This is a genomic window from Streptococcus panodentis (genome assembly GCF_017884005.1).
GTDB classification, from domain to species: domain Bacteria; phylum Bacillota; class Bacilli; order Lactobacillales; family Streptococcaceae; genus Streptococcus; species Streptococcus panodentis.
The window spans coordinates 49,682-107,352 of the sequence record NZ_QFAY01000001.1 but is presented as its reverse complement, the minus strand read 5'-3'; the positions used below and the strand labels follow the sequence as shown (position 1 = coordinate 107,352).

44 protein-coding genes and 3 pseudogenes (2 of these 47 running past the window's edge) are annotated in these 57,671 nt (G+C 48.2%); 9 read left to right on the top strand and 38 right to left on the bottom strand.

The features are described from left to right. The 6 genes from DHL47_RS00455 to DHL47_RS00430 form a co-directional block, all read right to left on the bottom strand. On the bottom strand, nucleotides 1-382 hold the 5' portion of the coding sequence (locus DHL47_RS00455) for a methyltransferase family protein (protein ID WP_209550513.1). Its footprint begins 140 nt before the window's first position; the window shows 382 of its 522 coding nt (coding positions 1-382); it begins with the start codon at nucleotides 380-382; the stop codon falls past the left edge of the window. Between the two features lie 21 nt (nucleotides 383-403). Next, complete coding sequence (thiI, locus tag DHL47_RS00450; RefSeq protein ID WP_209550512.1) at nucleotides 404-1,618, bottom strand: tRNA uracil 4-sulfurtransferase ThiI; 1,215 nt, start codon at nucleotides 1,616-1,618, stop codon at nucleotides 404-406. Between the two features lie 3 nt (nucleotides 1,619-1,621). Further along, nucleotides 1,622-2,764 carry a cysteine desulfurase family protein gene (locus tag DHL47_RS00445; protein WP_209550511.1) on the bottom strand — a complete coding sequence of 381 codons (1,143 nt, stop codon included), beginning with the start codon at nucleotides 2,762-2,764 and terminating at the stop codon, nucleotides 1,622-1,624. 110 nt (nucleotides 2,765-2,874) lie between these two features. Beyond that, entirely contained in the window at nucleotides 2,875-4,785 is a 1,911-nt protein-coding gene (locus DHL47_RS00440; RefSeq protein WP_209550510.1) for a fructose-1,6-bisphosphatase, read from the bottom strand. A 46-nt stretch (nucleotides 4,786-4,831) separates the two neighbouring features. Further along, a complete protein-coding gene (locus tag DHL47_RS00435) occupies nucleotides 4,832-5,644 on the bottom strand; it encodes a pyruvate, water dikinase regulatory protein (protein ID WP_128837173.1) in 813 nt (270 codons plus the stop codon). Nucleotides 5,645-5,655: 11 nt separating this feature from the next. Further along, the gene (locus DHL47_RS00430) at nucleotides 5,656-6,285 is read right to left on the bottom strand and encodes a CBS domain-containing protein (protein ID WP_209550509.1); all 630 of its coding nucleotides are present in this window, start codon (nucleotides 6,283-6,285) and stop codon (nucleotides 5,656-5,658) included. 264 nt (nucleotides 6,286-6,549) lie between these two features. On the opposite strand from DHL47_RS00430, the gene ppdK reads away from it, so the two are divergent. Together ppdK and DHL47_RS00420 are read left to right on the top strand one after the other, a co-directional pair. Then, the gene (gene ppdK, locus DHL47_RS00425; RefSeq protein WP_209550508.1) at nucleotides 6,550-9,171 is read left to right on the top strand and encodes a pyruvate, phosphate dikinase; all 2,622 of its coding nucleotides are present in this window, start codon (nucleotides 6,550-6,552) and stop codon (nucleotides 9,169-9,171) included. 220 nt (nucleotides 9,172-9,391) lie between these two features. Then, nucleotides 9,392-9,817: a DUF6556 family protein gene (locus DHL47_RS00420; RefSeq protein ID WP_209550507.1), complete on the top strand. Its 426-nt coding sequence runs from the start codon at nucleotides 9,392-9,394 to the stop codon at nucleotides 9,815-9,817. Between the two features lie 403 nt (nucleotides 9,818-10,220). On the opposite strand, the gene DHL47_RS00415 is transcribed toward DHL47_RS00420, so the two are convergent. From DHL47_RS00415 to DHL47_RS00380, 8 genes and pseudogenes are all read right to left on the bottom strand, one after another. Continuing rightward, on the bottom strand, nucleotides 10,221-11,291 hold the full coding sequence (locus DHL47_RS00415) for an ABC transporter substrate-binding protein (RefSeq protein ID WP_209550506.1): 1,071 nt from the start codon (nucleotides 11,289-11,291) through the stop codon (nucleotides 10,221-10,223). Next, nucleotides 11,288-12,061 (bottom strand): ABC transporter permease, encoded by a 774-nt coding sequence (locus DHL47_RS00410; RefSeq protein WP_209550505.1) that lies wholly within the window; start codon nucleotides 12,059-12,061, stop codon nucleotides 11,288-11,290. The genes DHL47_RS00415 and DHL47_RS00410 overlap by 4 nt, the downstream gene beginning before the upstream one ends. Beyond that, on the bottom strand, nucleotides 12,058-12,864 hold the full coding sequence (locus DHL47_RS00405) for an ABC transporter permease (protein WP_209550504.1): 807 nt from the start codon (nucleotides 12,862-12,864) through the stop codon (nucleotides 12,058-12,060). The genes DHL47_RS00410 and DHL47_RS00405 overlap by 4 nt, the downstream gene beginning before the upstream one ends. Next, nucleotides 12,845-14,002 carry an ABC transporter ATP-binding protein gene (locus DHL47_RS00400; protein WP_209550503.1) on the bottom strand — a complete coding sequence of 386 codons (1,158 nt, stop codon included), beginning with the start codon at nucleotides 14,000-14,002 and terminating at the stop codon, nucleotides 12,845-12,847. The genes DHL47_RS00405 and DHL47_RS00400 overlap by 20 nt, the downstream gene beginning before the upstream one ends. A gap of 180 nt (nucleotides 14,003-14,182) precedes the next feature. Next, nucleotides 14,183-15,088, bottom strand: a complete 906-nt coding sequence (gene murB / locus DHL47_RS00395) for a UDP-N-acetylmuramate dehydrogenase (protein ID WP_209550502.1) — start codon at nucleotides 15,086-15,088, stop codon at nucleotides 14,183-14,185. Nucleotides 15,089-15,193: 105 nt separating this feature from the next. Continuing rightward, nucleotides 15,194-16,109 (bottom strand): annotated as a pseudogene (locus DHL47_RS00390) (hypothetical protein). Nucleotides 16,110-16,207: 98 nt separating this feature from the next. Next, nucleotides 16,208-17,074 (bottom strand): homoserine kinase, encoded by an 867-nt coding sequence (gene thrB / locus DHL47_RS00385; RefSeq protein WP_209550501.1) that lies wholly within the window; start codon nucleotides 17,072-17,074, stop codon nucleotides 16,208-16,210. Nucleotide 17,075: 1 nt separating this feature from the next. Beyond that, nucleotides 17,076-18,362, bottom strand: coding sequence for a homoserine dehydrogenase (locus DHL47_RS00380; protein WP_209550500.1), 1,287 nt, complete (start codon nucleotides 18,360-18,362; stop codon nucleotides 17,076-17,078). Between the two features lie 251 nt (nucleotides 18,363-18,613). On the opposite strand from DHL47_RS00380, the gene DHL47_RS00375 reads away from it, so the two are divergent. Continuing rightward, nucleotides 18,614-19,579 (top strand): polysaccharide deacetylase family protein, encoded by a 966-nt coding sequence (locus tag DHL47_RS00375; protein WP_209550499.1) that lies wholly within the window; start codon nucleotides 18,614-18,616, stop codon nucleotides 19,577-19,579. A gap of 407 nt (nucleotides 19,580-19,986) precedes the next feature. On the opposite strand, the gene DHL47_RS00370 is transcribed toward DHL47_RS00375, so the two are convergent. The 8 genes and pseudogenes from DHL47_RS00370 to DHL47_RS00330 form a co-directional block, all read right to left on the bottom strand. Further along, nucleotides 19,987-20,943: an ABC transporter permease gene (locus DHL47_RS00370; RefSeq protein ID WP_209550498.1), complete on the bottom strand. Its 957-nt coding sequence runs from the start codon at nucleotides 20,941-20,943 to the stop codon at nucleotides 19,987-19,989. Nucleotide 20,944: 1 nt separating this feature from the next. Next, nucleotides 20,945-22,174 (bottom strand): annotated as a pseudogene (locus DHL47_RS13265) (ABC transporter permease); the annotation flags it as partial. Nucleotides 22,175-22,238: 64 nt separating this feature from the next. Continuing rightward, complete coding sequence (locus DHL47_RS00355) at nucleotides 22,239-23,774, bottom strand: ABC transporter ATP-binding protein (protein ID WP_209550497.1); 1,536 nt, start codon at nucleotides 23,772-23,774, stop codon at nucleotides 22,239-22,241. 133 nt (nucleotides 23,775-23,907) lie between these two features. Further along, a complete protein-coding gene (locus tag DHL47_RS00350) occupies nucleotides 23,908-24,963 on the bottom strand; it encodes a BMP family lipoprotein (protein WP_128837181.1) in 1,056 nt (351 codons plus the stop codon). 71 nt (nucleotides 24,964-25,034) lie between these two features. After that, nucleotides 25,035-25,424, bottom strand: coding sequence for a cytidine deaminase (locus tag DHL47_RS00345; protein WP_128837182.1), 390 nt, complete (start codon nucleotides 25,422-25,424; stop codon nucleotides 25,035-25,037). Beyond that, nucleotides 25,411-26,073, bottom strand: coding sequence for a deoxyribose-phosphate aldolase (deoC, locus tag DHL47_RS00340; RefSeq protein WP_209550496.1), 663 nt, complete (start codon nucleotides 26,071-26,073; stop codon nucleotides 25,411-25,413). Before deoC ends, DHL47_RS00345 begins: the two co-directional genes overlap by 14 nt. A gap of 17 nt (nucleotides 26,074-26,090) precedes the next feature. Beyond that, entirely contained in the window at nucleotides 26,091-27,368 is a 1,278-nt protein-coding gene (locus tag DHL47_RS00335) for a pyrimidine-nucleoside phosphorylase (protein WP_209550495.1), read from the bottom strand. Between the two features lie 2 nt (nucleotides 27,369-27,370). Then, a complete protein-coding gene (locus DHL47_RS00330; RefSeq protein WP_209550494.1) occupies nucleotides 27,371-27,958 on the bottom strand; it encodes a class I SAM-dependent methyltransferase in 588 nt (195 codons plus the stop codon). A 93-nt stretch (nucleotides 27,959-28,051) separates the two neighbouring features. Between DHL47_RS00330 and coaA the strand changes: the two genes are divergently transcribed. From coaA to DHL47_RS00315, 3 genes are all read left to right on the top strand, one after another. Continuing rightward, on the top strand, nucleotides 28,052-28,972 hold the full coding sequence (gene coaA / locus DHL47_RS00325) for a type I pantothenate kinase (RefSeq protein WP_128837185.1): 921 nt from the start codon (nucleotides 28,052-28,054) through the stop codon (nucleotides 28,970-28,972). 67 nt (nucleotides 28,973-29,039) lie between these two features. Continuing rightward, nucleotides 29,040-29,276, top strand: coding sequence for a 30S ribosomal protein S20 (gene rpsT / locus DHL47_RS00320; protein WP_001274000.1), 237 nt, complete (start codon nucleotides 29,040-29,042; stop codon nucleotides 29,274-29,276). Nucleotides 29,277-29,335: 59 nt separating this feature from the next. After that, nucleotides 29,336-29,860, top strand: coding sequence for a DNA topology modulation protein (locus tag DHL47_RS00315; RefSeq protein WP_209550493.1), 525 nt, complete (start codon nucleotides 29,336-29,338; stop codon nucleotides 29,858-29,860). Between the two features lies 1 nt (nucleotide 29,861). Here DHL47_RS00315 and DHL47_RS00310 read toward each other — a convergent pair whose 3' ends face one another. Then, nucleotides 29,862-30,437, bottom strand: a complete 576-nt coding sequence (locus DHL47_RS00310; RefSeq protein ID WP_209550492.1) for a TetR/AcrR family transcriptional regulator — start codon at nucleotides 30,435-30,437, stop codon at nucleotides 29,862-29,864. Between the two features lie 133 nt (nucleotides 30,438-30,570). On the opposite strand from DHL47_RS00310, the gene DHL47_RS00305 reads away from it, so the two are divergent. Together DHL47_RS00305 and DHL47_RS00300 are read left to right on the top strand one after the other, a co-directional pair. After that, nucleotides 30,571-31,413, top strand: a complete 843-nt coding sequence (locus DHL47_RS00305) for a DegV family protein (RefSeq protein ID WP_209550491.1) — start codon at nucleotides 30,571-30,573, stop codon at nucleotides 31,411-31,413. 120 nt (nucleotides 31,414-31,533) lie between these two features. Next, the gene (locus tag DHL47_RS00300) at nucleotides 31,534-32,301 is read left to right on the top strand and encodes an XRE family transcriptional regulator (protein WP_209550490.1); all 768 of its coding nucleotides are present in this window, start codon (nucleotides 31,534-31,536) and stop codon (nucleotides 32,299-32,301) included. Nucleotides 32,302-32,458: 157 nt separating this feature from the next. On the opposite strand, the gene DHL47_RS00295 is transcribed toward DHL47_RS00300, so the two are convergent. From DHL47_RS00295 to DHL47_RS00240, 12 genes and pseudogenes are all read right to left on the bottom strand, one after another. Beyond that, nucleotides 32,459-33,001: a hypothetical protein gene (locus DHL47_RS00295; RefSeq protein ID WP_245335502.1), complete on the bottom strand. Its 543-nt coding sequence runs from the start codon at nucleotides 32,999-33,001 to the stop codon at nucleotides 32,459-32,461. A 479-nt stretch (nucleotides 33,002-33,480) separates the two neighbouring features. Next, nucleotides 33,481-33,720, bottom strand: a complete 240-nt coding sequence (locus DHL47_RS13260) for a hypothetical protein (protein ID WP_420853820.1) — start codon at nucleotides 33,718-33,720, stop codon at nucleotides 33,481-33,483. A gap of 37 nt (nucleotides 33,721-33,757) precedes the next feature. Continuing rightward, nucleotides 33,758-33,943: a hypothetical protein gene (locus tag DHL47_RS00285; RefSeq protein WP_209550489.1), complete on the bottom strand. Its 186-nt coding sequence runs from the start codon at nucleotides 33,941-33,943 to the stop codon at nucleotides 33,758-33,760. 59 nt (nucleotides 33,944-34,002) lie between these two features. Further along, complete coding sequence (locus DHL47_RS00280) at nucleotides 34,003-34,533, bottom strand: hypothetical protein (RefSeq protein ID WP_209550488.1); 531 nt, start codon at nucleotides 34,531-34,533, stop codon at nucleotides 34,003-34,005. A 1-nt stretch (nucleotide 34,534) separates the two neighbouring features. After that, complete coding sequence (locus tag DHL47_RS13600; RefSeq protein ID WP_209550596.1) at nucleotides 34,535-35,161, bottom strand: polymorphic toxin type 44 domain-containing protein; 627 nt, start codon at nucleotides 35,159-35,161, stop codon at nucleotides 34,535-34,537. A gap of 356 nt (nucleotides 35,162-35,517) precedes the next feature. Beyond that, nucleotides 35,518-36,192 (bottom strand): annotated as a pseudogene (locus DHL47_RS13595) (hypothetical protein); the annotation flags it as partial. A 113-nt stretch (nucleotides 36,193-36,305) separates the two neighbouring features. Further along, a complete protein-coding gene (locus DHL47_RS00265; RefSeq protein ID WP_209550487.1) occupies nucleotides 36,306-36,662 on the bottom strand; it encodes a cingulin in 357 nt (118 codons plus the stop codon). Between the two features lie 2 nt (nucleotides 36,663-36,664). Beyond that, nucleotides 36,665-36,916 carry a TIGR04197 family type VII secretion effector gene (locus DHL47_RS00260; RefSeq protein WP_209550486.1) on the bottom strand — a complete coding sequence of 84 codons (252 nt, stop codon included), beginning with the start codon at nucleotides 36,914-36,916 and terminating at the stop codon, nucleotides 36,665-36,667. 669 nt (nucleotides 36,917-37,585) lie between these two features. Continuing rightward, entirely contained in the window at nucleotides 37,586-39,223 is a 1,638-nt protein-coding gene (locus DHL47_RS00255) for a hypothetical protein (RefSeq protein WP_209550485.1), read from the bottom strand. Then, nucleotides 39,213-39,956 carry an ABC transporter ATP-binding protein gene (locus DHL47_RS00250; RefSeq protein ID WP_209550484.1) on the bottom strand — a complete coding sequence of 248 codons (744 nt, stop codon included), beginning with the start codon at nucleotides 39,954-39,956 and terminating at the stop codon, nucleotides 39,213-39,215. Before DHL47_RS00250 ends, DHL47_RS00255 begins: the two co-directional genes overlap by 11 nt. A gap of 163 nt (nucleotides 39,957-40,119) precedes the next feature. Next, a complete protein-coding gene (locus tag DHL47_RS00245; RefSeq protein WP_209550483.1) occupies nucleotides 40,120-41,742 on the bottom strand; it encodes a M20/M25/M40 family metallo-hydrolase in 1,623 nt (540 codons plus the stop codon). Between the two features lie 111 nt (nucleotides 41,743-41,853). Beyond that, the gene (locus tag DHL47_RS00240; protein ID WP_209550482.1) at nucleotides 41,854-44,799 is read right to left on the bottom strand and encodes a CocE/NonD family hydrolase; all 2,946 of its coding nucleotides are present in this window, start codon (nucleotides 44,797-44,799) and stop codon (nucleotides 41,854-41,856) included. A gap of 577 nt (nucleotides 44,800-45,376) precedes the next feature. Between DHL47_RS00240 and DHL47_RS00235 the strand changes: the two genes are divergently transcribed. Continuing rightward, nucleotides 45,377-46,825: an alpha-amylase gene (locus tag DHL47_RS00235; RefSeq protein WP_209550481.1), complete on the top strand. Its 1,449-nt coding sequence runs from the start codon at nucleotides 45,377-45,379 to the stop codon at nucleotides 46,823-46,825. Nucleotides 46,826-47,196: 371 nt separating this feature from the next. Here DHL47_RS00235 and DHL47_RS00230 read toward each other — a convergent pair whose 3' ends face one another. The 3 genes from DHL47_RS00230 to DHL47_RS00220 all read right to left on the bottom strand — a co-directional run. Further along, nucleotides 47,197-48,234, bottom strand: a complete 1,038-nt coding sequence (locus tag DHL47_RS00230) for a M42 family metallopeptidase (protein WP_209550480.1) — start codon at nucleotides 48,232-48,234, stop codon at nucleotides 47,197-47,199. Nucleotides 48,235-48,615: 381 nt separating this feature from the next. Next, nucleotides 48,616-51,024, bottom strand: coding sequence for an SHIRT domain-containing protein (locus DHL47_RS00225; RefSeq protein ID WP_209550479.1), 2,409 nt, complete (start codon nucleotides 51,022-51,024; stop codon nucleotides 48,616-48,618). Between the two features lie 554 nt (nucleotides 51,025-51,578). Next, nucleotides 51,579-57,671: the 3' portion of a ZmpA/ZmpB/ZmpC family metallo-endopeptidase gene (locus tag DHL47_RS00220; protein ID WP_209550478.1), read on the bottom strand. The gene runs 3,108 nt beyond the window's last position; 6,093 of the gene's 9,201 nt are visible here — the last part of the coding sequence; its start codon lies beyond the right edge, outside the window; it ends in the stop codon at nucleotides 51,579-51,581.

The window sequence follows — 57,671 nt, the reverse complement described above, 5'->3', positions numbered from 1 at the left end:
GAGTCAGCAGAGCTATGCCAAGAAAACAGATAAAATAAGCCAGATACATGGGATTACGAGAAAAACGATAAAGTCCGCTTGCATTCATTCCATTCGCATCCGGTCTGGCAAAATCCCGCAGGCAGACAGCACACAAAGCCAAACCAAGCAGGTAAGCAGTCAGTCCAACGTAAAAGAAGACAGAAAAATCAAACCTAATCCTTAGCAAAAAGGAGACAAGAAACAAAGCCAGATTGCTCAGTTGGTAAATCGCATAAGCAATTTTTTCTTTCCCTTCCATTGGTGCAAAATAAGCCGCCCGCGACAGGGCCTCTTTGCTGAAATGAGCCAAGAAAGGAAAACGAATCAGCAGAAAGGGGATGAACAGTAAAATAGCAGGCATGGCCGTCCTCTTCTTTCTCTTCTACAACAGCCCTTCAATCAGCTCATCAACTTCATCGGTCTCCGCCTGTGGTGTGATTTCAGTTATCATAATGCCTGCGACAGCGCGGTCCACCAACCCTTTGACATCAAGGCGGGCTTCGTACTGCTCAGCATTTTTGATTTTAGGATTGGTCTTGGGACGGTCGGGCGCAAAGATAGTGCAGCAGTCTTCGAATGGCTGGATAGAGATTTGGAAAGTGTCAATTTTCTCCGCAATCTCAATAATCTCCAGCTTGTCCATGGTCACGACTGGGCGGATGACCGGTGTATTGGTCACGGCGTTAATCGCCTGCATGCTCTCAATGGTCTGGCTGGCCACCTGTCCCAGGCTTTCACCGTTGATAATGACCTGACCGCCCCGCTCCTCGCGAATCCGATCCGTAATGCGCATCATAAAGCGGCGGGTCAGGGTCATCAGATAAGCCTCCGGCGCCTTGGCCTTAATCTCCTCCTGAATCTCGGTAAAGGGCACCTCGATAAACTGGATATTGCCGCCAAACTTGGTCAGCTTACGGGTCAGATCCTGCGCTTTTTTCAGAGCGCCCGGACTGGTGTAGGGCGGGCTAGCGAAGTGTACGGCTTCAATATCCACACCGCGCTTGAGGGCCAAATAGCCGGCCACCGGTGAGTCAATCCCGCCCGACAGCATAAGCATGCCTTTCCCTGATGTGCCAACAGGGAGACCGCCTGCTCCGCGAATGGTCTCATAGGAGATATAAGCTGCCTCCTCGCGGATCTCCACCCGCAGCTCAATATCGGGGGCTTTCATCTTGACCAGAGCATGGGGAATGGCTCTGAAAACAGCGTCACCCAAGGCCTGGTTAAGCTCACGGCTGTCCAGCTCAAAGCTGTGGTCACTCCGCTTGCTGGAGATCTTGAAGGTCATGCCCTCCTGATAGACGTCCTTCATGATGGTCTGAACAGCTTCGATCAAGGCTGGTACAGACTTTTCAATCTTATAGGACGGTGAGAAATTCTGAATCCCAAAAATCTGCCGGAGCGACTCCGCCACAGGCTGATAGTCCGTGCCATGCAGGTAAACATGGGTCCGGTCCCGATCTGCTGTGACCTTGACTGCAGGATAGACTGACAGGATAGCCTGAATCGTGCGTTTGAGTTTGTTAATAAAGCGCATGCGGTTCTTGCCCTTGGTAGAGAGCTCGCCGTAGCGTACCATAATTTCTGAATACTGCATTCTTTACCTTACTTTTCTGGTTTTTTCGTAAATGATTTTAAAGGTTGTCAAAAACTGCTCCATCTGACCCATATCATTGTCCGCATCCAAGCTGACCCGGACAGCTGTTTGAGCCAGAGACTTTTCGATACCCATAGCTATTAGAGTGCCTGCTGGCTTGCCCGCCTTGGAGGAGCAGGCACTGGTGGTCGAGATATAGATCTCGTAGTCCTCAAAGGCATGGACGACCACCTCACCCCGCACTCCCCTGATACCAAAGGTCAGGATATGGGGCGCAAAATTCTCTCGGCCGGAAAAGACCGTTACATCAGGATAGGCGGCCAACTCTTCCAGAATGACTGCCTTCATCTTGGCCGTCCGGCTGGCAGAGGCCGCCTGATTTTCCATGGATAATCGCAGCGCTTTAGCCGTCGCTGCAATCCCAGCCAGATTTTCTGTCGTAGAGCGCTTGTCCGACTCCTGACCGCCGCCGGTCAGAAGCGGAGTGATTTTCTTGCCGGCCTTGATGTAGACAAAACCTACTCCCCGCAGACCGTGAAATTTGTGGCTGGAAAAGGTCGCAAAGTCCACCCGCTCCGTCAGATAGTCTGCTCTAGGAATCTTGGCCGCTGCCTGCACCGCATCCACATGAAAAGAAATGGCCGGTTTATCAGCCAAGAGCTCTGAAATAGCCTGAATAGGCTGAATAGAGCCGATTTCATTATTGACAGCCATGATAGAGACCAGGGTCGTATCCGGCCGAATGAGAGCCGCCAGCCTGTCCACATCTACAAAACCGCTCTGGTCAACCGGAGCAAAATCCACCTCAAAACCCTGCCCTTTCAGCCAGAGGGCTGATTCCTTGACAGCCGGATGCTCGATGCTAGATACGATGATATGGCGGCCAAAAGGGGCTTTTTCAAAAGCCACGCCTTTAATGACCCAATTATCTCCTTCGGTCCCTCCGGACGTAAAAAAAATCTCCTGAGCAGATTTGCCTAAGAGCTCTGCGATTTGCCGGCGGGAAGCCTCTAAGATCCGTGCCGCCTGACTGCCCAGACTGTGGAGGCTGGAAGGATTGCCCCAAATCTTTGAAGCGACTTCGGTATAGGCGGTCAAAGCTTCTGGATAGGGTCTGGTCGTTGCTGAATTGTCTAAATAAATCATGATGGTTCCTCTATTTTCAATACTCCTATTGTAACACGAAAAGGGCCCCAAAACAACAAAAGAAAACGGCCTCAAGTCGTATCCCAGACAGGAAGCCGCTAACTTAACGCTCAGTAATCATAATATTCATGCAGGAGCGCAAAAAGCTCCTGCTGCTGCCTCAGCAGCGTCTGGCCAATGGTAGTGGACTTGATCAAGGTTCGCTGCTCCACGTGTTCAATCACCTTTTTCAGAGATGTATGCGCAAAGGGACTTTCTACCGCTTTTGCCACATCCTGAAAAGGCTGATGGGTCACCAGCTGAAAGCCGTAAGAGTTATTGAGCAGGGAATAGCCGGCTGTCCCAGTCTTTTTCTGATAGGCTTCACAGAGGCCGCCGTCAATGACAAAAAGCAGTCCCTGACCGCGAATGGGAGACTCCCCTTTGGTCGTCTTGACTGGTGTGTGTCCATTGACAATCCGTGATTCCTCAGAAAAAAGGCCAAATTCCTCTAAGATCAAACGGCAGATTTTCTCAGACTTTCGATAGGAAAAGTAAGGATTCTCCTCTTCTTTGTGAGTTGCTCTGTCATCGATAAAATAGCGCTCCAGTGTCGTCATCTTTTCCTTGCCAAAGAGAGGAGACAGCTTGCCATTCCAGCAGTACCAGATGAGATCTGTCGAAAAATCATCACCGACAGATGGATCCTTGGCCGCCTGACGGATATGATACTCAAAGAAATCCAGCAGTTCCCTGCCGGCATACTGGGCCTGATGGATCTGCAGAGGCTGAAAATCTCCTGAGGCTTCTAAGGGGATGCAGCCGTGAAAAAGCAGATGGTTATTGTAAATCTTATACATAGACCCCTTGTTCATGAGAAAGGCGATGTGCTCGGCCAGCTTGATGGAATGCTGAAAAGACTCCAGCAGGCTGTCCACGGCTTCTGCTTCAGCCGAGCTGAGTTTCTTTGGATTGTCCGGACAGACCGTCTGAAAGCAGCCGTTAACCAGCGCATGCTTTTTGCCGTCAATCTGGACACTTTCTTCCCAAAAGTCAATCTTGTCCAGCGTGATATGGTCCTGCATCTGAAATTCCGGCCGCCGCTCAATCAGCTGACTTTCCAGCTTAAACTGCAGGATTGCCAGAGCTTGGTGGACCTTTTCCAGCTGCAGGATCTGCTCCTCAGAAAATTCCCCGCTTCTGCTGCCCAAAATAGGCTTAAACTTGGGATTGGCTGTATAAGTCTTGTCCGCAAAGCTGGTCAGCGGCCGCAGATTCAGGCCGTAAGCTCTCTCAATATCCCACAGATAGCCATAACGGGCCGCAATCCGCAGCAGGATGAGCAGGCATTCCCTGGAGCCAAAGAAAGCCCCCATCCAGATGATATCGTGGTTGCCCCACTGCACATCAACGGAGTGAAAGGCCAGCAGCTCGTCCATGACCCGATCGCTGGCAGCCCCTCTGTCAAAAATATCACCGACCACATGCAGGTGGTCAATAATCAGCTGGCGGACCGTCCGCGACAGACCGATGATGAAGGGCCGGGCCTCCCGCAGGTCGATCAAATAGCCCAGAATCGTCTCGAAATAGGCCTTCTTATCCGACAGCTGGGTGTCGCTGTAGAGCAGCTCCTCGATGATATAGACATACTGAGACGGTAGGGCCTTTCTGACCTTGGAGCGGGTGTATTTGGCAGCGACAAAGGCCAGAAGGGTCAGCAGCTGGGGAATGACCTCCTGATACCAAGCCTTGCTCTTGGACTCCTCGCCCAGCACCGCTTCAGGGTAGGAAACAAGAGCAGACAGCCGATTTTTGTCTGCTTCTGGCCATTCCGTCCCGAAACAGTCATTGATTTTTTCATTGAGATTGCCTGCGCAGCTCCTTAGGATATAGTCAAAGGCTGCGAACTCTCCATGAATGTCGCTGATATAGAGCTCGGTTCCCTTGGGCAGATTTAAGATTGCCTCCAGATTAATCAGCTCCGTAATGACCTTTTGCCGCGAATCAAATTCCTTCAATAACATACGCTTGTGCAAATCCATTCTACTACCTCACCGTATTTACTGGCAAAGACCATTCAGAATTGGTCTACAGCAGAGTCTTCAGATGCTCTTCGATCAAATAAGCTGTTTCTTCGATTGATTTATCCGTAATATTGATGACATGGGCCTGGTATTTTTTAAAGACCTCTCGGGAATAGTCCAGTTCTTCGTAGATTTTCTCCAGATCCGTATAGCTGCTTGACTGAGTGAGACCGAGGGAATTGAGCCGATTGCTGCGAATCTTGGCCAATTTCTCCGGCTCGCACAAAAGGCCGATCAGCCGCTTTTTCTCCACTTTCTCCAAAACCTGCGGCAGGGGAACCTGCGGAATCAGGGGCAGATTGGATACCTTGTAGCCCTTATTAGCCAGATAGATGCTGAGCGGTGTCTTGGAGGTGCGCGATACTCCCAAGAGTACCAGATCCGAGTCCAAAAAGCCCTGAGGAGCCTTGCCGTCATCGTATTTGACGGCAAACTCAATAGCTGAAATTTTATTGAAATACTCAGTATCCAAACGGTGCAGGGTCCCCGGTACTTCAATGGGACTGGTGCCGGTCTTTTGCCTGATGATTTCAAAAAAAGGATGCATCAAATCCAGATAGGACAGGCCGTGCGCCTGACTGAACTCTCTGGCTGCTGCTGCCAGCCGTCCGTCTACCAGCGTGCTGATGACCAAGGCATCATCCTTGATGGCATCGCGCAGAATATCCAGCAGCTCTTCTTCCTGATTGATAAAAGGGAAGCGATAGCTGTTGTTAAATAGGATATCGGGATACTGGGCCGTTACGGCAGACAGAAGCTTCTGGGAAGTGCCGCCCAAAGAATCGGAAATACTGTAGACAATAATCTCTTTTTTCATAACTGTTCCTCTTATCTATTTACTTCAGCCTTTCTGGCCTGCTGGATAATATAATCTAATAAAGCAGATTTGGTAACGGTTCCCAAGATGCTGCGCTCCTCTTCCTCATCTACTATAGGAAGCGAGTCAATGGCAAAATCCTGCAGGAGAGCTGCCGCCTCCAGAATATTCATATCCTTGTGGCAGGTTTTGATATGGGGCATCCGCGTCATGCAGACGGCGACCGGTGTGCTGTCAATGTTGGTATTGAGCGAAGCCCGCAGCAGATCCTTGCGCGATAAGATGCCCAGCAGGAGCTGCTCTTCATCAATGACATAGAGCACATCCGCATCATACATAAACAAGGTAATAATGGCGTCCTGAATAAAGGAATCGTGGGAAACCAAGACCGGTGAGGTCATGATGTCGGCAACATTTGCCCGAAAAGTATCAAAAAAGAAGAGAGTTTCCAAATCCGAGCCCGAATAGGTATAGCCAACCTTAGGGGTGGCCTTTAAAATTCCTACCAGAGTCAGAAAGGACAGGTCCGACCGCAGAGTCGCCCTGGATACATCCAGCAGTTCAGAAATCTTTTCACCGCTCAGCGGCTGGTGCTCCTTGACGATTTCGACCACTTTCTTCTGTCGTTTGCTTAGTTTCAAATAAGGAATCCTCCTTTTTCTCATAAAGTCTGCAAGCTGTCCCCTCCTTCTATCTTCCTGAACGTTTCAGCGAAAAGAGGAAATAAGAGCTCATTTATCCGTCTTCAACCCTTAAATAATCATCATTTTGTAACACATTATAACAAAAAAAGAAAAAAAGTCAATAAAACAGGATGATTTTTTCTGTTGACAAACATATGTGATGTATATTACAATGTAATTGTCTTTTAATATGACACATATTTAATAAAATTGGAGGCAAGTATGACGAAATGGATTTATTCCTTTGAAGAAGGACACGCAGATGACAAAGCAATGCTTGGCGGAAAAGGAGCCAATCTGGCAGAAATGACCAATCTGGGCCTGCCTGTTCCTCCGGGATTTACCATTACAACGCAGAGCTGTATGCAGTATTTAGCAGCCCCTTCATTTTTTGAATCAGATTTAAAAGAAGAAGTTTTGAAAGCGGTTGCTGATTTGGAAAAGAAAAGCGGCAAATTCTTTTCCGGCAATGAGTCCTCGCTGCTCTTGGTCTCTGTCCGCAGCGGTGCTAAATTTTCCATGCCCGGCATGATGGACACCATTCTCAATCTGGGTCTCAATGACCTGCGCGTGCAGACACTGGCCGAGCAGACCAGCCCTGACTTTGCCTACAACTGCTACCGCCGCCTGCTGCAGATGTTCGCCGATGTGGTTTACGGCATTCCTAAGGAGCAGTTTGATGAGCTTTTAGCTTTCTTTGAAAAAAATTCCAAAAAAAAGGTTCAGGAGTTTAGCTTGGAAGAGCATCAGGCGCTGATTGACCAGTACAAGCAGCTTTACCGCGAGCATTACCAAAGCTTCCCGCAGAGCTCCAAAGAACAGCTCTATGCTGCGATTAAGGCGGTATTTAAGTCTTGGAACAATCCGCGGGCCGAGGTCTACCGCAATCTCAATGACATTCCGCATGATCTGGGAACAGCTGTCAATGTGCAGGCTATGGTCTTTGGCAACAGCGACCAAGAAAGCGGCACAGGTGTCGTCTTTACCAGAAATCCTGCTACCGGCGAGAACCGGCTCTTTGGTGAATTTCTGCTCAATGCTCAAGGAGAGGATGTCGTGGCCGGCATCCGGACGCCTGAACCTATCGCTGCCCTGCAGAAGAGCCTGCCCGATGCCTATGAAGACTTCCTCAAGTATGCTGCTATTCTGGAAAAGCACTACAAGGATATGCAGGACATCGAATTTACCATTGAAAAAGGCAAGCTCTATATTCTGCAGACCAGAAATGGCAAACGTACAGCCAAGGCCAGCCTGAAAATCGCTCTGGATCTGGTCGAGGAAGAGCTAATCAGTCAGCAAGAAGCGCTCCTGCGGGTCGCTCCTGCTACTATCAACCAGCTCATTCATCCGGTCTTTGAGGAAGAAGCGCTCGGTCAGGCCGCCCTTTTGGCTCAAGGTCTGCCAGCCAGCCCCGGAGCGGCCACCGGTGAGATTGTCTTTACAGCTGAACGAGCGAAAGAATGCCATTCCTTGGGCAAAAAGGTGATTTTGGTCCGTCAGGAAACCTCGCCTGAAGATATCGAGGGCATGGTCGTCAGTCAGGCGATTGTGACCAGCCACGGCGGTATGACATCCCATGCAGCTGTAGTCGCCAGAGGTATGGGAACCTGCTGCGTGGCCGGCTGCGGCGAGCTGACCATTCAGGAAGAAAATAAAACGCTGGTCTGCGGCAATGTTGTCCTGACCGAAGGAGCTCTTATCTCGGTGGATGGCAGTTCCGGCCGCATTTATCTGGGCGAAATCCCTACAGTGCTGGTGGAAAACAATCAGGAACTGCAGCTCCTGCTCTCCTGGGCCGATGAAGTGGCTGCACTCAAAGTCCGTGCCAATGCTGAGACCATTCAGGATTTGAAAACGGCAGTCCGATTCGGTGCGAAAGGGATTGGACTGGCTCGGACAGAGCACATGTTTTTCGGTCAGGAGCGCATCCTTGAAATGCGCCGCCTCATTCTGGCTGACAATGAATTGGAAACCAGAGCAGCTCTGAAAAAACTGCTGGCCTTTCAGGAAGATGATTTCTATCAGATGTTTCAAACCATCGGCGACAAGCCTATGATTGTCCGCCTTCTCGATCCACCTATGCACGAATTTCTTCCAAAAGATCCGCTGGAAATCGAGCAGCTGGCTGCCAAACTGCGCAAGCCTCCGGAAACATTAGCCCGGAAAATCGAGCAGCTGCAGGAAACCAATCCTATGCTGGGCCATCGCGGCTGCCGTTTGGGCATCACCCAGCCGGACATTTACAAGATGCAGGCGGAAGCTATTTTCAAGAGTGCCATCAGGCTGTCTCAGGAAGGGCTGACTGTCAAGCCCGAGATTATGATTCCCCTCATTGCCGAAAAAAGGGAGCTAGAGGCGGTCAAGCACTTCCTCGTGCAGCATATAGACAAGCTCTTCCGACAGGCGCGGATTCAGCCGCTGCCTTATGAGATTGGCACCATGATTGAGCTGCCGCGGGCCTGTCTGATTGCTGACCAGCTGGCTCAGGAGGCGGATTTCTTTAGCTTTGGCACCAATGATCTGACCCAGATGACCTACGGCTTTTCCAGAGATGACATCGGAAAATTCATCGGAGCCTACAAAGACAGGGACATTCTGACCTTTGACCCATTCCAAAGTCTGGATCAAACCGGAGTTGGACAGCTGATGAAAATCGCTGTCAGCAAGGCACGGCAGCTGAAACCGCAGCTTCCTATCGGTGTCTGCGGTGAAGTAGGCGGCGACCCTGCTTCTATACCTTTCTTCCAAGAAATCGGCGTGACCTATGTCTCCTGCTCTCCTTACCGAGTGCCGGCAGCCAGACTGGCGGCGGCTCAGGCCAACATTCAGCAAGAAAGGCAGTAACCTAGACCCGCACACTAGATAGAAGTGGCTTTGAGGCAGCAAAGAGGATTATGGTGATTTCGTTTCCTCCTCGACTGGGCAGTCTGGTTTTTAGCCGGACTGCTTCTTTTTCTTGTGTGCGTTTTCATCAAAAAAATTCATTTTTTTCAGGACTTTTTAACATAAAAAACGTATAATGAGATGAAGAAACAAAACTTTGAAAAGGAGTTTATTTTTTAACATGGAAAATTATTCCCGCAGAGATAAGCAACATACCAAATCCAAGTCTCCCAGAAAACCAACCAAACAGCACATCAAAACCGGCTTTTCAGCCCTGCAGAAAACCATTGCCACTATTGCCAGTCTGCTGTCCATCATCATCGCTAGCATTACTATTATGAACCTGCTGGGCAATAACAGCGAAAAGTCTAAAACAGACACCAGCAGCTCAGCCTCAACAACAACCATCATCAAGGAAATAGAAAAAGAATCATCCGCTGCAGATACTGCAGCTACCACAGACACTGCTGCTTCCAGCGAGACCGCAACAGCTGATACCAGCGCATCCAGCTCTGCAGCTGCAGATACTGCAACGGCCGACGAGACCACTGCTTCCAGCCAGGCAACGGATACTGCCGGCGAGACCCAGACTGAGTCATCAAATTAAAAAATCTCGCTTCACATGTTGAAGCGGGATCTTTTTTCTTCTTCCTTTGATAAGGCTGCTCTGCGAAAAGCAAAAGCAACCTTCGTTAGCGCCAACAGCTCAAGCCTGCAAACCCGAAAGCGGGTCAAGACGGCCGCCGGCAGAGCAGACGGTTCATATTTTATACAGAGGGTGGGACAACAGTACCCAACTTCGTGACTTTCTAACGTTTGATTGCAAGATGCGGTGATTGGGAGTGAAACAGCCCAGGGTTAGGCTGTTTCAGGTCAGCAACTAGAAAAGAAGACTTGCTGACAAAATCGAAGACTCCGCCTTACCGATTTTTATACGGTGTCTTCCAAAAGATCCATCCCTCTGTGGGTGAGGACGCAGCCATCATGGGAGTCTGTCTCACTCTCTGTTTTTATTTGCGGTACATCTTGACCTGCAGGTAGAGGTCATTGTAAATCCCCAGCCATTTGGGACCGAGCTGCTCATAGACTTCCAAGTGCTTCATGGTTTCTGCGCTTGGATAAAATGCCTCGTCTTCCTGGATTTCCTTTGGCAGCATGGCCTTAGCAGGCAGATTTGGGGTAGAGTAGCCTACATAAAGGGCATTTTTATAAGCATTTTCCGGCCGCAGCATGAAGTTAATAAACTGATAAGCTGCTTTTTTGTTCTTGACCGTTTTAGGGATGACAATGTTGTCAAACCAAAGATTGCTTGCTTCGGTCGGCACCACATAGCGCAGGTCCTCATTGGCTTCCAGCATTTGGCGGGCTTCTCCGGAGAAAGTCACACCGATAGCTGCGTTGTTCTGCACCATATAGCCTTTCATTTCATCAGCAACGATGGCCTTGATATTGGGCGTCAGCTGATAGAGCTTATCCACTGCTGCCTGCAGCTGGGCTGCATCTTTGGAATTGAGACTGTTGCCGTCCGAGTTCAGGCCGATGCCCATGACCTCCCGTGCTCCGTCAATCATCATAATGGAGTTTTTGTACTCCGGCCGCCAGAGGTCATTCCAGTGCTCTGGCACACTGTCCAGCATTTTTTCATTGTAGACAATGCCCAGCGTTCCCCAGAAATAAGGGATGGAATACTGGTTGCCGGGATCAAAAGGCTGATCCAGAAAGTCAGATCCGATATTTTCCAGCCCTTCAATCTGACTGTGGTCCAGCTTCTCGACCAGATTCTCCTGCATCATCTTGGCGATCATGTATTCGCTGGGAATGGCAATATCATAGGTCGTTCCGCCCTGCTTGATTTTGGTATACATGGCTTCATTGGAGTCAAAGGTATCATACTGGACCTGCACGCCCGTTTCCTCACTGAACTTGGTCAGCAGATCCGGATCAATGTAATCGCCCCAGTTGTAAATTACCAGCTTGTCACCGCCCTTGCTTTGGGTTTGGCGCTCAAGCTGAGAACTGGCTCCCCACAAAAGCAGGATAATCGCTGCAATCCCGGCTAAAAATGAATAAAGCTTTTTCATAGCACTTCCTCCTTCTCGCGCGTGATAAAGTAATAGCCGATAACGAGGAGAACGCTGAAAATGAAGACCAGAGCAGACAGGGCGTTGATTTCAAGAGAAATTCCCTGACGGGCCCGAGAGTAAATCTCCACCGACAGGGTCGAGAAGCCGTTTCCAGTCACAAAGAAGGTCACGGCAAAATCATCCAGCGAATAGGTGAAGGCCATAAAGTAGCCGGCAATAATGGCCGGAGTCAGATAAGGCAGCATAATTTCCCTCAGCATCTGCGGCTGGCTGGCTCCCAAATCATAGGCCGCCTTGATCATGTCATCGTTCATTTCCTGCAGACGAGGCAAAATCATCAATACCACGATAGGGATCGAAAAGGCTACATGGCTGGCCAAGACTGAAATGAAGCCCAGCTGGAACTTCACCGTGGTAAAGAGAATCAGAAAGCTGGCCCCAATCATGACATCCGGCGCAACCATAAGGATATTATTGATGGACAGGAAAGCCGCCTGATGCCTCTTGCGGGCTTGGTAAATATAAATCGCCCCAAAAGTGCCGATCAGCGTTGCAAGCAGTGAAGACAAAAAGGCCAGAAGGAAAGTCTGCACCAAAATGAGAATCAGCCGGGTATCAGCAAACAGGCTCTGAAAATGGCTGAAAGAGAAGCCGGTAAATCGGTTCATATCCTCTCCTGCATTGAAAGCATAGGCAATCAGATAAAAAATCGGAAGATAGAGAATCAGAAAGACTGCAGCCAGATAAAGATTGGCAAATTTTTTCATCGTTCTCTCCTTTCCTTGGTAGCCCACATGGTAAAGAGCATGGCAACAATCAGCACCACGCCGATAGTGGAGCCCATCCCCCAGTTCTGAGTGGTCAGAAAATGCTGCTCAATAGCCGTCCCCAGCGTAATGACGCGGTTGCCGCCAATCAGACGGGTCAGCATAAAGAGGCTGAGACTGGGAATAAAGACCGACTGGACACCGCTTCTGACACCATTCATCGACAGCGGAAAAATCACACTGCGGAAAGTCTGCCAGCGGTTGGCCCCCAAATCATAGCTGGCATTGATCAGATTGGGATCCATATCGTCCAAAACATTGAAAATAGGCAGAATCATAAAGGGCAGCTCGATATAGCTGGCTACAAAAATAAAGGAGAAATCCGTAAAGAGAATCTGCTGAGGTCCCACTCCCATAAAGGTCAGGAACTGGTTGATAGAGCCTTCCTGACCAAAAATCCCGATAAAAGCATAGGCCTTAAGCAGGAGATTGATCCAGGTCGGCAGGATAATCAGCATGAGCCAGAGCTGCTTGTGCTTGAGCTGGGTCAGAAAAAAAGCTGTCGGATAGGAAATGAGCAGAGTGACCAGCGTGATAATGCCCGCATAAAGGACGGAATTCAAGCTCATTTTGAGATAGGTCCAGTTCTGCGAGGTGAAGTAAGTCTGATAATTTTCCAGTGTAAACTGGCCCTCGATATTAAAGAAAGACTTCCAGACAATCATGACGACTGGGGCCAGCACAAAGAGGAAAATCCACAGCAGATAAGGCAGGATAAATAGATTAGAGCTTGTTTTCTTCATCTCTCTCCTCCTCAATAGCGTTAATCAGGCCGGCTTCTTGCTCCTCCATTTCCACATACTCTTCGATACGGGCATCGAATTCTTCTTCTGTTTCATTCAGGCGCATGATATGGATGTCCTCGGGCTCAAAGTCCAGACCAATTTCTTCGCCGACAATGGCCTTGCGGGTTGAGTGAATCATCCACTCATTGCCCAGCTCATCATAGGCGATGATTTCATAGTGGACCCCGCGAAAAAGCTGGGTATCCACCTTGACCTGCAGCTTGCCTTCCTCAGGCAGGGTCAGCCGCAGATCCTCCGGCCGGATGACCACCTCCACCGCTTCATTGGGACGCATCCCGCCATCGACCGCTTCAAAGCGCTTGCCGTTAAATTCGACCAGATAGTCCTCAATCATCTTGCCCGGCAGAATATTGGACTCGCCGATAAAGGTCGCTACAAAATGATTGATTGGCTCGTCATAAATATCCACCGGCGTACCCGACTGGACAATCTCGCCGTCATTCATGACAAAAATCCAGTCGCTCATAGCCAGCGCTTCCTCCTGATCATGGGTCACAAAGACAAAGGTAATGCCCAGACGCTGCTGCAGCTCTCGCAGTTCATACTGCATGTCGGTCCGCAGTTTCAGATCCAAAGCTGACAGGGGCTCGTCCAAAAGGACCACCCGCGGCTGATTGATAATTGCCCGGGCAATGGCTACCCGCTGGCGCTGGCCGCCTGAAAGCTTGCGGATTGAGCGGCGTTCAAACCCCTCCAGCTGGACCATTTTCAGCACCTGGGCCACCCGCTCCTCAACTTCTTTTTTATCAACCTTGCGCAGGCGCAGAGGAAAGGCCACATTTTCAAAAACATTCATATGCGGAAAAAGCGCATAGGACTGAAAAACTGTGTGAACATCCCTTTTGTTGATGGGAACATCATTGATGCGGACACCGTCCAGAAAAATGTCTCCTGCAGTCGCATCTAAAAGACCAGCGATGATATTGAGAATCGTTGACTTTCCGGAGCCGGAAGATCCGAGCAGGGTATAGAACTTCCCTTCTTCCAGCTCGAAGTTAATGTCTTTCAGCACGACTGTATGATTGTCTTCAAAAACCTTAGAAACGTTTCTGAACTCGATGATTGGTTTTTTCAATTTGCATAAATTCCTTCTTTCTCGTATTAACAGATTGAGGGTTCTGTCAGACCGCTGCTGCCTGGTGCGGGCTGTAAAGGCCCTTTATCCATTCCGTGTCGATAGGCTTTCACCCCCTTTACTAAGCTGCAGCCAGCTGCAGTTCCTTATCCAGCAGTCTCCTGCTGACTTCCATCCGTCTTACAGAGACTGACCAATGATGCGGACTTCACGTTCCAATGTAATATCAGAATGCTCCCGCACTGTTTCAATGACATGGGCGATGAGATCTTCATAGTCTTGGGCCGTTCCCTGATCCACATTAATCATGAAGCCGGCATGCTTTTCAGAAACTTCAACACCGCCGATGCGATAGCCTTTGAGCCCTGCCTCGCTGATCAGCTGGCCAGCAAAGTGACCCAGCGGACGCTTGAAAACAGATCCGCAGGAAGGGTATTCCAAGGGCTGCTTAAGCTGCCGCAGGTGCGTCAGACGCTCCATCTCCTGACGGATGGTCTTATGGACTCCGGGAGCCAGAGCAAACTTGGCAGAAATGACGATGTCCCCCGTCTCCTGCACCAGCGAATGGCGGTAGCCAAATTTCATATCGCGGGCCTCCAGAGTCTGGACCTCTCCCTCAGGTGTCAGGACCTTGCAGGAAAGCAGGATATGTGCTATTTCGCCGCCGTAGGCTCCTGCATTCATGAAGACCGCTCCGCCGATGCTGCCGGGAATGCCGCAGGCAAATTCAAAGCCGGTCAGACTGTTGTGCAGAGCGATATGGGTTGTCTCAATCAGATTGGCTCCTGCTTCAGCCTCAATCGTATAGCCATCCACCGCTACGCTATTGAGTTTGTCAAACATAATGACGAAACCGCGAATGCCGCCGTCACGGACAATGATATTGCTGGCATTGCCTAAAACCAGCCAGGGAAGCCCTTCCCGATTGGCGAATTTGACCACTCGGGCCAGCTCATAGCGATTGCGCGGAAAAACTAAAAAGTCAGCGGCACCCCCGACCTTTGTATAGGTATAATGACTCAAGGGCTCATCAAAGCGAATGTCAATCCCTTGCAATTCAGCGTTTATTTTTTCTAGGTTCTGCATGATTTTCTCTCTTTTATAAACAAAATACACTCTATTATAACAAAAAATTATCCCATTTACGATAGATGAAAGAAAAAAAGCTGAGATGGTCAGCTTTTTCTGTTTTTATAATTTTCTTGTCACATAGCGCTGTGTCTGATGAGAGAGGGCACTGGAGATGCTTCCGAAAGCGCCGGCTCCGGTAAAGACATAGAGCAGGATGATGTTAAACCAGTAATTATCCGGGAACTGACCGCTGAAGATCATTTCATTGACAAATGTGAAAGCGTCAAATACATTGGCATCTGGATATTCTCGCAAAATCAGCAAGGCATAGTCCAGCTGATTTGCCCAAAAAATCACAATTATCATAAGGACAACACTGATGATGATACCGGTCCTAGATAGTTTCTTCCCCAGCAGCTCATAGCCCTTGATGGTACAGAAGCCCATGGCAAGCCCAGCAGCAAAAGCCACATAGCCCATCTGAGCAAGCAGCAGAATCAGCGCACCGCCAATCAAGCTTCCGATAAAGGCACCGACAATACCGCCCACGATATTTTCCTTTTGATTGTCATAAGTCTGATTATCCAGCGACAGACCTGAGCTGAGCTGGCTAAAGCTTTCCGGTGACAGAATGAGGAGATTGCCTCCCAGCTGATAGACATCAATCTGGCCCGTCTCGCCGCTTTGCTCGCAGACATTGCTAAAGCCGCGCTCTCTGAGGAAGGCCACGGCTTCCTGCACACCTTGGATGATATTTGCCTTGGTTTTCTCCTTGGTCATTCCTGCCTTGACAGAACAGGTCAGCTTATAATGATTGATCAGACTGCTGGTCAGGACCTTTGAATCCTTGGTCAGCTCCCTGAAAGCATCTGGTGACGAAAGAGCATCGCCTTCTCTAACGGAAAAACAAAGACGGTACTGTTTATTCTCAATATAAAGGGTGTAGCCGTCCTTCTGGCCGAAAAAGATCTGGCGAAGATTCATCAAACTGAAGGCCCAGCTCATCGGACCAAGCCTGCAGCTCAATCCGGTTCATAAAATACATATCCTCCTTAAGTACTAGAACTAGTATAACATACTTACTTCTAAAAAAAGATAGACCATAAAAAGAGCCGGCTGCCCAGCTCTTTGTGCTTATTTTTCCACGCGGACGCCCCGGCTGTCTACCTGAAGCTGGTAAACCTGACCGTTCAGCTTCTGCTCCTTGAGCAGGCGATAGATTTTCTCGGTTTTATGCTTAGGCGCCAGCACCATAACAGTCGGGCCCGCACCGGAAATATAGGTCGCATAAGATCCTTGCTTTCTGGCTAAAAACTTGATGTCAGAAAACTCCTTGATTAGAGGCTGGCGGTATTTCTCATGAAAGCGGTCTGACTCGATAGCCCGGCCGGCTGTTCGCATATCGCCTTTGAGCAGGGCAGCCACAGCCACATTGGCGATGGAGCTGGCGGCCACTGCTTCCTTGTAAGACAGGCGGTTGGGCAGAACCCGGCGGCTGTCAGCAGTCCTCAGCTCATAATTAGGGACATAAGCGATAAAACCAGCCTCCGGAAACTTGGAAACAACTGCAGAGACTTTGTTTTTAAAGGCGCTGGAAATAACCAAGTTGCCATAAATAGCTGGAGCAACATTGTCCGGGTGCCCCTCAATCTTGGTAGCGATTTTCAGCTTTTCATAGTTGGACAGATTGAGCTGGCCCAGCTGATTAGCCAGCTCAATTCCCGCTACGATAACCGAACTGGACGATCCCAGACCGCGGGCCAGCGGAATATCGCTGATCATTTTCAGGCGGTGCGGGCGGATATCCGGAGCCAGCTGCAGGGCAATCTTAATCAGCAAATTGCGGCTGTCTGTCGGGATTCTGGGATTGAGATCATGCTCAATGAGCCAATCTTCCCTTTCTTCCAGAAGCTCGATTTCCAGGTATTTGGAGACCGCCACCCCGACGGAATCAAAACCGGGACCGATATTGGCACTGGTTGCCGGTACGATAATTCTCATTTTAATCTCCTAATACTTTAAAGGTATTGAGCAATTCAAAGTCAGCTGCTTCCTTCAGCTGAGCGCTGACATGCTCCAGCTGGGTCTTGCTGACAGCATGCGTGATGATGACGACGCGTGCCTTTTCGCCGTCTGTGCCTTGCTGCAGGATTTGCTTAAAGGAGACATCTTCACTGTTAAAGATTTCTGCCAGACGCAGGACCTGTCCCTTGGAATCTGGAGCCAAAATAGAGAAATAATAGCTGCTCTTGACGTCCTGAGGCTGGGCCAGTATCAGCTCACGGCTGTATTCATTAAAGGCCTTGCCGATAGTTCCTTCGCTGAGACGGCGGGCAATACGGACAATATCTGCGACAACGCTGGTTGCAGTCGGTTTTTGTCCCGCTCCCGGTCCGTAGTACATTGACTCGCCGATGCCGATTGACTCAACGAATACGGCATTCATTACTCCATTAACACTGGCCAGCGGGTGCTCCTTGGGCAGAAAAGTAGGAGCCACTTCTGCTGCAATTCCTGACGGTGTTTCTTCGATAGAGCCGACCAGCTTCACCACATAGCCCAGCTCCTGAGCGACAGCCACATCTTCTGGCGTGATATTGCGAATCCCTTGATGACCGACATCTTCAAATGCGATATTCATCCCAAAGGCAAACTGGCTGAGAATGACCATTTTGTATGCTGCATCAATGCCGTCAACGTCATTGGTCGGATCGCTTTCTGCAAAGCCAAGGCGCTGCGCTTCCGCCAGAGCAGCATCATAGGACCAGCCCTCTTCCACCATCTTGGTCATCATGAAGTTAGACGTTCCGTTGACCACGCCGAGAACTCGGGTAATCTTATCAGAAGCCAGTGAATTGACCAAGGTCCGCAAGATTGGAATACCGCCGGCAACGGCCGCTTCATAGTAGAGAGCTGCCTTGTGCTGCTGAGCAGTCTCCAGCAGCTCTGTACCATGGACAGCCAGCAGGTCTTTATTGGCTGTCACAACGTGTTTGCCAGCTTCCAGAGCACGCGTGATAAAGGTTCTAGCCGGCTCAATCCGGCCCATCAGCTCAACAACAATGGTGATGGCATCATCATTTAAAATCTCATCAACATTGGTCACAAAGTTAAAATCATGGCCAGCTGCCAAAAGGCGCTCTTTTTCGGCATCGTCCTTGACCAGAATCTTGGCTACTTCAATCTCTGAATGGGCAGCCTGAACAATCTTTTCCTTATTTTCCTTGAGCAAAAACGGAACACCGCTGGCTACTGTTCCAAAACCAAGCAAAGCAATTTTAATAGACATGAGCAACTCCTTGAAAATTTCTTGTATAAAATATTATAACAGAATTATGCAAAAATGCCTACAAATCTATTTCTTTATTTGTTATAATATGAGTAATGTTCCGTCAGGGATATGTTTATACTCAGATAAATTCAAATAGATCAGCCCAGAGATTCTGAGACAGCATAGCTCAGCTTCTGATACGGCCTTTAGCAAAGAAGCAAGGATTTAAAAGAGTATGATTCTCACTATCTATTTTCAAAGGAGATATGATGCCAGGCAAACACAGTGGAAACCGTATACAGCGCCGCAAGGCCAGAAAAAGGGCAATGTTTCTGATAACGTTCAACACCCTCCTCTTCCTCGTTCTGATTGTCGGAGGCTTTCACCTCTTGACCCAACTCCAAAGCTCCCACAATCAAAATGAAGCAGACAAATCACAGACCAGTCAGGTCACTGCACCGTCAGACAGCGATGCCGCCCCTACCAGAGATAAGAAGGTCAGCACTTCTTCTGACGACAAGGAAAAGCTCAGCTGGGTCAAGCAGGACCAGCCTGTCCAAATCCCTATCCTGATGTACCATGCTATTCATGTTATGGACCCTTCCGAAGCTGCCAACTCCGGCTTAATCGTAGATCCAGCCACCTTTGAAAGCCAGCTTCAGGCCCTCAAGGAAGCCGGCTACTACACACTGACGCCTGAAGAAGCCTATAAAGCGCTGACGGAGAATGTGCTGCCGGAAAATAAAAAAGTCGTTTGGCTGACCTTTGACGACAGCCTAAAGGATTTCTATACCAACGCTTTCCCCCTGCTGCAAAAATATGGCATGAAAGCGACGAATAATGTGATTACCGGTTTCGTCCAAGCCGGCCGCGAAGATATGCTGACTCTGGATGAAATCAAAGAAATGAAAGACAAGGGCATGTCCTTTGAGGACCATACGGTCAATCATCCCGACCTGTCTGCTGCAGCATCTGAGCAGCAAACAACTGAACTGAAAGATTCCAAGGACTATTTAGATCAGAATCTCTCCCAATCAACTACTACCGTCGCTTACCCAGCAGGACGCTACAGCGACACTACCCTGCAGATTGCTGAGAGTTTGGGCTACAAAATGGGCCTGACAACCAACAATGGCCTGGCTTCTCTGTCAAATGGACTGCTGTCCCTCAACCGGGTCCGCGTCAATCCGACAACAACCGCCCAGGATCTGCTCAATGAAATCGCAGTCAACTAATTCTATTTACAAAGGCGGTGGGACAGACTCCCATGATGGCTGCGCCCTCACCCACAGAGGGATGGATCTTTTGGAAGATACCGTATAAGAACTCTTTTCTTAAACTGATATTCTATTTTACACTCGAACGAAAACCATCCGCAAATCAGGCGGCAGCGCACCTGTTCAGCATGTTCCAATCTAATATCGTCATTTAGTTTATCTTTTGTTACTTTGTTAGCTCGCCTTGCCGTACGCCAGTACTGTCTGCGACTCGCTGCCTTGTACTAAAAGCAAACTAAAAGACTATAAAAAAACGAATGAGGGGCGGTCAGAATCTTGTGACCGTCATGCTCATTCGTTTTTTGCTGATTCAAATCTTCATCATCAGGCTTTTTCAGTGAGCGCCCAAAGAACCGGCGCCGAGTTTATTTCGATTTGATATAATTGATTCCATCGGCCTTTGGTGCGACTGCCTTACCGAAGAAAGCAGCCAGAACGACGATCGTCAGAACATAAGGCGCAATCTGCAGATAGACTGTCGGTACTTTTGACAGGACCGGCAGCTGGTTGCCGATAACAGCCAAACTCTGAGAAGCCCCAAAGAACAGGCTGGCCAGCATGGCACCGATTGGACTCCATTTACCGAAAATCATCGCAGCAAGAGCAATAAAGCCCGGACCGACAATGGTCGTTACGGCAAAGTTGACGGAGATAGACTGGGCGTAAATAGCCCCGCCGATACCGCCGAGCAGACCGGAAATCATGACACCGCAGTAACGCATAAGGTAGACATTGATGCCGAGGGTATCTGCTGCCTGAGGATGCTCTCCGACTGAGCGCAGACGCAGCCCAAACTTAGTCTTAAACATGATAAACCAAGCAAGGAAGGAGAAAGCGATAGCCAGATAGCCCACCAGGCTGGTATTTTTGAAAAAGATGTCCCCAAGCACTGGGATGTCTGACAGGACCGGAAAATTAAATTTGCCAAATGAGCGCTGGATATTGTCCGTCTGCCCTTTGTTATAGATGGCCTTGACCAGAAAGACTGCCAGAGCCGGCGCCAGCAGATTCAGCACGGTCCCGCTGACCACATGGTCCGCCCGAAACTGAATCGTTGCTAAAGCGTGCAGCAGCGAAAAGAGGATACCGACCAAGCCGGCGGCAAGCAAGGACAGCCAAGGCGTCATGCTGCCAAAAGTCGGCTCAAAGGTCAAGTTAAAGACAACCCCAGTGAAAGCCCCCATCACCATAATGCCTTCCAAGCCGACATTAACAACACCGGAATGCTCAGAATAGGCGCCGCCGATACTTGTAAAAATCAGGGGAGCTGCATAAATCAACATGGACGATACTAACAGACTTAGTACAGTTACAATATTCATTCTAGTTTTCCCCCTTTACAGTTTTATTTGTTTTTCTGCTGTTCTGAAACCATTCAAAAACAGTTTTTCCCGTCAGGCGTTCAATGATATAGTGGGCACTGACAAAGAAGATAATAGAAGCTGTGACAATATTTACCAATTCAGTCGGTATCTGAGCGACATTCATCCCTGGTGCACCGACGCTCAGAACAGCGAAAAGAAAGGCAGCAAAAAGAATACCAATCGGTGAATTAGCCGCCAGCAGACTGACCGCCATGCCATTGAAACCGACGCTGAGAGAGCCTCCCTGAACAAAGACATTCTGGTAGGTCCCCAGTCCTTCCACTACTCCTCCGAGACCTGCAAGGGCCCCTGAGATAATCATTGAAAGGATAATCGTGCGCTTAGCTGACATTCCCGCATATTCGGAAGCATGAGGATTGAGACCGACTGAACGGATTTCAAAACCAAGCGTTGTCTTCTTAAGCAAATACCAGATAATGACCACGGCAATCAGTGCAAAGAAAATACCGATATTCATACGGGAATTGGAAGTCAGGCTCCGCAGCCAGTCTGTCTGATAGATGGCATTGGCGCCGACGCGCTTGCTGGAATCCACACTCTGCATGACAGATTTTGGAAACGCATCATGAATAATCGCATTGCCGACAAAAAGGACAATGTAGTTCATCATGATGGTCACGATAACCTCACTGGTCCCCAGATAGGCCCGTAAGATACCAGGAATGGCCCCGACGATACCACCGGCAGCCAAACCAATAAGAACGGTTGCAAAGATAACGAGGAAACGTTCAGGCAAGAATGAGATACACACTTGGAGCAAAGCAGCAACTACTGCGAAAGATAGGACAGCTGCAATAGCAGATAATCCATAAAGTTTACTATCGCCTTTCTCTTTTTTATCTTTTGCTTTGCTGTATAAAAAGAATTTTCTGCCAACATATATAGCAACAAAAAGAGCAATAGGCCAGCTAATCCAAGCAAATATATCTCGAGCTTTATCTTGGTATAAGAGCGCAAACCAGCCGGCCAGAATCCAGCCAGCCAAAGCCTGACCTGGAAGCCCGACATTGAAGAAACCTGCACGGCTGGCTACCGCAAATCCCAGGGCAATCAGGATCAGCGGCCCCATGGCACGAGAGATTTCTCCAAAACTTCTCAGAGAGCCAAAAGCCGTTTTAAAGAGGGACTCATAGCCCCAAATGGCATCATAGCCAAAGGCCCACATGACCAAAGCTCCTAGAAGGATTCCTAGAAGGACAGAAATCAAAGGAACCGCAATTTTCTGTGTTTTTTTAGACATTGGCATCTCCCTTCTTAAGCTTACCGCCAGCCATGAGAATCCCCAGCTCCTGCTTGTTGGTTTCTGCCGGCGTCACAATTCCCTGGATTTTACCGTCATGGATAACAGCAATTCTGTCAGAAACATTGAGAATTTCATCCAGCTCAAAGCTGACAAGCAAAACAGCCTTGCCTTTATCACGCTCTTCAATCAAACGCTTGTGGATATACTCAATCGCTCCCACATCAAGACCGCGGGTCGGCTGGCTGACAATCAGAAGATCTGGATTGCGATCCACTTCACGGGCAATAATAGCTTTCTGCTGGTTACCGCCTGAGAGCGCTGCTGCCGGCACATATTCGCTGGCAGCCCGTACGTCAAATTCTTCCATCAGCTTACGGGCATAGCTGTATATATTATTGTAGTTCAAAATACCGTTTTTGCTGAGCGGCTCCTTGTAGTAGGTCTGCAAAGCCATATTTTCAGAAATGGACATTTCCAGCACCAAACCATCACGATGGCGGTCTTCAGGCACATGGCTGACCTGCATTTCTGTAATCTTCCGAGGGGACAGACCGGCCACTTCTTTTCCTTTAATCTTGACACTGCCGGACTTAACCTTGCGAAGCCCTGTAATAGCCTGAATCAGCTCGCTTTGGCCGTTTCCGTCAATACCGGCAATACCGACAATCTCACCGGCACGGACATCCAGAGAAAGATTTTTAACAGCGGGGATATCGCGGTTCTCATGAACAACCAAATCCTGAATCTGCAGCACGATCTCCTTGGGCTGTGCTGCTTTCTTTTCAGTTGTAAATGAAACCGAGCGGCCCACCATCATTTCAGCCAAATCTTTATTTGTAGCGCCTGCAATCTCAACTGTCTCAATGGACTTGCCGCGGCGAATAACCGTAACCCGGTCGGATACGGCACGGATTTCATCCAGTTTATGGGTAATCAGAATGATAGATTTGCCTTCCTTGACCAGGTTTTTCATAATCTGCATCAATTCATCAATCTCCGCCGGAGTCAGTACCGCTGTCGGCTCATCAAAAATCAGGATATCAGCCCCACGATAAAGAGTCTTCAGGATTTCTGCACGCTGCTGGGCACCGACTGAAATGTCCTCTACTTTGGCAGAAGGATCAACAGCCAGACCGTACTTTTCAGAAAGTTCCTTGATTTCCTGAGCAGCCCGCTTTAAGTCTAAAACGCCATTTTTGGTCATCTCGCTGCCAAGAATGATATTTTCAGCCACAGTAAAGGCCTCGACCAGCATAAAATGCTGGTGAACCATGCCGATGCCGAGGGAGGCTGCCTTAGAAGGAGAATCCAGCTTGACTGTTTTGCCATTCACCTTAATCTCGCCGCTGCTTGGTTCCAGCAGACCTGCCAGCATATTCATCAAGGTTGACTTACCAGCACCATTTTCACCTAAAAGTGCATGAATTTCACCTTTGCGGAGTTCCAGATTGATTTTATCATTGGCGACAAAATCTCCGAAAATCTTGGTAATCTCACGCATTTCAATGACATTCTCATGTGTCATGGGAGTATTCCTTTCAAGAATTTAATTTTATTTCAATAAAACTTACTAGCTTTTCAGCTAGTAGGCTCTATTGAGACAAAAGCGTCTCAATCCTCAAAAGAAGCGACCCTAGAAGGTCGCTTCTTGAGTGGGTTTATTTTTCAGGAACAGTGATGCTGCCGTCAAGAATTTTCGCTTTCGCATCTTCTACAGCTTTTTTCGCATCTTCAGATAGGTTTGAAGTCGTCAGGTCAACGCCGCCGTCTTTCAGACCAAAAGTTGTTGTCTTGCCGCCTGGGAATTTGCCTTTGGCTGTTTCATTTGCAATATCTTGAACCGTTTTGCCAACTTGTTTCAGGCTGGAAGCCAGAACAAAGTTAGATTCTTTGCCGTCTTTAGATTTGTATTTTCCTTCGTCGGCCTGATCACGGTCAACGCCGATGACCCAAACTTTTTCGTCTTCGTTGCGTGTTTCGTTAAGAGACTTCGCTTCATTGAAGACACCAGCGCCGGTACCGCCTGCTACTTGATAAACAATATCTGCACCCGCAGCATATTGGGCAGCAGCGATTGTCTTTCCTTTGGCAGCGTCACCGAAGGAGCCGGCATAGTCAACCTGTACTTTGATTGAAGGGTCTACGGAATGGACACCTGCTTCAAAGCCTTTTTCAAAGCGAGTCAGAACAGCGCCTTCCATACCGCCTACAAAACCAACTTGTTTTGTCTTAGTTGTTTTGGCTGCAGCCACTCCGGCAAGGTAAGCAGACTCATTATCTGCAAACAGAGCAGAGGCTACATTAGACTGGTCTTTGATCTCATCATCAACGATAACATAGTTGATTTCGGCATTGTCCTTAGCAGCTGCTTCCAAAGCATCCCGCAGTGCAAAACCGATACCAAATACAAGTTTGTAGCCGTCTGTAGCAGCTTGGTTGAGGTTGTTGGCATATTGGGATTCGTCAGTTGACTGATAGTAGGTATAGCCATTGTCTTTTGAAAGACCGTTTTCTTTACCCCAAGCCTGCAAACCTTCCCATGCTGACTGGTTGAATGATTTGTCATCCACGCCGCCGGTATCGGTTACGATAGCAGCTTTCAAATCTGTTTTGGCATCTGAAGAATCTGAACGAGATGCGCGGTTTCCACATGCAGCAAGTCCGACTGCTGCGACAGTTACTAGACCGAGACCTAGCCATTGTTTCTTGTTCATTTCTGAACCTCCTAAATAAGATGTGCAACACAGTTGCAAGTTTGAGTTTGGTCAACTGACCGGCAACAGATTTAGTTCAAATCTGTGAAAGAGTATGGAAGTAACTCCCCGACCGTCATCACGACCGTCGATTTATCTTTAGCGACCAAGGTCACCTTTAAATCCTTAGCAAAAAATTCCGCCATCACCTGACGGCAGGCACCGCAGGGTGAAACAGGCTTTTCCGTTTCCCCATAGACAACCAGCTCTTCAAAGTCCAAGACTCCTTCGGAAACTGCCTTAAAAATGGCTGTCCGCTCACCGCAGTTGGTCAGGCCGAAACTGGCATTTTCGATATTGACGCCGGTAAAGACCCGGCCGTCCTTAGCCAGCAATACCGCCCCAATCGGAAAGTGAGAATAGGGGACATAGGCTTTCCTGCTGGTTTCGACAGCTAAATCAATCAAGTCAGTAGTCGCCACTGGCCTCTTCTCCCTTCATAATCGCTACACCTGCCGATGTACCGATACGAGTTGCGCCGGCCTCAATAAAGGCCTGAGCATCCTCGTAAGAACGGGCACCGCCAGAGGCTTTGACCCCCATATCAGGACCGACTGTTTGACGCATCAGAGCAACATCAGCTACCGTCGCCCCGCCGCTGGAAAAGCCGGTTGAGGTTTTGACAAAATCCGCCCCTGCTTTTTGAGCCAGCTGGCAGGCTTTGACTTTCTCCTCATCCGTCAGCAGGCAGGTCTCCAGAATCACCTTGACCAAGGTTCCGTCAGCAGCTTCCACAACCGCTCGAATATCCTGCTCTACCAAATCGTAATCCTGAGATTTGAGAGCGCCTACATTGATAACCATATCCACTTCAGCAGCTCCCTTTCGGATAGCATCCTTGGTTTCAAACGCTTTAACCTCAGAAGTATTGGCTCCCAAAGGAAAGCCAATCGGAACGCAGACCTTGACATCTGAACCCTTGAGCTGCTCAGCTGCAAAAGCAGTCCAAGCTGGATTGACACAGATACTGGCAAAGTCATAGCTCTTTGCTTCTTCTATTAATTTCACAATCTGCTCTTTTGTTGCATCTGGTTTTAAGAGCGTGTGATCGATGTATTGATTTAATTTCATAATGGTTCTCCTTCAAGCTAAGCGATGATTTCAATAATCTCGCTCACTTTTACGGCCTCGTTACTTATTTTAACATTTTTTTTGAAATCTGTAACTAGTTCTTGTGAAATTTTTTGATTGGCATAAATTTTGGCAAGAACCTGTCCAGCCCTGACTCTGTCGCCGACTTTTTTCTCGAAGACAAGACCGGTTTCATAGTCTAAGCTGTCCGTCTTCACAGCCCGGCCGGCTCCCAGCCGCATGGCAAAGAGACCGAACTCCATAGCTGGCAGTTCCGTGATGTAACCATCCTGATCGGCTGTTACTTCTAGGACATAGGCTGCGCTGGATGGCCGATAGAGGTCTTCCAAGTCACCGCCCTGAGCTGCAATCATAGCCTCAAATTTCTCAAGAGCAGAGCCGTCTGTCAGATGCTGACGGACTTCTTCTGCTGTCTTCTCCACATCTGCCAGAGAGAGCATGATTTGCGCCAGCTCACAGATGAAGACCGTAATATCCTCCCGGCCCTGACCCTGCAGAATAGCCAGAGCTTCTAAAATCTCCAGACGGTTGCCGATACTGGTCCCCAGAGGCTGGCTCATATCGGTGATGACTGCTGTAGTCTTACGGCCGACCGCCTTGCCCAAGTCCACCATGGTTTGCGCCAAGCGGCGGGCATCGGCCAGATTCTTCATAAAGGCCCCTTCGCCTACTGTCACATCCAGCAGGATACTGTCGGCTCCGGCAGCGATTTTCTTGCTCATGACCGAGCTGGCAATGAGGGGAATCGTGTCCACAGTTGCCGTCACATCCCGCAGGGCATAGAGCAGCTTGTCAGCCCGCACCAGCTGGTCTGACTGACCGATAACAGACAGTTCGATGTCCTGTACCTGCTGGATAAACTCTTCCTGACTGCGCTCCACCTGAAAGCCTTTGATGGATTCTAACTTATCAATCGTTCCGCCGGTATGTCCCAGACCGCGACCGCTCATCTTGGCCACTGGCACACCGAAACTGGCCACCAGCGGCACCAAGACCAGTGTCACCTTGTCGCCGACACCGCCGGTCGAATGCTTATCTACCTTAACACCCGCAATTTCTGACAGATCAAACTGCTGACCTGTTCCGACCATGGTCATGGTTAAATCGGAGATTTCCCGGGTGGTCATGCCCTTGAAATAGACTGCCATTGCAAAGGCCGACATTTGATAATCCGGCACCGTACCTGCTGTATAGCCTTCAATCAGCCACTGAATCTCCTGACTGGTCAGTTCCAATCCGTCACGCTTTTTCTGAATAATATCCACTGCTCGCATAGTTACTTCTCACTTCTAAGGATATAGTATCCCTTATTTTTCTTTAGAATCTGACAGTTGCCAAAGACCTCTTCCATTTTGGCTTTGGCGCTGGGAGCGCCCTGCTTTTTTTGGATGACAATGGTCAAATCGCCGCCTTCTTTCAAATGGCGGCTGCTGCCGGAAATCACCTCATGCACCACCTGCTTGCCGGCTCGGATGGGCGGATTGCTGATGATGTGGTCAAAATGTCCCTCTACCTTTTCATAGATATTGGACTGGAAAATCTGAGCAGAAATGTGGTTGGCTTCCGCATTTTTCCGGGTCAGTTCCAAGGCACGGCTGTTGATGTCCAGCAGACTGGCCTTGACGGCCTGAGCCTTGACCAAGGTCAGCCCCAGCGCTCCGTAACCGCACCCTACATCCAAAACACTGGCCCCCGGCTTAAAATCCAGAGCAGACAAAAGGACCTGACTGCCGTAATCAATCATCTTTTTACTAAAGACTCCGGCATCGGTCAGAAAAGTCATCTCCTGTCCTAAGAGCTTCACTCTCAGTTTATGTATGTCGTGCTCAGCATCGGGATTTTCTGCAAAATACATTTTACTCATAAAACTATTTTATCATATTTCAGCGGTGCTTGTAAATCGTTTACAATTCCTAAAAAAATATGATATACTAAAAAGCACAAATAGGAGTAACTTATGACCAACGAATTTCTTCACTTTGAAAAAATCAGCCGCCATACCTGGCAGAACCTGCACCGCAAGACCACACCGCCGCTGACGGAAGAAGAGCTGAATTCAATCAAGAGTTTCAACGACAAAATCAGCCTGCAGGATGTGACGGATGTCTACCTGCCCCTGACCCATCTGATTCAGATTTACAAACGTTCCAAAGAAGACCTAGCCTTTTCCAAGGGTATTTTTTTGCAGAAGGAAAGCCGGAAGCAGCCTTTTATCATCGGAGTTTCCGGCAGTGTGGCCGTCGGAAAGTCCACAACCAGCCGGCTTCTGCAGATCCTGCTGTCACGGACCTTTTCCAATGCCACAGTTGAGCTGGTCACGACAGATGGTTTCTTGCTGCCTAACCAAACCTTGGAAGCAAATGGGATTTTAAACCGCAAAGGATTTCCCGAAAGCTATGATATGGAACTGCTGCTCAATTTTCTGGACAGCATCAAAAACGGTCAGGATTTCGAAATTCCTGTGTACTCACATGAAATCTACGACATCGTCCCCCAGCAAAAGCAAAAGGTGAGAGCAGCCGACTTTGTCATCGTCGAAGGCATCAATGTCTTTCAGAATCCTCAAAATGAGCGACTCTACATGACCGACTTTTTTGATTTTTCCATCTATGTGGACGCGGAAGTGGCCAATATCGAAAGCTGGTATCTGGATCGCTTCAAAAAACTCCTGACGCTGGCCGAGGACGACTCAAGCAACTACTACCACCGCTTCACCACCCAGCCTGAGCAGGAGGTGATGGCCTTTGCTCAAAACATCTGGAAGACCATCAATCTGGTCAACCTGCTGGACTATATCGAACCGACCCGCAATCGGGCAGAAATCATTCTGCACAAGGCCGGAAATCACGAAATTGATGAAATTTATCTGAAAAAATAAAAAAGCTTGTCAAATCCTAACTTTTCATATATAATGAGATAGTTAGATTACAATGGAGGTGAAAAACTTGGCAAACATTAAATCAGCTATCAAACGCGCTGAACTCAACGTTAAACAAAACGAAAAAAACTCAGCTCAAAAATCAGCTATGCGTACTGCTATCAAAGCTTTTGAAGCAAACCCATCTGAAGAACTTTTCCGCGCTGCCAGCTCAGCTATCGACAAAGCAGAAACTAAAGGTTTGATTCACAAAAACAAAGCAAGCCGCGATAAAGCACGCCTTTCAGCTAAACTTGCTAAATAAGGCAGACAAAGGGAGCTCTTAGGAGCTTTTTTTGTGCTTTTATTCAAGAAAGGATCCCAATGAAAATCGCTATCATCGGCTATTCTGGTTCTGGGAAGTCCACTTTAGCAACACAACTGTCCCACTACTGCTCCATTCCCAAACTTCACATGGATACATTGCAATTCCAACCTGGATGGAAGGATAGTGACCGCGACTGGATGAGAGAACAGATGGATCATTTTCTGTCAAAAAACACCAGCTGGGTTATTGACGGCAACTACTCCTGGTGTTTGTATGAGCGGCGGATGGAGGAAGCTGACCAAATTATCTTCATGAACTTTTCCCGCTGGAATTGTCTCTGCCGGGCTTTTAAGCGCTACCTCAAATACCGTAATAAGGTCCGAGAAAGTATGGCCCCAGGCTGCCCTGAACGGTTTGACTGGGAGTTTATCCGCTGGATCCTCTGGGACGGACGGCGTCAGACAGCGCTGGCAAGATATGAGCGAATCCGACAAACCTTTCCTCAAAAATTCTACGAACTAAAAAATCAGAGAGAGCTGACAGCTTTCCAAAAGGACCTAAAAACAAGCGAATCAGACTGACTCACTTGTTTTTCTTTTTCTGAGGAAAGAGCGGCATGCCTAGGGAGGCGATCTTTTCTGCCGGCACCTTCATGCCGTCCTTAATCCACTTGGACAGCACGGAGACAACCGCTGAAGACCAGAAAGAATTCATGTAGGAATTGGCTGTTTTCTTGGTATTATGGCTGCGCTTTTCCAGAAAGTCAAAGACAGCCTGCGTCAGGAGTTTTTCAAAATTATAGTCAATGGCTAAGCTGATTACTCGGGCTTCTTTTTTGGCTTCCTTAAAAAGAAAAAGCCAAATCTGGTACATTTCCGTCTTAAAATTAAACTCTTCCAGTTTGTCAGTGATGCCTTGGACCGTATTCCGAAATATTTCTTCCAAAATCTGCTCTTTGGATGTGTAATTGCGGTAAAAAGCAGCTCGGGAAACACCAGCCCGCTCCACCAGCTCCGAAATGGTTATTTTCTTTAACTCTTTCTTTTCCAGCAGCTGCATCAGGGAAATTTCCAAAGACTCTCTGGTAATTTGGTTGGATTCCTGATTGTATTTTCTTAAATTGGCCAGCGATTTTTCTGATATTTTCTTTTCCGACATAACAATTGCTTCTCTCCTGTATCGGCTGACAGTTTCCGCTTCTTCATCAGCTTTCTTCATGTTATAATTGTAAAAAAAGACAGGCTTTTTGTCAATTTTTTACAATAAATACTTGGCAATAAAGGAGAAAAAGATGACGTGGAAAATTGTCGCCGATTCCGGCTGTGATTACCGGCAAATCGCTGAATTAGCACAAGAGACAGCCTTTGAGAGTGTGCCCTTAACACTTCAGGTGGGAAATGAGATTTTTGTAGATGATGAAAAGCTCAATATCGACCTCCTGATGGAAAAGATGTATGCTGCTTCGGCGGCTTCCAAATCCGCCTGCCCCAGCCCGGACGATTATCTCAGAAGCTTTGAGGGAGCTGATCATATCTTTGTCGTGACCATCACCGGTACCCTCTCTGGCAGCCACAACAGCGCTCAGGTAGCTAAAAAAATCTTTCTGGAAGAGCATCCTGATGCCAAGATTCACATTATTGACAGCCTTTCTGCTGGGGGCGAGATTGATTTGCTGGTCATCAAGCTCAATGATTTGATCAAGCAGGACCTCAGCTTTGAGGAAATCGCCGAAGTGATGACTCGCTATCAGGAAAAAACCAAACTTCTCTTTGTACTGGCCAAGGTGGACAATCTGGTCAAGAACGGCCGGCTCAATAAACTGCTGGGAGCAGTTGTCGGACTCCTTAATATCCGTATGGTGGGGGAAGCCAGTCCGACTGGTACCTTAGAGCTGCTGCAAAAAGCCCGCGGTCCTAAAAAAGCTCTCACTGCTGCTATCGACGAATTGCTGAAAGGCGGCTACAAGGGCGGACGAATCATTATGGCCCATCGCAGCAATGAAAAATTCTGCCAGCAATTTGCAGAAACTGTCCGGAAAACATTCCCCCAGGCTGCTATTGAGATCATCCCGACCTCCGGCCTCTGCAGCTTCTACGCTGAAGAAGGCGGCATTTTGATGGGCTATGAGATTTGATTTGATTGCAACTAAATTTTTAAAGTATAAAAAGTAAAGGATTAGGCTAAAAATTTGCTCTAATCCTTTACTTTTTCGATTTAATTCGCTATAATAAAGACAAGTAAAGGAGTTGATACCATGGCCAGAGGAAGAGGGGCATCAAGCCCTCAGGATAAGGAAGCAATGCTTCAGATTTCCAAGACATTGAAGGACCTGCTCAAGGAACAGGGGAAAAAACAGGTTGAGCTGTCACGCGAAACCGGTATTCCAGCCAGCACTATTACAGGCTATATCAAGGGCAGCTCTCTGCCGGTTGCTGCCAATTTGAAAAAAATAGCGGCTTTTTTCGGTGTGGCAGTGGAAGACATCGATCCCCGCTACCGTCTGATTGCAGACATTCCTCAGCAGTTCCCCGAATTAAATCGAATTTATCAGCAGCTGAGCCAGGACCAGCAAGAAGAAGTTCTCAAACTAGCTGAAAAGAAAGTTCAGGAGAAAGAGCAAAAAGAAGGCTTCAAGGACTCCTACTTCCCCTATCTGGTCTATGAAAACTACTACATTTCCCAGCATAAAAAAGAGCAGGCGGACCTTGTCTGGCTGGATAGGGAGATTGATTATGACATCGCTCTTTGGGTGCGGACGGATTCACTGGAGCCTAAATCCCCCCGAGGTTCCGTTGCTCTGATTAAAGAGACCCACTTTGAACTGGCTGGCGCCATTTATGCCATCGACTACGATGGACAAACCATTATCAAGAAAGTTTTCAATGATCCAGCTGGCATCCGCCTGATTTCCCTTAATAAGAAATACAGCGATAAATTTATCCCCCATGAAGAAGAACCCAAGCTCATCGGCCGAGTCACGGCAACCTTTATGCCGCTGGAATTGGAGGAAAAGAAAAAATAAAAGTTCTGCAGCAAATGGCAGAACTTTTATTTGTAGAGAAATGATGAAAATACACACTAGACAGGACACAAGCCGCAGATAGATGACATAGTCCAACTCACCAATTCCAAATAATCAAACGGAAACTCCTTGCTGTAATCACCTTTTATGTATAATTTCATTCGTCCTCATCGTCATAAACGCGTTCGCCGTGAATGGCTATGTACTCCTCCCATCCCTTATGCAATTCATCCCAAAGCGGTTCATCTACCGCCTCCATAACCTCTAGTTCCTCCAAACTAATATCGACCGCTTCATCGTAGGTCAAATGCAGCAGGTCTGCATGTTTTGCTTTAAATTCTTCAATGCTCAGCCAAGTTTCTTTGTCGTCTTCGCTGATTTGACCGTCTATTGCAGTCGCCACTTCGATTACCATAATATACATGGCGCGCTTATCAACCGTTAGAATATCCTTATGAGTCGTGATGATTCGCAGATAGTCTCCTTTTTCCCGCCCATCGCTTTCATAGGAATCTTCGAAGTCCATTGTTAAATTCTCAAATTCCAATGTCTTCCAAGGGTTTATATTTTTATCAAAATTTGCACTCTCCCAACGTTCATCATTGTATTTAAATTTATCCAACCGTAAATTTAAATGCAAATCTTCATCCCAAGCATAGGAAAAATCGAGTTCAATCCCTTTTCGCTCTTTGAACCACATCTTTTGAGCTATTTTTTTAAACTCATCATAAAAATCAGTTTTGGTGTAATCACCTTTTCTGTTGAGTTTACTTAAACTTTCATTTGAATTTACCCAGTCTAAAATAGAATCTTTACCTGTTATTCTGTCTATTTGTAAATGCTCATTTAGTGAATAGCCAGATTTTCCACTTCCAGATTGTACTTGAAATTTACCACTATGTGGTTCCGAATCAATACGGATTTTTACATTTTTCCCTTTCACACGTGCTTCTATCTGTTTCCCATGAGTAATACTACTCTTTTTATTGGCCTGCCAGTTACTGTGGTTTTGGGCAAAGCTGACATTCAGGCTGGCATTGGCTTCCCAAATCTTGATAATGGCATCATTCTGAATACCTTTTTGATTATTGGGTAATTCTTCATCATCAATTTCTGAATAGTTTCGTTTAAAGAGTTTTTGCTCTTCAACTCCATAAAAATGTCACCGTTTACCTCAAACTAAACTCCTAAACCTAATAATTTCAGCTTATTACTATCATTTTTCTTCAAAATTAACACTGAATAGTATTCCACATCTTGTGTCCGAGGTTTGACTTTCAAACTAATAGACTGACCAGGCTGCAAAGTGTATTTACCAAGGTTTTGTGCCCACAGATAAAACAGAAAACCAGCTGCCAAAACTCCAACAAGTAATGAACTGCAGCCTAGATTCCAATTCGATTGTTTTTTCAAGGTCATTTGTGGTTCTCCTTGTAAGCATCCATGCCATCTTGAATCATTTTCGCATCTCCTGGATTGTCTCCATAATTCCATTGATAATATTATTTATATACTTAATAGCATCTTTATCAGACACCCCTTGAGCTGCTCCAGCTCCTATTTTCAAGTAGTCATCACTAGATTCTAAATACCCTTTGCCAACATAGCCAAAGAGATAATTTCCTAGATAGTCTGAAGACATTTCTTCTTCCCACTGACGCCCCCAAACGGAAAAGGGGGAATCTTCCTTGTAGACTTAATTTATCTATCCACCACCTGGGCTTCAAAGTGAGCTGGTTTGTTGTCTATATTGGTAATGGTGATGGTGTATTTCTCACCGCTTGTAACATTAAATCTTTTCCCGCCTTTATACTGAACGATGAAGCCGTTTTCGCCTATATACATTGAATTGTTGTTAGAGTTTGGAAGCTTTTTATGTTCTATCTTTCCATCAATAAAAACCGTTTCATAAATTTCTGTTTCTTCCACATCATAATGTTCTCTTTTCCCAATCTCGGTCCAAAAGCTCAAACCTGTCAGTTTAAGTTTCCCAGAATCTTTCTTATCTAAAATCAATTCCGAACTAAATTCAACCTGATTCGTATTTGGCGATACTCTTAATTGAACACTTTGACCCGGCTGTAAGGTATACTTGCCGTAGTTTAAAATCGCCTGAACATACCAGACCAAAAACAGGCTATATAACATACCGATAATAATTCTTGAACGCCGGCTCTTAAAACGGCGCAAAAGCAGGATTAAGGAAACAATAAATACAAATAAAGTGAACATATTAATTATTTCCCCCTTTATAAGCATCCGCACCGTCTTGAATTGCCGCAGCATCACCAAAATTATCCCCATACTGACCTTGCAATAGACTTAGACTGTATTTTATATCAGCTCCTACAACAAAATATTTATCAACCTTGAATAAATCAGAGATATGTTGCGCCTTCCCTGCGCCATATTTTAAATAGTCATCGCTCGACTCTAGATACCCTTTGCCAACATAGCCAAAGAGATAATTTCCTAGATAGTCTGAAGACATTTCTTCTTCCCACTGACGCCCCCAAACGGAAAATGGGTATTCATCTCGATAGACTCGGTTTTTAAGGTCCAGAGGCTGATTGGTGTTGACTAATTCTATAAAGGTAGCATTATCCCCCAATTTTGTTCCAATTGGGATAGAAAAATCTGTTACTCCATTGTCTCCTGGGCTCTTCCAGAACTCTCTTCCTTTTTGGATTAACTCTGCTCTCTTCTCATCTTCTATTTTTTTTACGTCCAAGACATGATTGCCTAAATCTTGAGAAAGTTTTTTTATGTTTATACTAGATCCTTGAATATTATTAAAGAATTCATCTTCAATATCTTGAACTTTTTTAATTTTCTTAGGACTTGTCCAATCATCGCCCATCGCCTTCCGCTTTTTCCAATACTCTTCAAAGGCTTCTCTGTTATTGTAAAACAGGTAATCTTCATAAGCTTTAACGATTAAGTCCGCTTTTTCGGTCAAGGTCTTATCGCTCTTTTTGATTTTCTCAACCTTTTCCTGAAGTTTTTCTGGATTAGCTCTATTGGCGGCTTCAGTCTTCAGAGTTTCGTTTACAATTTTAGGCAGTTGAGCTTGAGGGTGGCGACGAGCATAGGATTCCAGAGTTTGCAATTCCTTATCGCTCAGTTCTTTTCCTTTTTCCAGCTTATCTAGAACTTTCTGATAGTCCTTATGAAGCTGTTTGTTTTCTTTAGAAGAATCAATGTTTACACTTTCAACCTTTGCATCTTTCATCTTAGTCACCCAGCTCATATCCACACCGTCGGTGAAGTGGTTGCCACTGCTGTCTACAATGACTTGACTGAGCTGGCTAGCCCCCTGAATAGCCAGCCGCAGGACTTCCAGACTGTCGCTGAAATAATTGGAAACCTGAGCCGCAAACCACTCCAGTTTTTCAATTTTTTTCTTGATTTCTCCGATACCGATATTCAGCTGAGTTTCAAGCTCTGTGAGGGCAGTAGTTTGCGCCAGCAGAGTCCCCAGCTGGCCCGACAAGAGAGCACCGGCCTGGCGGAAGAAATCCTTATCGGCTTTAATCTGCTTGTCAACTGCCGCCAGCTGCTGCTCTCTGATTTTCAGCTCCTCTTTCAGCAGGTCCAAATCCAGCGTTCCATACTCGGCTATCTCTGCATCTGCGCTTTTGTAAGAAGCCAGCTCTGCCTGGATATCATCAATCGCCGCCTGCAGCTTCTTGATAGAAGGGATGATGACATCCTCAAAAAGGCCCTTGCCTGCCGTATAGGCCGCCCCTGCAGTTCCCCTGAATCCAGCGAAGCCATCAGATGGTCGCAGCCTCTGGACAGGCGGTCAGTCACATCGTTGGCCACCTGCAGGTTATTGGTCATGGCCTGGATAAGCTGGGCTGAATCCGCTGCACTGTATCTCACTCCCATGGTAGACTATTCCTTTCACAAGATACAAAGGTCGTTGAAAGAGCAAAGCGAAAATAGGAAAGTCAACAAAGGAGCGACTGCTCCTAGGAGACTTTATCTTTTTCGCACTGCTCTTAGACCGCGTTCAATTCTTTTATTAATTTCTCTCTTTTTTCTTCTAAAGAATTGATGGCCTTGCGGCTGAGCTTGTCCAGTCTGTCAGACTGCTTGTCCACATAGTTCTGCACCTGCTGTCCCTGTGAAAGATTGGCTTCCACAGCGGAACCGATATTCACATACGGACTATAGGGATAGTTCTGCAGCAGAGTGTTCATTTTATCAGTTAAATACTGAAAATCTGTATAAAAATCTTCCAAAGACTTCTCAAATTTTCGCTTGAGCTCCATAAAGTCATCTTCTGTCCGCTCTGCTTTCTGGATTTTCTTGTAGAGTTCATAGCGCTTGTCTTCGCTTTTATCTTTCCGGTACATGCTCAGCCCTCCCAGCGCTTGGCCTCTTCCACATCGCGCTTTTCTATTTTTGCGGCAATTTCTGGGAATTTATTAGCTTGCGTGAGAACAGCCGCACTAAAGTCAGAAACCGTCTGCAGCATCCCGTTGGCCGCCTGACGCCCAGCTTCCATCCCAGAAATCTCAGCCGTATAGGCAAACTCCACCTGCAAATTTTGCGCAGCGCCGGTGTCCAGCCCGACCAGCTCGCTGATCGCCGAGCTAGCTGATATCATATAGTCTTTTAGTTTGCTTTTAGTACTAGGCAACGAGCCGCAGGCTGTACTGGAGTACGGCAAGGTGAGTTAACGACGTAATAAAAGATAAACTAAATGACGATATTGGATTTAATAGTGCCCATCACATACCCCTTTTACAGAATGATTTACCCTTTCATTATATCATAGTTTTTTTAAAAAAAGGGAGTTCATTTTCTGTAGGCTTGTTTCGCAAAGAGGCCTTCAAGGTATACAGCTTTTGCCCCAGCGGACAAAACTGCATCCACTGCTCTAGGACTCAACTGCGCCCTTACTGGCAGACACTTCCTCACGGAAGCTTCATCTGCAGCCTCAAAATCTCCCCCAGAGGTTTTGAGCTAGTTTCGTCAAAAGGCTTTCAGAGTTTACAGCTTTTGTCCTAATGGACAAAACTGCATCCACTGCTCTAGGACTCAACTGCGCCCCTACTGGCAGACACTTCCTCACGGAAGCTTCATCTGCAGCCTCAAAACCTCCCCCAGAGGTTTTGAGCTAGTTTCGTCAAGAGGCTTTCAGAGTTTACAGCTTTTGTCCTAATGGACAAAACTGCATCCACTGCTCTAGGACTCAACTGCGCCCTTAGGGCTGGTTTCGTCAAGAGCAGTAGAAAATCCTCAGAAGGTTTCTTCTCTCTGAGGATTGTTTACTTTAATAGAAGACCGCCAATTCGGTGTTTAATTTTTTCCTGTAATGCCGGTAGCTGAGCAAGGCCAGCAGACCCAGCAGAATGACCAAGGCTGCCGACAGCAGATAAAGGATCAGGGCCGGCAGGCTGAGGGAGAGGAAGAAGAGAATTACAATGGCTATCACCATTCCTATGGTAATCAGCAGAGCCAGCAGGGTCTTAACCATGCTGTTGCCCCGGTTCAGCAATTCTGTGACATTGGACCAGTTGGTCGATAGGTGCTTGTAGTCATAATGATAGCCCCAGGAACTCCAGATCAGACTGGCGAAAAACCAGACTAAGAGCATGGTGATGAGCGTAATGGGGTGCACACCAAGAAATAAACTGACAGCCAGCAGCAAAACAACCGGCAGCACAGACTGGAGGACAAAGAGATACCAAAATTTCAGACGGATGTACTTTTCCAGGTCAAAGGGCAGAACTTTGAGATAGTCAAAGTTTTCCCTTTCCAGTGAAATCCCAATGGCCGTCAGATTATTGCCGCCGGAATTGAGCGTGGCAATGAAAACAGCCAGCAGAATCATCGGCAGCAGAAAACGTGGTGTCAGATAGGAAGCAAGGGAGGGAAGATTTCTCATAACTCCCATGACTATACTGATAATGAAGAGATAGGGAAGAACAGCCGACATCAGAATGGTCTGCATGACGACAGAGCCTTCACTCAAGAGCCGGATATGATAGCGCCAGGCAAATTTCCCTAAATTCTTGGCATCATCAACATTGATGTCTCGCACGCGCTCCTGCTTACCTGCTGCAAAGCCGGTCATCAGGGCTGCTTCGTAAAATTCAGGAATAACCTTGACTTTGACGATGAGAAAAAGAATAGCTGCTGCTGCCAGCCAAGCTGAAATACCGATGAGCGAGGCTGACTCAAATGGACTGATGATAAAATGGTAAAAGGCTTCCATAGGCGGAAAGAAAGAGGCTGGCTTCATATTGGCCGCCATATTTCGGCCGTTCATCTGATTGATGAAGAAATAAAGAATCATGGAAGCAATGGAGACAGCTGCCAAGATGAGATTGGACAGGAGATTCTTATACCGTCTGAAAAAAGCCGTTTTTGTGATAAAGTGCACGGCAATCAGGACCAAAAAAGTCAAAACAGAGCAGAGAATAAGTATAGAAAGCAGAGCCAAGGGAAGGCCCAAGAGAATATTGCCGCCCTGAATGGCCAAAACCAGAAAATAGCTAAACATAGGCAGGAGTGCAATCAGCAGGGTCAGAAGGACTGAAATCCCCTTGCCGACAATAATCTCTGCTTCGCTGAAGGCGTAAGGCCGATAAGACTGCAGGTCCTTGCTTTCATAAAAGACATTGTAGAAAGCCAGAAAACCCTGTGACATAGAAAAGAGAGCAAAGACTGTCACCAGATTGGCAAAAAGACCAGGATTGCCCACCAAATAGTTGACCGCACCCATGAGGCCAAAAAGGAAGAGATAGAGCAGTCCTAAAATCAAATAGGTCCGGATAGCCTGCAGGGAAACATTAATCTTTCTGTCTGGTGTTTTGGCCTGTTTCTTGCGATACTGCTGGAGCTGGTTGGGCTGCACGGCATAGAGAATGTTAATTTCGACTAATTTTTTGACAGCTTTAAGACGCATCTGAGCTCACCTCTTCTCTTCGACCGGCCAAACCTAGATAAATGCTTTCCAGTGATTCTTCTGGATGCTGGCCTTTTAGCTCTGCAATGCTGCCGTAGAAAATGAGAGCACCTTTTTTAAGAATGGCAATTTTATCACAGAGCTGCTCTGCCACTTCCAAGACATGGGTAGAAAAGAGCACCGTATTGCCCTTGTCAGCATGCTGGCGCATCATTTGCTTAAGGTCAAAGGCTGCCTGCGGGTCCAGACCGGTCAGCGGTTCATCCAAAACCCAAATATCCGGATCCGACAGGAGGGCACCGATGACAAAGACCTTTTGCCGCATCCCGTGAGAGAAGGACTCGATGACCTCATAGCGGTGGCTGGCAAAATCAAAGAGATCCAGCAGCTCTGTCAGGCGCGCTTCTGTTTCTGCCGTTGTCATATCATAGGAAGTCGCCACCAGCTCCCAAAATTCATTAGCAGTCAGGCGCAGGAAAAGGTCAGGGGAATCCGCAACATACCCGATTTTTTTCTTGATCTCCAAACGATTGGCAGCCAAGTCCTGGCCGTCAACCAGAATCTGACCGCTGCTGGGGTTGATCACGCTGACCAGAGATTTAATGGTTGTTGACTTGCCGGCACCATTATGGCCGATTAAACCGACAATCTCCCCGCTTTCTAAGACCAGATTCAGCTGATTCAGGGCTACCGTTCCTTCATAAACTTTGGTAACATCTTTAAATTCAATCATAAAAAAGCTCTCCTTTATCTATTCTTGTATAATATAGTATACTATTTTCGCAGCAATTCGTCTTAAAAAAAGTTTATATTCAGTGAAACCAGTCTTTCTGCAAGATTGTGCCCGATTGCAGGCAGCAGACAGGCCCTTGTCCGCACAGCCGCATGCGGAAGGTTCAGCGCTCTGCAAGTCTGATGGCAGCAATATTCTCCAGCAAATAAAGCAAAAAGTTGGGGATGGTCTCCAGCATATCCTTTTCAAAGACACGCTCCGTCAGCTGGTGCAGATCCTTGCCCCAAGGTCCCAGATTGATTCCCGGAACATTGATGGCAGCAATCTTAGGAAAATCAATGCTATAGAGATTCCGCGGCACTGCCATGCTTTCCAGCAGCTGCTCATAATCTGCCAGCGGTTTTTCCAAGGAACAGTAGCTGATGTCGCAAATCCCCATGAAAAACTCTTCTACGTTGAGGCGGCAGCCTGCTGTATCAGCCAAATAGTCTCTGTACAGACTGATTAGCTTTTCTATATCAATCCCGCTCTCTGCCAGCCGCCGGCAGTTGACAGAAGGGTAATAGGGCGGTGCAATGGCTATAATAACCAGCGCTTCCTTGCGGTCGTGGAAATCAAGGATTTTCTGAATATTGCCGATGGTGATTTCCTGATAGGAAGCACCGTTTTTTAAAGACTCCTGTCCTTCCTGCTCTATCTGTGCCAGCACTGCTGCAAAATCAGGCCTGCTCTGGCATTCCTGCAGCAATTCCTGATAGGTCAGGACCCGCGGTTTGGGAATCTCCCAGCTTTCCTGATAGATTTTCTGCAGCTGCAGATGACGTTGATAAAAGTCATCAACGGCTTCCTGACTGAGCCGGCGGATAAGGGTCATCAGCTCCTTGGGACTGCGGTCCAGATAGAGCAGACTGAGAGCGCCGGCGGCCCGCAGCACGGTCGAAACATCATATTGCTCCTTGAGGTCCCGCATGTAGGACCAGGAAGGCAGCGGCGACTGCTCACCGTAAGCAGTGTCCGCTAGGACCGGATTGAGATCCATCTTCTCAACCAGCTTAGCCAAGAGAGAGACAGCACTGATGCCTTTCAGCGGCTCTTTCATATGGGACAGAATGCCCTGTGTGACAAAGACCGGCAAGAGCTTACCCACTGTGCCGATATGGAGGACTTTTTCTTCAGCAGACTCACTTTCAAAAGGCTCCGAATCCACCGCCAATATGTAATGAAGTCCAAAACGCTCCTGCAATTCACAGAGCAGGCTGTTTGCTGCCCGCATGCCCTGAGAGTAGGATTCTTCATCCCCGACAGACAGATAGAGCAGATTGACCTGTCCGGTATCGGCTTCAGCGTATGCTGCCAGCACTCCCAGCTGCAGGGCCAAGGCAGCCTTCATATCACAGGACCCCCGGCCAAACTGCCATTGGTCAGAAGAAAGATCATCCACTACTTCTTCTTTTGGAGACAGATCCGGCAGTTTTTCCTTGAGAGCCTGACTATCAAATGCATAGGCCCTGAGGCTGCCAAAATCTTCAATATCTACTGTATCATGATGGTGAAAGAGAATAACCGTATCGGCGGCATCCCGCTTCACCAGAGCCCAGTTGACACTGCGGCCGTAGACATCATCCGGGATTTGGAAGCGGCCGTATCGGTCTGGATGCTTTTGAAAATAAGGAAGCCGGCTGATTGTCTTCTGGAGAAAGTCTTCAATAGCGCGCTCAGAGCTGGTATGAGTAAAACTTTCAATCGCCATACTCTGGTCAAAAATGTCTTGAATAAACTGTTTCATAATGTTTTCCTTTGATATGTAAGAAAGTCCTATCCAAAAAATCAAAGAGGAAGCATCAAAAGCAGACAGAACTTCCGCTTCATAGAGAAGTTCTGCTGCTTTTGCTGTTTTCTAACCATGTGTTTTCTTTTTAGACAGATTGGACAGGCCGAAGGCTCCTAAAAGCATGGCTGCTCCCAATGCCAGCAAGCCCTTGCTTTCTGAGCTGCCTGTTTGGGGCAGAGCCGCCAAATCCTGCTGTGCTGCCGGCTGCTGGCTGCCTTTCTTCTCATAGTGAGCAGCGTAGTGAACCGTCAGCTGAAGACTAGGGCTCGTTTGGACATCTTGGTCTGCAAAGATATATTCAGGAATCACTGCAACGGCCGGTGCCACCAGCTTAGCTCCTGTGATGTCCGGCAGACTGGCATAATCGCTGTCTGCAGCATTGGCTGCATAGATGGCCTTTTGCAGTCGGGTCGCTTCTGCAATCGGTATGACCGCGCTGATAGAATCGGTCCTGAAGGTCACTTCATAGGGAGAGTCAATCCTCAGATCGCTGGGGTCATAGGTATTCAGTACCAGAGCCAGCTTGTGGCCCTTTTTGACAGTGTAGAGATTGGGCTGCAGATAGACCGTATAGTCGCGGAAAAGACCGTCTGTCGGGTCAATGCTGCTGCGGGAACTGGAGGGCTCATAGCCGGACTCGGGATTGGCCAGATTGATCCAGCCCTTGGCAATGACCTTGTACTTGGTTTTGATTGTGGCAAAGTTTTTAATATCCAGATTGCTCAGACTGCTGCCCTGCCAAAAGGCACCGCTGTCTGTTTGGTCGCTGGCAGAGCCATTTCCGACCACGTCAAATTCCTGATCCGATAGATCCACCAGAAGAGCATTCACCTGCAGATTGCTGCCGCTGCCCTTAGCCAAAGCTGCCTGAAAATGCACTGGAATGAGGCCCTTGATAGTCGTATCTTCTGTCACCTCGCTGATAAAGGTCAGATTGGCTTTGGAGGAGGCTTGACTGACTGCTTCATCCCGCCTGCTGATGTCAATTCCTGCGCCGGCATAATCACTGGAAATTGTTTCCTGCAGCCGTTTGGACTGAGCCGTCAGAATCAGCCGGCCGCTGCTCTTCCAGTCATCGTAGCTGGTCCATTGATTGGGATCGTAGTTGTTTTGTGCTAATACAGCCGGAAGCTCAGTGACCTTGTTTTCGACATCGTAGAGATAATGAGAAAGCCAAGTATTCAGCAGGTCATAGAAATTCTGCTTGTTGGCTGTGATACCGTAGCCGCGGGACATTGCTGCCGGATACACATGGTCGCCCTGATGCAGATAGAGCTTAACATCCTGCCCAGCCTTTTTCAAGGCATCATACATGAGCTCAAACTGCTTGGTTTTGACATTGTCATCATTGAGACCGTGCACCAAAAGAGCGCTGGTTTTCAGTTTTTCCGGACTGAGAGTATAATCCCTCTCCTGCCAAACCTCGCTGTAATTGCGGCCGTGGGCATTCTGGTCCTTATTTAGCTGATTGATGTAATCAGCATATTTATTCCAGACAGTCGCCCAGTCTGCTGCATCCAGGATCCGGGTAGAGACATACAAAGACAGCCAGGACAGATCACTGTAAGGCGGATTGGTATAGGCTGTGCCCTGACTATTGAAATAATCATACCAAGAAGCAATCCCAGCCGCCGGAATAATGGTCTTCAGGCCCTCAACGCCGGTCGCTGCGACACCGAAGGTCGTGGTGCCAGCCCAGGAAAGGCCCGTCATTGCCACCTTGCCATTGGCCCAGTCAGCCTTGATTTCGATATTGCCGGTCTTATCCGTGTAGGCTGTCCGCTGGCCATTGACCCATTCGATAATATTCTTAAAGGCTGCGATTTCTAGGTCAGATCCGGTCGTATTAAAACCTTCAGACCCTCTGGTTCCCAATCCGGCACTGGAAATAAAAGCATAGCCCCGCACCAGAAAATAATCATACCAATTCAAATCTTCATAATCATAAATCCCCTCATAAGGACTGTAATAATACCAGTCTGACGCCTTGGCCCGCTTGGCCGCCTCAACTGTCGTCATAGCGGAAACCGGCTGACGTTTGGCCGGCTGGCTGCGCAGCTGCTTCATATCATAGGAGCCATTGGTCGGCAGGCCCAGACTTTCCAGCGTCACATAGCTTTCATCCAGCGTGCCGGCAACATAAGGGCGGGCTTCCAAAATCGTAGAAGCCTTAAAATCACCATTTGCCGCAGCCTTAGGAAGCTGCACAATGGCCTTGACCAAATCGCGCTGGCCGTCGCCGTCAGTGTCATAATCAGTCTCTACATAAACTGGAAAACGGACAATCTCACTGTCCTCATAGGCATAATCGCTGTCTTCCTTTTGGCCGCTGCTATAAGGGAAAATGGGCTGTGCTCGGCCATTCAGAAAGAGAGGCGCTTTTTTCTCTGCCCGATAGGCGTCATAAAGCTGCTTGGCAAGAGCGTACATCGACTGCAAATCTGCCGTCGGCACACTGGAAGCAGCATCCATCTCCTGCCCAATCATGCCCAGACTTTTAGCGAAGCTGATTCGATCTTGAGCGCTGCTGCCCAGCTGAGAGTCGCTGACTGCCGCCCATTTGAGCAGTTCATCTACAGCATCCTGCACTGTCAGACTCTTGTCAGACAGAGAAGCATCAGCAAGACGGCCGGTATAAGCTGCGAGCTCTTGGCCTGTCGCCGCAGTCAGCAGAGCAGTCGGGGCAGCATTCGCATCCGCCCCAGACCGGTCCTGCCCCTGAGAGAGTTCTCCAGAGGATGCTGTTCTGTCCTCGGCAGTGCCGCCCCCGTCCACTTGGGAAGATTCCTGAGCTGCTGAGACTGCACTGTCTGCTGCTGCCTCCCTGCTTTCTACCGTCAGAACAGCCGGCTGGCTGCTTTGATCAGAGATGGCCGCAGGGCTGACAGCAGTCTGCTCGGCACTGCTGCTATCAGCCTGCAGGACCTCATCCGCCTGCACGGCCTGAGACAAAATAAAAGGTGCAGCCAATAAGCTGGGCAGCATAAAACTGAGCCATTTTTTCTTTTTCATAAGAAGCTCCCTTTCTGTAAATCAGTTTTTTATTACCACTTCATTATAACCTGTAAGCGCTTCAAATTCAATATATTATTCTCATTATTTTGAGAAAAATTGACATAAAAGCAGGATTGCCTCCCAGAACAGCTGACGCAGCCGGCAACATCGCGGCTGGCTTATCTAGTCTTTTAGTTTGCTTTTATGTCCGGGGGACAGTTTCAGCCTATCGCTTAAATACAGGACGATAGGGGGGGAAGATAAAAGACCGTGAGGAAGTCTCAAAAGTACGGCTGATGCAAGCTTCGCTTACCTTATCCACAACCTTTCTACCTCACTATCTCGTTTCTAGATTCGGGCTGAAAAGGTCCCCCAAACCTTTTCACTCCCCCGGACTGTTAAAGCAAGCCGAGCTAACGATCTAATAAAAGCTAAACTACATGACTAGACGGAGTCTGACTCGTCTCAGCAGCCTGCAGCTGCTTGCGCCGCTATCACAGCGGCCCCTCTCTTCTCGATAAGGCCCTCGGAGGTTTGCTGATTTCTGCTTCTTTTGGTAAAATAGGTCCAACACCAAGAATGTGAGGTATCCAGTATGGACAATCAAACCTTAATGCAGTATTTTGAATGGTATTTACCAGATGATGGCCAGCATTGGAAACGGCTGGCTCAGGCTGCACCTGAACTTGCTGCTAAGGGCATCCGAAAAATTTGGCTGCCGCCGGCTTTTAAGGGAACCGGATCCAATGACGTCGGCTACGGTGTCTATGACCTGTTTGATTTGGGGGAATTTGACCAGAAAGGGACAGTCCGTACCAAGTATGGCAGCAAAGAAGACTATCTCAAGGCAATCCAAACTTTAAAAGAAAACGGCATTGAAGCTATCGCCGATGTGGTGCTCAATCACAAGGCCGCTGCGGATGAGACCGAGACATTTTCAGTTGTTGAGGTAGACCCAAGCAACCGAACCCAGGCCCTGTCTGAACCCTTTGACATTGAAGGCTGGACCCACTTTACCTTTCCCGGCCGCCAGCAGACATACAATGACTTTGAGTGGCACTGGTACCACTTCACCGGGACCGACTATGATGCCGCCCAAAATAAATCCGGCATTTATCTGATTCAGGGCGACAATAAAGGCTGGGCAGAAAATGGGCTGGTGGATAGGGAAAACGGCAACTATGACTACCTCATGTATGCTGATATTGACTTTAAGCACCCCGAAGTCATCCAGAATCTCTACGACTGGGCCTACTGGTTCATCGAAACGACGGGAGTCCACGGCTTTCGGCTGGATGCGGTCAAGCACATTGACTCTTTCTTTATGGGCAATTTCATCCGTGATATTACCGAAAAATACGGTGAGGATTTCTATGTCTTCGGCGAATTTTGGAATGGCGATGAGACAGCCAACGATGCTTATCTGTCCAGTATTGACTACCGCTTTGATCTGGTCGATGTTAAGCTGCATCAGAATTTCTTTGATGCCGGCAAGGCCGGGGCAGACTATGACCTGCGCACCATTTTTGACTACAGCCTAGCAAAAAATCACCCTGAATCAGCTGTGACCTTTGTGGACAATCACGACACCCAGCGGGGGCAGGCCCTGGAATCTACTGTTGAAGAATGGTTCAAACCGGCTGCCTACGCCCTTATCCTGCTGCGGGAAGCTGGCCTGCCCTGTGTCTTTTACGGAGACTACTACGGTATTGAGGGTGACTTTGCCCAGCAAAGCTTCCAAGAAATCCTGGATAAACTCCTGGACATCCGCCTCAATCTCGCCTACGGCCAGCAGACAGACTACTTTGATGAGGCCAACTGCATCGGCTGGACCCGTCAGGGCAAAGAAGACAGCCAGCCAATCGCCGTTGTCATCAGCAACAGCGGCCCCGCCAGCAAGCGCATGCAGGTCGGACCAGAGTGGGCAGGACAGGAATTTACCGACTACCTGAGCCACTCAGCAGCCACTGTCACCATCGACCAGGAAGGCTGGGGCGACTTTCCCGTGGAGGAAGGATCGGTCAGTGTGTGGAGTGTCAGATAAAGCCAAATAAAAACCGACTCGCAGCTCAAACTGTGAATCGGTTTTTTGCTACTGATTTTGATACTAGCCAATGAAAAACTTCAGCAATCTAGACAGTTAGCATGTATAGTCTTTTAGTTTGCTTTTAGCAGTGAAACTGTCTGGGGGACAGTTTTATCCTGTCGCTTAAAATACAGGACGATAGGGCAGCGAGCTGCTCAAAACTCCAGTGGAGGTTTTGAGATGGCGGATAAAGCTTCCGAGAGGAAGCATCAAAAGTACAGCTGATGCAAGCTTCACTTGCCATATCCACAACCTACAACAGCCTTCTAGTCTATTGTAGCAAGGCGAGCTAACAAAGTAATAAAAGATAAACTAAATGACGATAAGCCTTAATCCACCAACCCGCTTCTCAGATAAGCATCCACCATGCGCTCTGTCGCGACAACTGAATCAATATGGGTACGCTCATAAGAGTGACTGGATTCGATACCAGCGCCTAACAGGGCATGCTTGACTTCTGCTCCGGCGCTCATGGCTGCGGAGGCATCTGAACCGTAAAATGGATAGATGTCCAGTTTGTAGGGGATTTCCTGCTCCTTGGCCAGGTTTACCAAGTGCTGGCGGAATTCATAGTGGTAAGGGCCGGAGGCATCCTTGACGCAGATGGAAACGGTGTACTCGTCGGTCTGCTGGTCGTCGCCCATGGCTCCCATGTCTACGGCCAGATACTCGACTGCCTGAGCCGGCAGGCTGGAATTGGCCCCGTGGCCTACTTCCTCAAAGACGCTGAAGGCAAAATGAGTGGTCACCGGAAGCTTGACACCTTCCTCCTTATAGACTCTCAAAAGGTTGAGGAGAATAGCTGCGCTGACCTTGTCATCCAGGAAGCGGGACTTGATAAAGCCGGTTTCGGTCACAGTGGTCCGTGGGTCAAAGGAAACGAAATCTCCGACTTCAATGCCCAGGGCGCGTGTTTCTTTTTCGCTGGTCACTTTCTCGTCCAGACGGACTTCCATATTGTCCTGGGTTCGCTCCACCGTCCCGGCATCCTTGTAGACATGGCAGGAGGTCTGGTGGACCAAGATAGTGCCGCTGACCGTCTTGCCGCTGCTGGCCACATGAACCAGGCAATTCTCACCCTCGATCATATTCCAAGGGAAGCCGCCAATCCGGTCCAGCTTGAGCCGGCCGTCAGGCTTGACAGCGCGGACAATAGCCCCCAGCGTGTCGACATGAGCCGTCACCACCCGGTGCTGGTCATCATTTGCCCCCTTGACCACGACATGGACGCCGCCCTTATTGGTGCGGATGGGCTCATAGCCCAGTCCAGCCAAAGTCTTCACCAGATAGTCCGCCACCTCAGCCGTAAAGCCTGTTGGGGAAGGAATAGCCGTTAATTCTTGTAAATATTGAACAGTTTGATTCATGAATGTCTCCTCATTGTTTTTCTTTATTATAGCACAAAGAAAGCCTGAGCAACTATATTTTCAGCAGGCTTTTTATCATTAGGAGCAATCATAACTCCTCTATTTCTATTCTTCTTTCTCGTCGACTCCATTCTTATACGGTATCTTCCAAAAGATAGATTTCTCTGCGGGTGAGGACGCAGCCATCATAGGAGTCTTATACGCTATCTTATCAAAGATACTCCCCTTTGTGGGTGAGGGCGCAGCCATCATGGGAGTCTGTCCCAGCCTCGCCTGCTTTAGAATTTATAAGACTAATCGTCAGTACATTATCAAGGATAGGTGATGACAAAGACTAGAAAAAATCACCTCAGCTAGCTGAGGTGATTCGTCTGGCTAAAATTAATTAGCTTTTTTGAAACGATAGGCAAAAACTGATGCTGTCAGCAAGGCAAAACCTGCAAATACAGCAAGTACAGAAGTTTCACTGCCGGTTCTTGGCAGAACTTTCTTCGTAGCTTTTGGCCTTAGATTGCCTGATTTTCCAGAGGTATTGCCTGCATCTGAATCATCAGAAATATCCTTACCATCCAAATCATTGCTGTCGCTATCAATCGAGGATGAATCCGGAACTTTTGCTTCAAATGTCCATGTGCCTGTAAATACGACATCTGCGCCTGCTACAGTTTTGCTGGCTGCATCGTAGCCCTTGAAAGTCCAGGTGCCGGCTGCGGTTTGGACTGTTTTCTTACTTGGGTCAATAGCCGTCACTGCTGTGCCGTCTGTGTATTCTTTAGAATCTTCTGGCAGCAAGCTGCTGACTTCAGCAGGCAGTGCATAGTTCGGATCGGCACTGACAAAGCTGTAAGCTGCCTTGTATTTAGCTGGTGCTGGTGTGAAATCCCATTTACCAGTAAATTTAAGATCGCTGTTTGCCACTGTCTGTCTATCCGTTTCAGCATAGCCCTTGAAAGTCCAAGTCCCTTCCGCCACTGTGACGCTGGTCTGCGCCGGCTGCTTGGCATCTACATTGCTGCCATCAGTGTAGCGATTAGCATCCGCCGGAAGCAAATCGGTTACCTCTTTTGGCAGATTTGGATAAGCCGGATTGCTGCTGATAAACTCGTAGCTGACACCATAGTCTTTGTAACTATTGGTGAATGTTGGATTGTTGCCGGTGATGGCCGCTTCCAATTTGCCGTTATTGTCCGTCACTGTGACTGTCACAGTATGTTCTGTGCTGTCATAAGCCACTCCAGCTTCACTTCCAGCTACTTCTGTCAGCTTGTAAGTATAAGTTCCTTCTTTATCATAGTTGATTCCGAGAAACTTGATATCACCATTCGCGTCATTTGTTGCTTGAAGCTCTTGGTTATTACCGCCGACTTCGGTCAGCTTAAAGGTATACTTTTCAGCTTCCAGTGCTTTGCCGGTCAGCTCTTTCTTGGCAGTAATGGCCGCACTAGCCGGCTCTGCCTGATAAGTATTGACAAAGGACTCACGGTCATAGCTTGCTGTCGCTGTTCTGACCCCGTTCACGCTTTCAGCTTTTACTGTAATGTTAATTTCCGGATTGGCATCATCGGTCACGCCCGGCAGATTGCTGGTACGCTCACGAATGGCATAGTTAAAGGTTCCTTCTTGCTTAAAGCGGACTTTCTTAAAGGTCACACTGCCGCCTTGATTGGTCACAGTTTGGACAACCTTGTCATTATCATCCTTATTAATCAAGTCAAAGGTAAATTCGCCGTCTGCCAAAGTACGGCCGGTCAGCTCTTTCTGAACCTTAAAAATGACTTCATCAGGCCGGGTAGCTTCCCCGATACCATCCAGCGTCGTCAGCGGTGCAAATGGCCGCGATACCAAGGCAGGCATTGTCTGACCGTTTGCCGTCACCGTCACATCGTTAAAGGCCTTTTTGGTTACCTTATCAACTGGCTTGGTCAGGCGAGTCCGGTAGACGATATAAATCCCTCTGCCATTGAGCTCTCCTGCATTGACAGTGAAGTGATTTTCATCAGTAATGGTCACAACTTCGCTCGGCTTAAAGGATGTGCGCGTACCTGCTACTGCATTTGAAGCACCTTCCCAGTCGGTAAAGTGGTAGCCTGTGATGCCAGAGTCTTCGTCCAGCTCTTGGTCATCGGGAATAGCATCTTCAACGACCACTTGGCCAAGATTTTGGACATCACGGTTGACGCGGATACGCCAGTTGACATAGTTTGGATCCTTAGAATCCTGAACACCCCACTTGGAATACCCCTGAGGCTCCTCATCGACCTTGATACGCTTGAGCTTATAGGTCCTGGCACCTGGAAAATGGACTTCCTGCTCCTGATTGTAGGGCATATTATCAGCCCAGACAACGGTAAAGGAAGCTGAAATCCGCTTGCTGTCAGGATTGGCGGCAAAATAAGCTGCATTGGTCACGGTCACCGTTGCAGTACCAGTCACAGGATCTGTCACCAACTTAGCAATGACCGTAGTACCGTCCGGTGCTGTCAGATTTTCCTCGGCGGCCCGTTCGATTTTGAACTGCTGAGGGACTTTGTAGACCATTGTATCGCCGTCATTTAATACCTTGTCATTTGCAAAAGTATAGGTCGGAGCGATGTAAAATTTGCCTTCACCATAGCCGGTATCCTTGAGTACATTGGTATTAATGGTGACATTTGTAGTCAGCTGATAGTCGCTTTCAGTCAATTCCGCAGCTGAAGCACTGCTATTTTGGCTCAGCAGGGGAATAAAAACCGACACTAGCAGCAAGACAGCCATCACAGCATGGGACAGCTTATCATAAATTTGTTTCAACTGAACGATTTCTCCTCCTTCTTTTCTTTTTCAATGCAGTCTTTCCGTTTGTCTTTTGCAGCAGGCCAGAGCGAGCTGGATCCTGCATAGAAAACCAACGAAAAACTGCGGAGACAAATAAGAGCAGGCACACCCTTACTTGTCTGGCTTTTCTTTTCAGCTGACAAAAAAGACAGAAAGACTCTATGCTTCATCGTCAAGCCAAAAAACATAAGATGCATATGCTGGAATATGACATATACATGACAATTATAACATCTTTTGTCATAAATAGCAGTATTTTATGCGCTTTTCGCCCCTATTTTGGTCTATTTTTTTCCTATTTTTTCTATTCTCAGATTAAAATAGACACGAAAGTCAGCAAAAAACCAATCCTTTCAAGCAAACACTTGGCAGAATTGGTTTTTTTGATGGCTTGCAAGCCGTTATTGAAATCACAGCCAGCTTGGCTGTGCTGATTTGACAAGGCAAATGAAAGGACGAAGCGGGCTGCTGATGACTTACTGGCCGACCCCTTGAGGCGAACCAGCTCAATAGTCGGTTCCTAAGCAAATCTATTTAAAAATGGATTCTCTGAAGTCGTCTGTCTCACGCAGATAAGCATTGTAAATCTTCTTCTTGAGCAGGTTGACCCAGCTGGCTTCCACTTTAGTAGTGGCATTGGTGATATTGCGCACATCCTCTGCCACAGCCTCGTCCATGAGTTTCTGCATTTCTGCATAGGAAGAAATCGTCACCTTTTTGGTGCTGTTTGGCTTCTTCAGCTCATACTCAATGGTAATCGGCTTCAGATTTGGCAGTTTGTCAATCCGCTCTCGATACATGGCTTTCTTAAAGGCTGTCCATGACTCGTATTCACCTTTCAGGACATGGTCAAAGACTTTCTGGTCCGTCACCAGACCGACGTCTTTCTTAAGCCAGCTGTCATAAGTGATAGAACCTTCAGCCACAGCTTCCTTGGAGAATTGGCCGGAAACATAAGGCACGAAGCCGTCTTGGTAGCCCTTAGCCGCCAAGAGTTCGTAAGCCGTCCGGCGGAACATGACATCGCCCGGTGCACCATTTGGATTGCTGAGGGCTGAGTAGATTGGCGAGAAGAGGCTGAGACTGAGGTAGCCGTTACGGGTATACTGGCCGCTGTCTTTATTTTCCCTGCGGGTGATGACATCATTGTCAATCAGGGATTCAAAAGTCGTCAGCTGCTTGATTTCTTCAGCAGTGAAGCTGCGGACCTGATTGCCCGCGTGGGTCTGCTTATTATACTTATCCGTAACATAGTAGTTCTCCATCTTCCTGAACCACTTGAGCTTGGCATCATCAGACTGCTTGACCATCGAAGTGCCTTCCAGATAGTCCAACGTGTAAATCATGTCAAACATACCGTGTACATAGTGCTGCAGATCATCAGCATTCTGGACGCGCTCCTTAAAGTTGTAAGTGTGCATCCGTGTGGTAGAATCCTTATCCGTCTTAAAGAGGGTATTCAGGGTGATGGTTGCTTCGTCAGTACTTGGCGTAGACTGCAGGAGACCGCGGGCATAGAGCTCAGCTCCCAATCCTTCGCGGCGGCCATTTCCTTCAAAGTAAATAGCGCCGTCAGAATTGTGGGTCATCTCATGGGTATAGACAGAGTTGCCGTAGTCTTCCAGCAGACGAGCCGCATCAAAGTGGGTGACATTTCCTGTCGCATAGGCATTGTAGCCCTTGCTGGCATACCACTTGCCAGCCGGTCCGAAGAATTCCTGCATGGCCAGAGACTTCTTGTCATTGGCCTGCGCCCAGTATCCTTTGCCGTCTTTATCCTTGAAGGAGAAGCCGTCATAGACCAGAACGGAACGGAAGAGCTTGTCCTTGCTTTCATCGCTCAAAATCTTGTACCAGAAATCATAGTGATCGCGCTGGAATTCAGCTGACTTTCTGACCCGGTCCTCGACATATTCAGCTAGCTCTGCATCTGTCCGCACCTTGCCGTTGACCGCATCACGGTAACGGTCATAAGCTCCCATGGAGATGGTGGACATATTGGAGATGACATAGACGCCTTTTTCGCTCATGGTCAGGAGCGGCAAGAGCATGCCTTTGTATTCCCAATTATCAGCAGTAATCTTGTCATAAACTCCGACAGAGTATTTACCGCCATTGACAGCCTCGTCCTGCAGTTTTCTGGCGGCGGCTACTTCTGACTTGGACTCAACGATGTAGGCCTTGGTATTGGTCTTCAGCCATTCGTTATTAGTCTTGGTTGGCAGGAAGAGCTGGCGGTAGCCTTCCAGATAGTTGAAGAGCCCCCTCTTGCCCGTTGCTTCAGCCAGTGACGTATCATAAGCCAGATAGCTGTTTTTAGCCTTGAGGTTGTTAAAGCCAGACTGGCCGAGAGCAATGATGGTATCCAGTGTTGAAGCTTCATTATTGCCATAAAAGTCAAACTTGTAGGCCGACAGATCCTTGACATTGATATTGTCATAGTTGATATTATACCAGCGGTTGAGGTAGGTCAGTCCCAGCAGGAAGGCTTCTTTATTGGCCGTGATCTTCTGAGCTAGATAATCAGCTACCGCATCTCCTTCGGTATTGATGGATTTGTCCATAGCCAAAACCTTGCGCAGCTCTTCTGACAGCTTGGCCTTGACATGATCAAAGGCTGTATCCAGATAAAGATCATCCAGCGATGTATCAGCTGCCACACCCAGAACGGTGCGCATAGCCGGTGAGTCCAGGACCACCTTGTTCAGCTCTGGCAGCACTTGATTCAGCACTCTGCTATAGTCAGATAGGAAGGCTTCTGGTGTATAAAGGAGGCCTAAGTCATTTACAGTGTATTCTGCAATGGCCTTGTATTTGAAATCACCCTTATAGGTCAGATCCAGATATTGGACCGTATTGTCCGCAAAATGCAGCATCAGGCGGTTAATCTCAGTCTTATGGCTGTGAAGATCCGTGATGATCTGGTCCCCCTTCATCGGAACAACATCCAGCAAGAGCTCTGTATTGAGCTTCTGGTCTTCCGGAAGTTTATTGCCATAAGCTACAATGGTTTCCTTGTTGTAGAAAGGAAGGAGTTTTTCCATGTTGGCATAGGCAATAGCGCGGTTGTCCTGCGCATTCCTTTCCTGGCTGTAGTCCAGAGAGGTAAGATTGAGATTGCTGTCGTCCAAGCTAGTCGTAATGCCCAGTCCAGTCAGCTTTTCTTCTGCCTCTTCCAGTGTCAGTGTCGAGGTGACAAACTTGTCATTTTCCAGCCCTTCATTGCCTTCAATGACATAAGCCTCTGTGATACGGGTGTTGTCATAGCCTTGGTCTCCGGAAATACTGCGGAGATTCGTACCGCTGATGTTGCTGATGACCGTATCAATTAAGCCATTGGAATAATTAGACCCGACTACACCGCCGATTTGGCCGTTCTTAGTCGTATTTTGGATCTGTCCAGATACATACGATCGGCTGATCCGGGCATTGTCCTCCAAGCGGCCGACCAGACCGCCGAAGCGCTGTTCATTTGTCCGAGCGCCTGCGAGTATGGTCACATCTGCTCTGCTTTGGCTGAGCAGGGATCTGCTGCCTTTCAGATTGGCCAATAGACCGCCGGCATTGTATGCCTTGGTCTGCTTATCATTGGTCTGGATAGTCCCGCTAAAGGAGCTGTTGCTGATTTGCGTATTGCTGGCAACGACGACCAAACCAGCTACCTGTGAGGCATTGCCCACTACAGCTACCTTCCCTTGGGCAGAGACATCGCTGATCCGGGCATTGTCCGCATTGCGGGCCAGAGCTGCCGAGTCATAGGTCCCGACAATATTGACATCCTTCAGATCCAGATTGGAAACAGAGGAGCCGCTCTTGAGGTTTTCAAACAAAGGCTTAGCCAGATTATAAATGGCGTACTGCTTGCCATCGTGGCCGCCTGTCAGGCTGCCAGTGAAGTTTCCTTTGAGATAGACATAGTCCGCCGGTGCCAGACTGACCTCGCTGGCATCCAGATCTGCTCCCAGCACATAGCTGCCGGCCATGTTTTTCTTCATAGCGTCCAGCAGACCGGTAAAGCTGGTGTAGACATTCTGCTGACTAGGACCAGCCTTGCTGATATAAAAGTCATAGCCAGACTTGTAGCCTGTCGCAGTCTCTTCTACCAGCTCCGGCAGAGAGACTGTCACCTTGTAGGCTGCCTTGCCATTCTTCTCACCTTCTGAAATGCTGTGAACCGGCAGAAGCATTTCCTTGGAGTCGCTAGACTTGACTTTGACAAAATAGTTTGACAGATCAGTAGGCAGGGCACTCATAGAGACGAGGCGCTTGTACTGGTCGTTTTCCTTGCTGTAAAACTCTGCCGCTTCGATATTACGGAAGGCGATTTTCTTGTATTCCAAGTTAAAAGTACGGCTGTCATTTTCAAGCTCTGTAAAGCTGCTGCTGTCCAGCTCATAGGTCAGCTTGGTCTTCAAAGTGTAGTCTGTATAGTAGTCCAAGCCGTCAATCTTAAGATTTCCTGCAAAATTGCGAATCGGAAGAGCGCGAACCAGCTGTTCTCCCCTGTATAATTCAGCAGTCGCTGAGCGGTAAGACTGCGTCCGATCTTCCAAAGTGTATTGGACCGTAACCGACTTATCCTCAGCGTTTTCAGTCAGACTTAGGATAGAAACGGTCGGCTTGACTTTGGCTACACCATTCAGTGCTTCTTTGGCTGCTGTCAGACTGGTAAAGGCTTGGTTGACCTGCACCTGTGTCGCCAGCTGGTTGCGCAGAACCCTTTCTGCCTGAGCTGCTTGGTCTGTATAAGCCATTTGTTTGTCTGGATCCGCATTCTTGTACTGAACGGTCGCTTTGATACTTTGAATTAAATCGTATTCAGCTTGAAGGGCTGTTTTGACAACCTCAAGACCGCTTAACTGAGCCTTGGCTTGATTGATCTGTTCCACCAGCTGGTTGACTTCTGCCTGGCTGGCCTGTGATTGACTGAGAATCGCTTGGCCTGCCGTCAAAGCAGTATCATAGGCATTCTGATGGCTCTGACTGTCGTTGAAATAGCGTGCCTGAGCTTTAACTTGATCTGCTTCTGCCAATAGATGGTGCAGTGGAATTAAATCGAACTCTTCTAAAACTTCTGCTTTCGGTGCATCGTTCGGTACCATGTGTGGCTTAGCCGTGCCGACCTTGACAATCTGGGTCACAGGGGACAGCGTTTCGACATTAGACAGTTCCTGACGATCAACTTCTTGGCCGTTAGAACTGTAAACGCGGGTCGTGATGGTCCGTTCACCCTCCACGCCTGGAGTGGCAATCTCGTGGGCACCTTGCACAAGCTCGTCGGTTTCTTCCTCACGAATAGCGAAGGTGATTTTCTCTACACGCGTTTCGTCAGTATAAGTCAGCGGGTACTCTGGCAGGGCATCCGCTTTTGGTGCCTCATTTGGTACCATGTTTGGCTTGGCCGTACCGACTTTGACCACCTGAGTTACTGGGGCCAAGGTTTCTGCATTGGACAGTTCCTGACGGTCAACTTCCTGACCATTGGAGCTGTAAACGCGGGTCGTAATCGTCCGTTCACCCTCCACGCCCGGAGTCGCAATCTCGCGGGCACCTTGCACAAGCTCGTCCGTTTCCTCCTCACGAATAGCGAAGTTGATTTTCTCTACCCGCGTTTCGTCAGTGTAGGTCAGCGGGTACTCAGGCAGAGCGTCCGCTTTTGGTGCCTCATTTGGTACCATGTGTGGCTTGGCCGTACCGACTTTAACAATCTGGGTCACTGGGGACAGCGTTTCGACATTAGACAGTTCCTGACGGTCGATTTCCTGGCCGTTGGAGCTGTAAACGCGGGTCGTGATGGTCCGTTCACCCTCCACGCCGGGTGTTGCAATCTCGCGGGCACCTTCGACCAGTTCATCCGTCAGCTGTTCTTCAATATCGAAAGCAATTTTCTCTACACGCGTTTCGTCAGTGTAGGTCAGCGGGTACTCTGGCAGGGCGTCCGCTTTCGGTGCATCGTTCGGTACCATGTGTGGCTTGGCCGTACCGACCTTGACAATCTGGGTCACAGGGGACAGCGTTTCGACATTAGACAGTTCCTGACGATCAACTTCTTGGCCGTTGGAATTGTAGACGCGAGTCGTAATGGTCCGCTCACCTTGCACGCCGGGAGTGGCAATCTCGCGGGCACCTTGCACTAACTCGTCGGTTTCTTCCTCACGAATAGTGAAATTAACTTTCTCTACACGCGTTTCGTCAGTATAGGTCAGTGGGTACTCTGGCAGGGCGTCCGCTTGCGGTGCCTCATTGGGCACCATGTTTGGCTTGGCCGTGCCGACCTTGACGACTTGCATCACTGGCGCCTGTGTTTCGACATTAGACAGCTCCTGACGGTCAACTTCCTGGCCGTTAGAACTGTAAACGCGGGTCGTGATGGTCCGTTCACCCTCCACGCCGGGTGTTGCAATCTCGCGGGCACCTTGCACTAACTCGTCGGTTTCCTCCTCACGAATAGTGAAATTAACTTTCTCTACCCGCGTTTCATCAGTATAGGTCAGCGGGTACTCTGGCAGGGCGTCCGCTTTTGGTGCCTCATTGGGCACCATGTGTGGCTTGGCCGTGCCGACCTTGACGACTTGCATCACTGGCGCCTGTGTTTCGACATTAGACAGCTCCTGACGGTCAAC

Bases quoted from the DNA above. Each gene is read 5' to 3' on its own strand.
- DHL47_RS00245 (WP_209550483.1), bottom strand. From the start codon at position 41,742: ATGAAACAGTTTATTCAAGACATTTTTGACCAGAGTATGGCGATTGAA.
- DHL47_RS00260 (WP_209550486.1), bottom strand. From the start codon at position 36,916: ATGATATCAGCTAGCTCGGCGATCAGCGAGCTGGTCGGGCTGGACACC.
- DHL47_RS00330 (WP_209550494.1), bottom strand. From the start codon at position 27,958: ATGAGTAAAATGTATTTTGCAGAAAATCCCGATGCTGAGCACGACATA.
- DHL47_RS00235 (WP_209550481.1), top strand. From the start codon at position 45,377: ATGGACAATCAAACCTTAATGCAGTATTTTGAATGGTATTTACCAGAT.
- DHL47_RS00250 (WP_209550484.1), bottom strand. From the start codon at position 39,956: ATGATTGAATTTAAAGATGTTACCAAAGTTTATGAAGGAACGGTAGCC.
- DHL47_RS00300 (WP_209550490.1), top strand. From the start codon at position 31,534: ATGGCCAGAGGAAGAGGGGCATCAAGCCCTCAGGATAAGGAAGCAATG.
- DHL47_RS00355 (WP_209550497.1), bottom strand. From the start codon at position 23,774: ATGACACATGAGAATGTCATTGAAATGCGTGAGATTACCAAGATTTTC.
- deoC (WP_209550496.1), bottom strand. From the start codon at position 26,073: ATGAAATTAAATCAATACATCGATCACACGCTCTTAAAACCAGATGCA.
- DHL47_RS00315 (WP_209550493.1), top strand. From the start codon at position 29,336: ATGAAAATCGCTATCATCGGCTATTCTGGTTCTGGGAAGTCCACTTTA.
- thiI (WP_209550512.1), bottom strand. From the start codon at position 1,618: ATGCAGTATTCAGAAATTATGGTACGCTACGGCGAGCTCTCTACCAAG.
- DHL47_RS00305 (WP_209550491.1), top strand. From the start codon at position 30,571: ATGACGTGGAAAATTGTCGCCGATTCCGGCTGTGATTACCGGCAAATC.
- thrB (WP_209550501.1), bottom strand. From the start codon at position 17,074: ATGAGAATTATCGTACCGGCAACCAGTGCCAATATCGGTCCCGGTTTT.
- DHL47_RS00280 (WP_209550488.1), bottom strand. From the start codon at position 34,533: ATGTTCACTTTATTTGTATTTATTGTTTCCTTAATCCTGCTTTTGCGC.
- DHL47_RS00375 (WP_209550499.1), top strand. From the start codon at position 18,614: ATGCCAGGCAAACACAGTGGAAACCGTATACAGCGCCGCAAGGCCAGA.
- DHL47_RS00240 (WP_209550482.1), bottom strand. From the start codon at position 44,799: ATGAAAAAGAAAAAATGGCTCAGTTTTATGCTGCCCAGCTTATTGGCT.
- DHL47_RS00370 (WP_209550498.1), bottom strand. From the start codon at position 20,943: ATGAATATTGTAACTGTACTAAGTCTGTTAGTATCGTCCATGTTGATT.
- coaA (WP_128837185.1), top strand. From the start codon at position 28,052: ATGACCAACGAATTTCTTCACTTTGAAAAAATCAGCCGCCATACCTGG.
- DHL47_RS13600 (WP_209550596.1), bottom strand. From the start codon at position 35,161: ATGGGCGATGATTGGACAAGTCCTAAGAAAATTAAAAAAGTTCAAGAT.
- DHL47_RS00350 (WP_128837181.1), bottom strand. From the start codon at position 24,963: ATGAACAAGAAACAATGGCTAGGTCTCGGTCTAGTAACTGTCGCAGCA.
- ppdK (WP_209550508.1), top strand. From the start codon at position 6,550: ATGACGAAATGGATTTATTCCTTTGAAGAAGGACACGCAGATGACAAA.
- DHL47_RS00435 (WP_128837173.1), bottom strand. From the start codon at position 5,644: ATGAAAAAAGAGATTATTGTCTACAGTATTTCCGATTCTTTGGGCGGC.
- DHL47_RS00285 (WP_209550489.1), bottom strand. From the start codon at position 33,943: ATGTCTTCAGACTATCTAGGAAATTATCTCTTTGGCTATGTTGGCAAA.
- DHL47_RS00255 (WP_209550485.1), bottom strand. From the start codon at position 39,223: ATGCGTCTTAAAGCTGTCAAAAAATTAGTCGAAATTAACATTCTCTAT.
- DHL47_RS13260 (WP_420853820.1), bottom strand. From the start codon at position 33,720: ATGACCTTGAAAAAACAATCGAATTGGAATCTAGGCTGCAGTTCATTA.
- DHL47_RS00380 (WP_209550500.1), bottom strand. From the start codon at position 18,362: ATGTCTATTAAAATTGCTTTGCTTGGTTTTGGAACAGTAGCCAGCGGT.
- DHL47_RS00410 (WP_209550505.1), bottom strand. From the start codon at position 12,061: ATGAAAAAATTTGCCAATCTTTATCTGGCTGCAGTCTTTCTGATTCTC.
- DHL47_RS00265 (WP_209550487.1), bottom strand. From the start codon at position 36,662: ATGTACCGGAAAGATAAAAGCGAAGACAAGCGCTATGAACTCTACAAG.
- DHL47_RS00405 (WP_209550504.1), bottom strand. From the start codon at position 12,864: ATGAAGAAAACAAGCTCTAATCTATTTATCCTGCCTTATCTGCTGTGG.
- DHL47_RS00310 (WP_209550492.1), bottom strand. From the start codon at position 30,437: ATGTCGGAAAAGAAAATATCAGAAAAATCGCTGGCCAATTTAAGAAAA.
- DHL47_RS00415 (WP_209550506.1), bottom strand. From the start codon at position 11,291: ATGAAAAAGCTTTATTCATTTTTAGCCGGGATTGCAGCGATTATCCTG.
- DHL47_RS00335 (WP_209550495.1), bottom strand. From the start codon at position 27,368: ATGCGAGCAGTGGATATTATTCAGAAAAAGCGTGACGGATTGGAACTG.
- DHL47_RS00230 (WP_209550480.1), bottom strand. From the start codon at position 48,234: ATGAATCAAACTGTTCAATATTTACAAGAATTAACGGCTATTCCTTCC.
- DHL47_RS00440 (WP_209550510.1), bottom strand. From the start codon at position 4,785: ATGGATTTGCACAAGCGTATGTTATTGAAGGAATTTGATTCGCGGCAA.
- DHL47_RS00295 (WP_245335502.1), bottom strand. From the start codon at position 33,001: ATGTGGTTCAAAGAGCGAAAAGGGATTGAACTCGATTTTTCCTATGCT.
- DHL47_RS00445 (WP_209550511.1), bottom strand. From the start codon at position 2,764: ATGATTTATTTAGACAATTCAGCAACGACCAGACCCTATCCAGAAGCT.
- murB (WP_209550502.1), bottom strand. From the start codon at position 15,088: ATGCAGAACCTAGAAAAAATAAACGCTGAATTGCAAGGGATTGACATT.
- DHL47_RS00420 (WP_209550507.1), top strand. From the start codon at position 9,392: ATGGAAAATTATTCCCGCAGAGATAAGCAACATACCAAATCCAAGTCT.